The following is a 57671-nucleotide window of genomic DNA, read 5'->3' as shown; positions in this document are numbered from 1 at the left end:
GTGCCTCAAATTGAAGAGGTAGTAAATGTTGCCTAGTGTAACTTTTATCATTTTTCTTAAGTAGGCCAACAACTACTTTGGCCCCTAAATTTTTCTCTATGGTCCAAACAGATATCTTAATCATTGGTGCCGGCCCTACCGGATTGTTTACCGTTTTTGAAGCCGGTTTGTTAAAGCTAAAATGCCATATAATAGATGCATTACCGCAAGCGGGTGGGCAGTGTTCAGAATTATACCCTAAAAAGCCCATTTATGATATTCCTGGTTTTCCAGAAGTATTGGCGGGCGATTTGGTAAGTAATTTAATGCAGCAGATAGCGCCTTTTCAACCCGGATTTACGTTGGGCGAGCGTGCAGATAGTATAGAGAAATTGGAAGACGGCACGTTTATAGTAACTACCAATAAAGGAACAAAGCACCAAGCGCCTGTTGTGGCTATTGCTGGGGGCTTAGGTAGTTTTGAACCTAGAAAACCCATACTGGACAACTTGTCTAAGTTTGAAGATAATGGCGTTGCTTATATGATTAAGGACCCAGAGGTCTATCGTGATAAAAAAGTCCTGATTGCTGGCGGTGGTGATTCGGCCCTAGACTGGTCTATCTTTTTGGCGGATATTGCCAAAGAAGTTACTCTTGTGCACCGTAGAAATGAGTTCAGAGGGGCTTTGGATTCCGTAGAAAAAGTACAGGAGTTAAAAGATAAAGGTAAAATAAACCTTATTACCCCTGCAGAAGTTGTTGGTTTAGAGGGCAAGGATGCACTAGAAGCGGTAATTGTCCGTAAAAACAACAATCCAAAAGAAGACCAAAAAATAATAGTAGACAATTTTATACCGCTATTTGGGTTAAGCCCAAAATTGGGACCCATTGCCAAGTGGGGATTAGAGATAGAGAAGAATGCCATTAAGGTAGATAATACGTTGGACTATCAAACCAATATTCCTGGTATTTACGCTATTGGAGATGTAAACACCTATCCTGGTAAGTTAAAATTGATACTTTGCGGTTTTCATGAAGCTACATTGATGTGCCAGAGTGCTTACCAACGTATTTTTCCAGATAAAAAATACGTTATGAAATATACCACCGTAGGTGGTGTTACCGGTTTTGATGGTAGCAAAAAAGAGGCCCCCAAAGCGGTAGTAAAAGCTATTAACTAATTTTGCCGTACCCTGCTATCATTTCAATAGGAGTAGTATAGCTACCACTGAGAAATCCCTTTGGAAGCAGAAAAAAGTATTAAATACGAAGTCATAAGTACAAAGTCCCGTTTTCTGCCGTTATGCTGAACTTGTTTCAGCATCTCACTCACTACAATTTTTACGTTAATTGCATGTTTTGGTCATTTCGATAGAAAAAGCTGTGCTTTGAATGCGAAAGCTCTCTGGAAGTAAAAAGTACGAAGTATAAAGTTAAAAGTGGGTTGTTCAAATAATTTCTATTAATTACCATCAATCATCAACCTCATTTATAAATAAAACATAAAATTCGCTTAGATTGATATTCTTACTAAGCTAGTGTAAGGTCTATGTGTTAATTTTGACCTTTTTTAGAAAGTACAAGCAACACAGACATGAGCGATATTAAATTAAAGATTATCGATAGGGACGGGCAATTACATGAAGTAGATGCCCCAACCGATATGAATATGAACCTAATGGAGGTAGTACGTTCTTATGAATTGGCTCCAGAAGGTACTATTGGTATTTGTGGTGGTATGGCCATGTGTGCTTCTTGTCAATGCTACGTGCAATCTGAGCACGACTTACCAGAAAAATCGGATGATGAAGAGGCAATGCTTGCAGAAGCGTTTAATGTAGAAGACAACAGCCGTTTGGGGTGCCAAATCCACATTACGCCAGAATTAGATGGCTTGCAGGTAGAACTAGCGCCAGAGGAGCTATAATTTGCACTGTAAACTTATTTTAGATTCTAGCTTGGTAGGTAAATAGATTGTAATAACGGCCTTCTATCGCTATCAACTCATCATGCGTTCCGCGTTCTGCTATCTTACCATTTTCTATCACGAGTATTTGGTCTGCTTTACGTATAGTGCTTAAACGGTGCGCTATTACAAATGTAGTTCTGCCCTCGGTAAGGGTTGCCAAGCTTTTCTGTATCAATGCTTCACTTTCTGTATCTAGATTGGAAGTAGCTTCGTCTAGTATTAATATTTTTGGGTTGGCCAAAATGGCCCTGGCAATAGCAATGCGTTGGCGTTGCCCACCAGAGAGTTTAACCCCACGTTCTCCTATTACGGTTTCCAATCCTTTTTCAAAACGATCACTAAACTCGTTCACATAGGCAGCACTAACGGCATGTTGCAACTCACTTTCTGTTGCATCTGGTTTAGGAAAAAGGATGTTTTCTTTGATTGTACCTTCAAAAAGAAAATCGTCTTGTAAAACTACCCCCAGAAATTGTCTAAAACTTTTTAAGTCCACTTTGGCCATATCTAGACCATCAATAGTAATGGTGCCACTATCTGGATGCAAAAAACTAGCGGCTAAACCAGCAATAGTAGATTTTCCGGAGCCTGAACTGCCCACTAAAGCAATAACCTCGCCTGCTTTGGCACTAAAACTAATACTATGTAGTACTTCTTTGTCTTCTTCGTACGCAAAAGAAACGGAATCAAAAACCATGGTGCCGGCAACATCTTCTAAAACTATGGTCCTGTTTTCATCATCGGCCTCTGCAGCTTTGTTCATTAATTCCTCGGTACGGTCAAGTCCAGCTAAAGCTTCGGTAAGTTGGCTACCAATATTACTCATCTGTACTATAGGCGCCACCATTAGTGCTAAGAGTGTGGTAAACTCAAAATATTCCCCCGTGGTCAAATCGCCTTGTATCATTAAATAACCACCATAACCCATCATAATTCCGGTTGTGGCCAAGCCTAATAAAAAGGTAGAAGAACTGGTCAAGGTTGCCTGTGCGGTTAAACTCTTTTTAACGTTGAGGTATAGCTTGTGTACGCCTTTTTCGAACACCAAAGATTCTTGCTCTTCGGCATTAAAACCTTTGATTACCCGTATACCGCCTAAGGTTTCGGTAAGCCTCCCTTTAACTTCGGCATTTAATTTACCACGTTCCCTAAACACGGGGCGGATAATTTTAAATGCTTTTAGGGCAATGATGGCAAAAAGAATCAAGGGCACAAAAGTAAGCAACGTCATAGTTGGGCTAATGCGTAGCAACAAAATAAGGGAAACTACAGCTGTAATGGTGCCACCAACCAGTTGTACCAAGCCGGTGCCAATAAGGTTGCGTACGCCTTCTACATCACTCATTATACGGCTCACCAAAGAACCAGATTTGGTATTGTCAAAAAACTGTATGGGCAGGGATAAAACCTGTTTTTGCACTTGCGCACGTAGTTCCGAAATCATGTATTGGGCTTGTATGCTCAAAACTTTAGTAAGCAAAAAAGACATGACGGCTTGTACTAAAAAAGACACAATCACTGCTATGACCAAAAGCTTTAACAGGGATACATCTTTGTTGGGTACTACATCATCCATAAAATACCTCAGAGAAATGGGGGCTACAAAGCTAGCGGTTTTGCTTACGGCAATAAGAAAAAGGCCAATAAAAACGAGTTTTCTTCTGGGCCAAATAATAGTTTTAAATGCTTTTAATATGCTTACTTTTTTTTCTGCCATGTTGTTCCGTAAAATGGATTTGCAAGTTACCCCAATTCTTAGGAAAGCCAATTGTATTAACTAGGTTTTAGAATTTGATTAGCAGCTTAGGTTTAAAGCTATTATTTTTGAAAAGAGGACCATGCCAACCTACTTATGACTAAGAAAATATGTTTTGTACTGCTTTTTGTTTCCTTTTTTGTGCGTTCTCAAGAGCAATATTTTCAATTACGTGATTTTGTAACGGACAGTGCTGCAGTCTTTACAGTTAATGATAGCCAAAGTCTAAATCAACGATTGATAGAATTTGAACAGGAAACCACCAACCAAATAGTGGTGTTAACCATCCAGCGCCTAGGGGCAAATACTATAGAATCGTATGCCAATGCTGTTTTCAACGCTAATAAGATAGGTCAAGCAGAAAAAGATAACGGTATTCTCATCTTATTTTCCAAAGCAGATAGGGAAGTACGGATAGAGGTTGGTTACGGATTGGAACCTTACATAACCGATGCTGTTGCTTCTAGAATTATTAGAAACACCATGATACCCTATTTTAAAGAAGCAGCGTATTATACTGGAGTTGAACAGGGTACGGAACAACTCATAACATTTTTAGAGGATCCAGAAGCCTTAGCGGAGTTTAAACAAGAGATTGAAGCCGAAAACAAAACGCCAGTTTGGGCTTATCTAATAATTGGGTTGCTCGTACTAGTTTTTGTAGGGTATGGAGGCTTTATTTTTTATAAACAGTACAGCCAGGTTATCGAAATATTTAGAGGTTTACTTTTGGGAAAACTAGGAATACTTCCAGGCGTTTTTATGTTATTGGGAGGCTCTATTTCAACATTGGCCAGTTCGGCTTTTATTGTTATTCCGCTAATAGTGGTTTATAGCATTTATAACGATGACAAAGATTTTGTGCTACAATTTTTAGAAAACCCTAGAACTTTGCTGTGGTTCTTGCTTTCTTTTTTTGGTGTTGCCGCACTTATAGCTTTCATAAAACTTAAACGAGCAGGGAATACAGACTTTAAGTTGTCTTGGTATAAGAATGACAAAAAATACATGTCTAAGACTTTTTCATCTTTTGGAAGTGCTTCTGGCTCTAGTGGTTCTTATTCTGGAAGCAGCAGTAGTTCTTTTTCTAGTAGCAGTAGTTCCTTTTCCGGGGGTGGCGGTAGTTCTGGTGGTGGTGGAGCCAGCGGTAGTTGGTAAATTCTAGTTACATTTATAGAGTGAAGAGTCGTAATAGAAAACACCCAAATACAAATTCTTATTAGAGAAACACAGCAATCTTATGAATCGCACAAAATTTCTTTCTTTTTTACTGCTGGCATGGTTATTTATTTCTTGTTCCGATACAATAAAGCCAACGACTGAAGTAGATGAATGGAAAGCACAGGCGGAACGCGTTACCATAATTAGAGATGATTACGGCGTGCCACATATTTATGGTAAAACGGATGCAGATGCTGTTTTTGGATTGTTGTATGCCCAATGCGAGGACGATTTTAATCGCGTTGAGCAAAACTACATTTGGGCAACAGGCCGTTTGGCAGAGGTAGATGGAGAAGATGCGTTGTATAGTGATTTGCGTGCCAACTTATTTATGACGCAAGAAGAGGCCATAGCCAAATACGAAGCGGCTCCTGGTTGGTTAAAAGAGTTGTGCCAAGCGTTTGCCGATGGGGTTAATTATTACCTGCATACCCATCCAGAAGTAAAACCTAAATTATTGACACGTTTTGAGCCTTGGATGCCTTTGTTTTTTAGTGAAGGTAGTATTGGGGGCGATATAGAGCGTATCTCTACCAAAAAGATAAAAGCTTTTTATGAAGAAGGGATGGAGCTGCCTGTTATGCAATTGCTGCAAGAGCAAAAGGAAGAAGAATTGGCAGAACCACAAGGGTCTAACGGAATTGCTATCTCTGGCGATTTAACCCAAAGCGGTAATGCCATGTTGTTGATAAATCCGCACACCTCTTTTTATTTTAGGGGAGAAGTGCATGTAGTATCCGAAGAGGGTTTAAATGCATATGGAGCAGTTACTTGGGGTCAGTTTTTTGTTTATCAGGGTTTTAATGAAAAAACAGGTTGGATGCATACCAGCACTTATACGGATGTCATGGACGAGTTTAAAGAAACCATTGTATCTGACCAAGGTAAGTTATTGTACCAGTATGGCGAAGAATTACGCCCTGTAGATTCTTTAAAAATTAAACTGAAATACAAAGAGGGTGATGCGCTGTACGAAAAAGAATTTCCTATGTATAGAACGCATCACGGACCTGTAACGCATAAGGTTGATGGGCAATGGACGGCTTCTGCCATGATGTGGGAACCGGTAAAGGCATTAGAGCAAAGTTATATACGAACCAAGCAGAATGGATATGCAGGTTTTAGGGAGATGATGGACATACGTACCAATTCGTCTAATAATACGGTGTATGCAGATGCAGACGGAACTATTGCTTATTTTCATGGTAATTTTGTTCCAAAAAGAGATACCATTTTTGACTATACCAAGGCTGTGGATGGTAGTAATCCAAAAACAGATTGGCAAGGGCTACATACGGTAGATGAAAATATTTTAATCAAGAATCCAGCAAACGGTTGGATACAAAATTGTAATTCAACCCCATATACCGCGGCTTTGGATTATAGCCCCAAACGTATTGATTATCCCAAATACATGTCTCGTGATCAAGAAAACTTTAGAGGGATACACGCCATTACTCTATTAACGGATAGGGAAGGCTATACTTTAGATAGTTTGATTAGCTTGGCGCATGATCCCTATTTGCCAGCATTTGAAGCCTTGTTGCCTAGTTTATTTAGTGCATACCAAAATCAACATGATAAAAACCCAAAATTAGCAGCGCCCATCGCGGTATTAAAAGCATGGGATTTTACAACTAGCAAAGAATCTGTGGCAATGACCTTGGCACATTATTATGGCATGCGTTATTACAGGGAAGGAAAATACCCAGAAGGATTGAATGCGATGGAGCGTATACAGCATTGGGGCTCCGTAGAAGGTGAACAATTGCAGCTTTTTGAAAAAACCATTGATCAATTGGTATCCGATTTTGGTACTTGGAAAATACCTTGGGGAGAAGTAAATAGATATCAGCGTCTTAATGGAGACATTAGGCAAGCTTTTGACGATGCAAAACCGAGTATGCCTATTGGGTTTGCCAGCGGTACATGGGGAGCCTTGGCAGCCTATGGTGCTCGTTACCATAACAATACCAAAAAAATCTACGGAACACGAGGAAACAGTTTTGTGGCGGCAGTGGAATTTGGAGAAAAGGTAAAAGCAAAATCCATTTTAGCAGGTGGCCAGAGTGGTGACCCTAACTCGCCCCATTTTGATGATCAAATAGAAGGTTATGCCAATCGGCGATGGAAAAATGTAGCCTTTTACAAAGAAGATGTGTTAAAGCGCGCAACGCGCACCTATCATCCAGGGGAATGATATTGTTTTAAAACATTGCAAAAATTATATAAGGCTTTTTGTAGGTTTTCTTTACCATTTGCCATTGCAGTGGGCAAATCTACAACCTCTGTGAGTATGGCTTTTATATAAGTTAAACCCAATTTTTGTTGTTGCTCTTTACTTAAACGTACCGCACCACAAAAAGCGGCTACCGGTATGTTTTGTTTTAAGGCCGATGCTAAAACGCCGTTTATTGTTTTTCCAGAAAGGGTTTGTGCATCCAATTGTCCTTCTCCAGTGATAATCCAATCTGCATCGGTGATTTTTTCATCAAACTGTGCCATTTCTTTGAGTAGATTAACACCAGAGACCAATGTGGCATCTAAGAAAATGTGTGCTCCGCCGCCGATGCCGCCCGCGGCACCTGCACCTGGCAATTTTTGTACATCTGTCCCAAAAGTTTGTTTCAGAACGTTCGAAAAATGCTGCAATCCTTGATCTAGAAACGCTACATTTTCTGGGGTAGCCCCTTTTTGCGGTCCGTAAACAAAGGCGGCGCCATTTGGTCCATAAAAAGGGTTGTCTACATCACAAGCAACCTTAAACATGCATTTTTTTAGTAGCGGATTGCATTTAGAGGTGTCTATGCTGCTAACTTGGAAAAGATTTTTACCAATAGGATTTATAGGTTTGTTTTGTGCATCTAAAAATTGGTATCCTAGAGCTTGCGCCATACCCAGGCCGCCGTCATTAGTAGCGCTACCGCCAATACCTAAATATATAGTGGTGGCTCCGCGTTCCAAAGCATCCAAAATAAGTTCTCCAGTGCCCAAAGAGGTGGTTTCCATGCAATTTAGCTCTTCGGTAGATAGGAGATGATGGCCAGAGGCTTCTGCCATTTCTATATATGCCGTTTGTATGCTTTCAGACCAAATGTAGCTTGCACTAATGGGCCTGAATAAAGGGTCGCTTACCTGAGCGATAATTCGTTCACCGCCTAAATAATGCTTAACAATTTCTATAGTACCGTCACCGCCATCTGCCAAGGGTAGTTTTAAAATAGCTGCTTTAGGGAAATGTTCTAGTAGGACCATTTCTGCTAGTTCACAGAATTCAAAACTGGTTATGGAACCTTTAAATTTATCCGGAGCAATTACAAATTTCATCTTCTTAGTTTAGAAAACTCGGTAAGGCCAAACTAATACCAACTATGGCAATAAAATAAAGTAGTAAAAGCGTTACCTCTTTTTTACTACTACTGTATTGTATGGCTAGACCTGGTTTGCTCTCTTTTTTAATCAACAAACTACTAATGTAAGCAATGCTCATGGTTACCAAACAACCTATAGCGTTCCACCAAAACCAAAATATTTCGGGTACATACAACCACAAATAAATATTAAGGGCTACACCTGCAACTATACCTATGTTAGCTCCAAGCGCATGCGTTTTCTTGGTCATGATTGCCAAAATAAATGCCGCTAAGATGGGCCCATAAAAAATCGACGATACTTTGTTGATAACCTCTATGACGGTACCCTCAATGCTGCCAGCAAAAAAAGCAAAGAATAAACAAACAACTCCCCAGAACAGCGATAACAACTTGGAGGTAGCCATATATTTTTTATTGCCCATGTCTGGCTTAAAGCGTTTTACAAAATCTTCCATTGTAACAGCAGATAAAGAGTTTACTGTAGAACTTAAAGAAGACATGGCGGCAGACATGATAGCGACAATTAAAATACCGATGACGCCGTTGGGTAAATAATTGATAATAAACACAGGAACCATTAAATCGGCCTTTTTGCCTTCTAAATAGGTAATATTGTTCTCATAAACATTCGCTAAGGTTTCTTGAAAGCCAGTATCTTGAAAAAACAGTGTGCCCAGCACTAAACCCATTATACAATAGGTTAGGGTTATAGGAAAACGAAACAGACCGTTGGCCAAAAGTAATTTTTTAATGGTTGATAACCCATTTGCAGATAGCAAGCGTTGGGATTGGGACTGGTCTGTGCCGTAATACGAAGCGTATAAAAAGAAACCACCAATAACCATAGGCCAAAATCCAAATTCGTCTTGCTTGTCTGCATTGTTAAATCCCCATTTGCTAAAGTCTACCGTGGCAATGCGGTCTTTGTCTACATGGGTCAAGAAATTTTCAAATCCTCCCAATTCACTTAAGCCGTATACCAAGCAGATAACAATGCCTAAAAAGAGGATGGTCATCTGGATAACATCACCCCAAATCACAGCTTTCATACCTCCTTGGTAAGAATAAGCTAGTGTAATAACACCGATTAAAAGCACGGAAATCCAAAACTCTATATTTAGTGTGGCTTGCAAAATAAGGGCCATCGTATAAACCATAACTCCAGTAGCTACAGACCTACTAATTTGAAAAACGAAACTGATTAGTAACCGAGAAGAGGCATCAAAACGTTTTTCTAAATATTCATACACACTTACGATTCCCGATTTGTATAGCGTAGGGATTAAAGCCAACATTAAAAAAGCCATGGCTAAGGGAACACCAAATTCGTAAGTAAGCCATTGCAAACCACCACCTTGTTTTAGGCCCACAAAGGCAGGTGCAGAAATAAAACTAATGGCAGAGAGTTGGGTAGCCATGGTAGACAGGCTTAAGGGGAGCCAACCCATGCTTCTTCCTCCTAAAAAATAGTCGCCAGAATTTTTATTTTCCTTAAAAAAATACCCAAGGCTTAAAAAACCTACTAGGTAAACAATGATGATTATGTAATCTAGATAGTTCATGGTGGTTTAATATGGTTGTTCTTATGCTTTAATTAAGTCTAGGTACAAGGCGGCACTCCAAGAAAAATTGTCTCCACCATAGGCGCCTTCCGTTGTGTTTTCAAGTTTTTTTCTAGGATCAAAGTATTCTTTAAACCCATACTTTTCTATTAAAGTTATGGAATCTTCTTTTATTCTATTGGCGGTTTGTATAGCTCCCGCTCTTTTAAAACCATGATAGATAATCCAATTCATATTAATCCAGACCGGGCCTCGCCAATAGCGTTTTGGATTAAAGCCATTATGCGTGGGGTCAAAAGAAGCACAACAATAAAGGTTGGCTGCACTAAATTTTTCTTGAAAAGTTTGGTTTAACGCCACTAGCTTTTCTGGCGGAACTATAGGTGCGAATAAGGGTGCAAATGACGAAGAACTAATGTACGGTAGTTGTTTTTGGTTTCTTAAGTCGTAATGTACGTAGGCACCATGTGTAGGGCTCCATAATTTTTTATTGAAAGCATTAATTGCTTTCTCTTGCCATTGCTTTAAATTTTTGGTTTTCTGGTTATCTATACCAAGCTTTTGGTATAAAGCAAGTAAAGATTCATTAGACTTGATCAATAGGGCATTAAATAAGGGGTCTAATACCAGAAAGGGAGAATGGGCTGCAATTTTAGCGTCTTCATAATGGTATTTTTTAGCAATTTCAATTAGATGTAGATAGTGGTCATATTCCCTATTTGTTGGTCGTTGTTCGGGATCAACGTGTGTAGTATCTCTACGCTCAAACTTGTAATGTGGTGGATCCATGGTCTCCCAAATGGCATCCCACATGGGTGAGTTATCCGTTCCAGATTCCCAATTGTGATAGATGTAAGCCAAACCCTCTTGGTTTACATCTCTATGGGTATAAAAATATTCATGATTGTAATATACTTTATCTAATTGTTCTCCAATAAAGGCCAGCATGTCTTTTTTATCCGTGGCAATTTCCAATAATCTTTCTAGGACAAAGCCAAGTACAGGTGGTTGCACCATACCTGTAGATGGATAATCCGGATTGGCTTGTTTGCTGAGGTTTGATTGATGGAAATCTTTACCGGGGAAATAGGTGTCGGTATCCGTATGAAAAACTATATGCGGTATCATTCCATTTTTCCATTGCGCTTTAAGTAAGGTTGAGATCTCGGTTTTTGCTTTTTCAATATCAAAATGCGCTAAACCTATCGCTATAAAACCAGCATCCCATTTCCACTGAAAAGGATACAAGCCTTTACTAGGTATGGTAAATCCACCGGGTTGATAGTTACTTAACAATACTTCTTTTGCTTCATTTACTCGTCGCACCATGTTTGCAGAATTGATAATTGATATGCTATGTTATTGAATTAACTATACATAAACCTGTTAAATATTGCTGTTTTGTTATGCAAACGTTTGCGGTAACGTTTGCAAATTGTATTTTGTCATAGGGAAATACATATGAAAAAACGAAATACAACACTAAAGGATTTGGCTATGGCCTTGGGTTTGTCCGTATCCACGGTTTCAAGGGCATTAAATAATCACCCAGATATTAGTAAAAAAACTAGGATCAAAGTGCAAGAGTTGGCAAGGTCTTACAAGTACAGTCCTAATCTCTTTGCAAAAGGATTTAGAACAAAACATACCCATATTATTGGTGTTATTGTACCAGACATTTCGCATTATTTTACAACCACTACGGTTAAGGGTATTTTAGAGCAAGGGGAAGCACTTGGTTACCAAGTTTTTGTTGCAGAGTCTCAAAACAGTGAACAAAAACAAGAAAATCTATTACATAGCATGACCCAATTTGGGGTGGACGGAATTTTGCTTTCTTTGGTGCGTGAAGCTGGGGATATTTTGCCCATTACAGAAACTATGGATAAAGTGCCTTTGGTTATGTTTGACAAGGTTTCTGATAAGGTTCCCTGCAGTCAAATAGTGATAAACGAGGTAGAGTCTGCCTTTAATGCAGTGGAACACCTTATAAATACCGGTAAAAATAGAATAGCTTTTTTAAAAGAATCTGAAAACTCCTATAGCTCTAATAAGCGATTGGAAGGTTACGTTAAAGCACACGACCACCATGGTCTTGTACTAGATGACAAATTAATTTTGGAAAGCCACGCCATAGGAAGGGAAAAAGGTAGGGAGATGACGGTTGAATTACTAAGTCTACAGCATCCGCCAGATGCAATTTTTGCCGTGACAGACGATGTTGCCATTGGTGCGATACAAGCCTTGAACCAACATCAAATTAAAATTCCGGATGAAATAGCCGTTGTAGGCTTTAGTAATTCTGAAAATTCTTTGATTATAAGCCCTAGTTTAAGCACTATAGACCAACCCGGTAAGCGTATAGGAGAAACAGCGGTTAGTTGCTTGGTAGCCGAAATAGAATCTGAAAAAGAATTGAAATTACCCAAACGGATAGAAATTGCAACCAATTTGGTAATACGGGAATCTAGCTTTAGAAAACCAACTTTTAATTAATTTTCTTCTGCTTCTTTTACAACGATCAAGGTGGCTACCGATCCGGTAGATAAATTCCATCTATTGTTATGCAATACCTTGCCTTCTGCATCCGTAACAATTACCTGTGCCGTATTGGGGCCAGAAGAACCTTGATTTAAAGCTACAAATTCTATCTTATTAAAACCTTCTGCTAAATCTACGTTTATACCTTTGTACGCGCCAGAGAGTAATAAATTGTACTCTATAACTTGATCGTTAACCATTATTTTTACGCGGTCGCCATCTATATATTCATGGTCTCTAGCTACTATACCTACAAATTTGGCATTGGTTTTAAAATCGCCCAAATACATGTCCCCAAAATAGGGCACGGAACCTTTGTGTTCTTCTGCCTTTATTTTTGGGTCTAATTTTAAATCATGACCTGCTCTTGCCAAATTCTTGTCTGGCAGCATTTTTATGGGGTTTTCCTTAGAAATTAAATCTTTATCTAAAACTGAAGGCATGCGTAAAACAGTGCCTTGGTTACTGGGTAAGGCATCTAAATTATTCTTACGGCCAATTTCTAATGGCTTGGTAGTGGGCAGATCCCCTTGCGCCATTGCCGAAACAGCAAAGCCCAACATAACCAACAAGAGAACTAATTTCTTCATTTGAAATGGGTCGTTATTCAAATTTAAAGTTAACAAATACCTTGCCAGTTAATTGATAACTAGACGTTAAAATCGTTGATTTACTAGAAATAGGGTTAATTATAATCTGCCAGATGTTCTGGACCCTCTAATAAAACCCTAACAATCTGTAAGGTGCCGTCTGGTTTGGTGGCAATTTGCCACTTTATCAAAGCTATTTTATTTTCTACAATCTCAATTCCGGTAATACTTCTTGGATGTACACAACTACCATCATTAAAAAAAGGTATTTGCCCAGGTTCTGGAAAACGTGGCCTGTGGGTGTGCCCAGCAATGGTTATTTTAAGTTTGTTTTTAAGTATCCACTTCTTAATTCGCTTTTCAATGCGTATTAATTCTTTATAGTTTTTAGCAGGGCTGGTGGGGTCTGCAATGCCCACAACTTGTAGTGGTTTCCAAAGAATACGCACCAAAAATCTACCAACTTTCCAAAATTTATAATTCCACCAGTCTGCTTGGTGGCCATGGGTGCAGAATATTTCTTGGCCCGTTTCTTCATTTTTTAGTACTAGTGCTTCGTTATAGGTCAAACCTACAAATAAAGATTTGTCTTCTCCATCAATGGGTTCAAAGTAGCTAGAAAGATGGTTTTCAACATATTTAGGGTCTCTATATACCATATCATGATTGCCCCAAACCATGTGTAACCGATGCTGAAGATGAAATTGCCTTAGAAGTTGGTACACGTTTTTATGGGCCTCAAAGATGGATTCAAAATTTATGTTTTCCCATAGCTCATCACCATCACCCAGCTCACAATAATTAAAACCTTCCCTGTAGTAGTGGTTCAGCGCGTGGAAATAGATATTTCTATTGTTGGCAAAATCGTCTGCAAAACTATTATCGCCCCTGTGGCAATCACTAAAAATAATGAATTTGCTATCGGCATTAAAAGGAACAACTTTAGCATTTTTGTAAGCTCTGGTAAGTCTGCGGTCAGAAGACATGGGTCTGATTTTCTTTGTGTTTCAAATATAGCCTACAATTGCATAAAGATTACCTTAACATTTGTCAATTGCAGATTTTGTAATTTTACAGGCTAAATTGAGACTAAGTGCCTATGGAGCAGATTTACCCTTTAGATACCCCCATGAGGCAGCTCATCAGCTTTAATAAATTATTGGAGCAGTATGAGGAGCAGCTTAATAGTGCCGATCCTTCATTGGTTCAAAGGGCTAAATATATTTTAGAGGCCCAGAAACCCTATCCAGAATTACGAGATGGCTTTGAGGATTTGTCAGTACTAGAGGCACGTAAAGACATTATAGAACTGCTCTTGGCAGATGTATTTTCTGGTTTTTTAACCCAGAACGAAATCAAATCTGCAGCTATTCCTTACATGAATATTGTTTTTAATAAATCTGAACGTTTAAAACAAATAATTGCGGATGCTGGTGAGGGTTTTGAATTAGAAATTAGGAATATGCCAGACAAACTGCAATACATTTTGCAGAGTGCGGTTATTTTAAATTTCTATTACGGTTTTAATTTGGATTTTAAACGCCCTATGTTCTATGACATTCCGGATAAGAATGGGGTTATGCGGCATTATAGGATTCTGTACAATGCCGATTTTATGGAAATTATACCAACCGAAAAGGCAAAAAAATTATCTAAAGAAGATGTAGACGGCCTGTTGGCCAATTATGATGATTTGGACTATTGGAAAACCATGATACCACCCAATAGTTTTACCGTCAAAGGCTTTGTTATTGCCAACATGTTTGATGTTACTGCAGACCACTCCATATCTGAAATTAAATCTACCTTAATTGGAACCAACAAGAGGGGTAGCGATAATTTTATGGAAGATTTTCAGGGAACCTTTCAATCGCTTTTCAATAATAAAGATATTCAAGTAGGTTTTACAGGATATAACCAAGATGCCAAGCAATTTTTACGCATTTATGGTAAGGGTATAAATAGTTTTATATTAAAAGACAGGGATTTTGCAGATTGCAACACCATTCTGTGCCAGGCAAGTAACGATACCATTTTAAACGAAAAATCATATTTTGCGGTATCCAATATTAAAAAATATTACCAGGAATCTGAGCAGGCACAACCTTATAAGAATCTATATGATCAAGGTTTTAGAAGTTGTATTCTTGCGCCAATTGCAGACGAGGGTAATCTGCTGGGTGTATTAGAATTGGTATCTCCCAACATAAATGATCTAAACAGCCTTAATGCTAATAAGCTAGAAGATGTTATGCCGTTTATAATCTCGGCCGTGTTACGTTCAATAGAAGAGGAGAAGAACTTAATTGATGCTATAATACAGCATGAGTGTACCACCGTACACGATTCTGTTTACTGGAAATTTCAACAAGAAGCTAAAAGGTTTATTTCTCAAGAGGCGATTGGTAGGCAACCAGCTTTTAAAGAAATAGTTTTTAAAGACGTTTATCCATTATATGGTCAAATAGACATCAAGGACAGTAGTAAAGAAAGAAATCTTGCTATACAACGAGATTTGATGATACAATTGGCAGAAATCAAAGATATCTTAAGCGTAGCCCATAAAACCTTGGAATTGCCTATTTACGAAGAATTGGTTTTTAGGGTGCAATCATATATAGAAGAAATTAAAGACGCCTTACATACCAACAGCGAACAAGCAATTTTTGATTTTGTACAGGAGGAAATTAACCCGGTATTCCATCACTTAAAGCGAGAAGACGGTATTTTAAACGATATGATTTTAAAATACGAAGCAAGCATAGATATGGGTACGGAATCTTATTACGACCATAGGCGTAATTATGATGAAAGCGTTACCGAGGTAAATAAAAGATTGGCGGCCGTATTGGACAAAAAGCAAGAAGAGGCCCAAGCGATGTTTCCACACTATTTTGAAAGATATAAAACAGATGGTGTAGAACATAACATGTACATTGGTAGTGCCATTGCCAATGAACGGGAATTCAATTCGCTTTTCTTGAGTAATTTGAGATTATGGCAATTACAGGTAATGGTAGAAATGGAAAACGTCTATTATGGTTTTAAGTCTGAATTACCGGTAAAACTAGATGTTACTTCCTTAATGCTTGTTTACAGCAGTCCGTTGTCTATTCGGTTTAGGATGGATGAAAAACGATTTGATGTGGATGGTACCTACAATGCCCGTTACGAGATTATTAAAAAACGAATTGACAAATCATACATTAAGGGTACAAACGAAAGACTAACCCAAAAAGGAAAGTTGGCCATAGTTTATAGCCAGAAAAAAGATGAACGTGAATATTTAAGGTATGTTCGTTTCTTAAAATCTAAAGGTTACTTCACCAATAATATAGAAATTGTAGAATTAGAAGGTTTACAGGGTGTTACGGGACTTAAAGCTATACGCGCAGAAATCTTATACCGTAAGGAAGAAAGCCCGGAGCAAACGTATACCTATAAAGATTTAATGGAAACCCTTAAGGCCTAAGACTTAAACGTCTTAGGCAGGGGTAAGTTGTTCTAGAACCCGGTCTGGACCATAAAACTTTAATGCTACAAAGAATGCTATTACGGATAATATCATACCAATGGCAAAAATGGTATAGGTAAGTCTCAAGAGTTTATATTTTTTCTGTAATACAACGCCAAGGTAATAGAGGTCTTTTGTTAGATTAGAATATACAAATGCCTTGTCTTTTATCAATTCTTCAATTGCCCATTCATATTCTGGCAACTCCATTTTATGAAAATTGCCAAAGAAAAGAAGGTTTACTTTCTTCTGTTTTACATCTTCTTTGGTAAACTCCCCACTGGTTACATTTGGCCTTGTGGCCAAAATGGCAAAAATCATGGAAATGATACTAAATATGACAAAAATTAGTGTAGGGTATACCAGATAGTCATTGGTGGGGTTGTCTAATTTAGGTATTAGATTAGCTAGGACCAATGAGATAATAATGGCGTTAACAGAAAGAAGTATGTTTGCTTTGGTATCTGCAATATCGCTCAGCTTTAAGTGGTTGCGCATGGTAACACGAAACATGGTTTGTATACCTCTTTCTGGGCTTTCACTTTTATATTTTGCTTTTAACTGCTCTTTTTTAGCTAGTTTTTTTTCGTCTTTCTTACGTTTTACTAACTTTTTAATGTTTTTGTCTTTTCGTTCTTGCCAGTTCTGTTTGGCATAGTCTGTATAATAGTAATGCTCTGAGCGGAACATTTTTATATTTTCTTCTCGCCATTCAGAAGGGGTGTAATGTGCAATGCCAAGCCGGGAAAGTTCCATTCGTAATAACTCTGTAGTATCTGGATAACTTTTTTGCCCTAAGTGGGAAGCATCAGCATCGCGTATAATCTCCTCTTCCAGGTTTTTAGGCTCGTAATTTCGTTCTGTAGCCAATATATATTGGCAAATGGCATCAATAGTATCAGAGTCAGTCTTTTCCTTTAAAAGAAATTCCTTTGCTATTTCACAACTTACTTGTTCGTGGTCATCAACGCTTTTTGTATAGCCTGTATCATGGAACCAAGCTGCCAAGATAAGTTTTTCTTTAACTGAATCTTCCGTTTTGTAATGCTCTAGTAATTCCTTTATGCTCTCTACTACTCTTTGTGTGTGTCTTAGATTGTGATAAAGAAAATTGGGGTCCAATTCATGGGTCAATAAATCTGTAACAAACGTTTCTGCTTTTTGAAGGATTTGCGACATAGTTGTATATTGAAGTGTGTAAATTACGAAAAAAAGCACGCTTAGCTTACCTATGAAAAAATTATACTTGACCCTTTTAATAGTGTTTATTGTAACTAGTTGTGCCACATATCGTTCCAAATATGCAGCGGGTTATACAGATGAGCCTATATCCGTAGATAAAGAAATTGCCCATACGTTTTACTTAATTGGAGACGCAGGAAAATCGCCCATGGGAGGCCTAAACCCCGTACTTAAAGCTTTTAAGAAAAGATTAACGCAGGCATCTGAAAACAGCACGGCCATCTTTTTAGGAGATAATATTTATCCTGCAGGATTACCCGATCCACAAGATTCTACAATTGCCTATTTAACCGCTAAAAATCATTTAGATGCCCAGTTGGCCACTTTAGCAGATTTTAAAGGTAAAAAAATGTTTATTCCAGGAAACCACGATTGGTATACAGAAGGTTTAAAAGGTCTAAAAAGAGAAGAAAATTATATTGAAGAGGCTTTAAATAGCAAAGAAGTATTTTTTCCAGAAAATGGTTGTCCTATAGAGGAGGTAGAAATAAATGATCAGGTTGTAGTAATAACAATAGATACAGAGTGGTACTTGGTTAATTGGGACAGGCACCCAACCATAAACGATGAATGCGACATTAAAGATCGTGAACAATTTTTGTTGGAATTAGAAGATGCCATAAAGGATAATAGAGATAAAACTACCATAATAGCGCTACACCATCCTATGTATACCTATGGCTCTCACGGAGGGCAGTTTTCTTTTAAACAACACTTAAAGGCTACTTCAAAATTGCCGCTACCCATAATTGGTAGTTTAATAAACGTTCTTAGAAGAACTTCAGGTGGTTCACCAGCTGATCAAAGCCACAAACGCTATAACGAACTTAAAAAACGTATTGTAACCTTAGCACAATATTCAGATAAGGTAATTTTTGCATCTGGTCATGAGCACACATTGCAGTACATTGTGGAAGAGAATATTCCACAAATTGTTAGTGGTTCTGGAGCTAAAAATGGATACACTAGATTACTAAATGGCAGTAAATTTTCTACCGGTAGCAAGGGTTATGCAATATTAGAGGTGTACAAAGACGGGTCTAGCAAGGTAGATTTTTACGGTGCAGAAACACCAGAAGAAAAACACCTGTTCAGCAGCTTGGTGCTTCCGCCAGATAGGCAGTATTTTACTTATGAGGGAGACGAGGATTTTCCACCTTTTGTAAAGGCATCTGTTTATACCGAAGAAGAGGTAGAAAAAACAGGGTTTTATAAAGCAATTTGGGGAGAACGTTACAGAAAATATTACGCTAAAAAGGTAAAGGCGCCTACTGTGGAAATTGATACGCTATATGGTGGTTTGGTACCGGTAAGAAAAGGAGGGGGGCATCAATCTAAATCCTTACGATTAGAAGCAAAAGACGGTAGGCAGTATGTTATGCGCGCATTACGTAAAAGTGCAGAATTATACCTGCAAGCCTTAGCTTTTAAAAATGATTATGTAATTGGCGAGTTTGAAAATACGTTAACGGAAGATATTCTAGCCGATTTTTACACAGGTTCTCACCCCTATGCACCTTTTACTACCGCAGAGCTTTCAGATGCGGCCAATTTATACCACACCAATCCAAAATTATTTTACGTACCTAAGCAAGCAGCGCTTGAGGACTTTAACTCAGAGTTTGGAGATGAGTTGTACATGATTGAAGAGCATGTGTCTGAAGGGCATGATATTCCTAGTTTTGGTTATGCAGAAAAAATTGAAAGCACGGATGATCTAATTGAGAAATTGAGAAAGGACGAAGAGTACAAATTAGATACTGGCAGCTACGTAAGGGCTAGACTTTTTGATATGTTAATTGGAGATTGGGATAGGCATAATGATCAATGGCGTTGGGCACAATTTAAAACCGAGAATGGCAATAAAATCTTTAAACCCATACCTAGGGATCGAGACCAAGTATTTTCTATAATGGGAGATGGGGCCTTAATGTCCGTTGGTACCAAAATTATTCCAGGGTTACATCTTTTCGAAGGTTTTAAAAAGGAATTTACAAGTGTCAAAGGCTTTAATTCTAGCCCTAAGACCTATGCGTTGGACATGGCTTTATTGTCAGAAACCACGTTGGATCAATGGGAGGAACAAGCACGCTTTTTACAGAAAAATATAGATGAAAAAGTTATTGATAAAGCGTTTTTAAATTTTCCTGAAGAAGTAAGAGATGAAACCGTGGTAAAAATTAAAGAAACCCTACTTGCTCGTAAAAAGAACTTGTGGCACACGGCAAGGGAATACTTTAGGGTTTTAAATAAATATAGCGTGGTAACCGGTACGGACAAAGATGATTATTTTGTAATACAAGCATTACCAGACAAAAAATTGTCCGTAAAGGTATTTCGTATTAAAGGAGGGGAGAAAAAAGATTTGTTTTATGATAAAATCTATGATCCAGAATACACAAAAGAGGTATGGATTTATGGTCTGGATGATGATGATGTTTTTGAAGTGAATGGTAAGGGCGGAGCAATAAAGATTAGACTAGTTGGGGGGCAAAATAACGATGTCTATAAGATTGCCGAAGAGGCTAGAGGCGTGCATGTATACGACTTTAAGACTAAAAACAATACCTATGACGAAGCATTTGGCGGTAGCATAAACAAAATAAACGATTATGAAACCAACACGTATCAATTCATGAAAATAAGGGCAAGTACCAATCAATTACTGCCTACGGTTGGATATAATCCAGACGATGGTGTTAAAATAGGTTTAACCAATACGTACACCTACAATGGGTTTAGACAAAACCCTTTTACACAACAACATATAGTTAATGCGGCATTTTATTTTGCTACAAGCGGCTTTGAGCTAGGTTATACCGGCGAATTTCAGAATATTTTAGAAAACGTAAACTTAGAAGTATCCGGGCAATTTACCAGTCCCAACTTTACCCGAAACTTCTTTGGTTTTGGTAACGATACGGAAAACCTAGATGATGACCTTGGGCTAGATTATAATAGAGTAAAATTACGCACCATAGCCCTATCGCCAGCAATGGTCTGGAGAGGAGATTTGGGTTCTAAAGTTAGACTAGGAGTAGCTTACGAGGATATAGAGGTAGAAGAGTCTGAAAACCGTTTTATAAACGAATTTTACCTTGCCAATGGGGCAGAAAACACACAAAGGTTTTTTGGTTTGGAAGGGGAATATGCATATGCTAATACAGATAACGAAGCATTCCCTACCATGGGTATGGCTTTTAGTCTTGTTGGTGGGTATAAGGCCAACGTTTCAGAATCTGGAAAAACCTTTGGCTATGTAGTACCTAAAGTATCCTTTGATCATAAGATTTCACCTAACGGTCATTTGGTATTGGCCACGGAATTTAAAGGGCATTTTAATATTGGTAATGGGTATGAATTTTATCAAGGTGCAACTTTAGGAGCATCTAATGGCTTAAGGGGTTATCGTTTTCAACGTTTTACGGGAAAAACAGCCTATTACCAAAAAACAGATTTACGATTGAGTTTTAGAAAAAGGAGAACTAGTATTTTACCAGTAACACCTGGCTTATTTGCCGGTTTTGATTATGGTAGGGTATGGGCCCCGGGAATAAGTTCTAACACTTGGCACAATTCTTACGGCGGTGGTTTCTTTTTAAATGGGTCAGATTTAATCTCGGCCAATGTTAGCTTATTTAACAGTGATGATGGGCTACGTTTTGCATTTGGTCTTGGTTTTGGTTTCTAAAGTCTTAATTAAGCCTATATTTATACAGGTTACCACCCTCTCCATGGCTTTTTTCATCTGACAGTAGCAGGGTATTGTTATCATAAAAAATAACAGATTCTAGTTGTGATCTAGTGCCAAGGTCCAATTTGGTAATAGTTCCTTTGGTAAAATCGTCCAAGGAAAAATCCGTAATAATCCAAACGAAACCGTAGCTTAATAGTGCTATTTTTTTTCCATCCGCGGAAATATCTGCACTGGTTATAGAACAGGTGCCGGCATCTTTACAAGTAATCCAAGTAGTAACCAAAGAAGCTTCATATTCTCCCTTGCTATCTGGAACTTTAAATACGAAAGTTTTGCCATCATAGGGCCTTGCCCTATTTTTAGTAATGATGTAGAGAGAATTTCCCCAGTGAAAAAATGCTTCGGCATCAAAATGCCTATCTTTTTTCTTAGCAGGTATTTCCTTTTGGTTTGGATAACTAAATTCTATTTTTTCGGCATCTATTTTATCTCCAGGCTCCGTCTCGGGATTTGGTAATTTGTAAATTACTAAATCGTCTCGATCACTATAATTATTACCAAAGTCTCCTATATATAAATTGCCGGCAGTGTCTTTTGTTAGATCTTCCCAGTCATGGTTTTTTGCATTTTTAACTTCAAACTCCTTGTTAATTTTACCGTCTAGGTTTATTTGAGTTATATCGTCTTTGTTTCCGCTATCTTCTATTAACCAAAGCTTATCGCCATAAAGTGCCATTCCAGATGTTTCTTTTAGATTAGAAGGCAAGTCTGCAACAACTTCCAAATTACCAGAGTTTTGGCAGTTTACAACGGTTATACTAAAAACGAGTAAAGAAAAAAGCTGTTTAACCATGTAACATGTTTTAATGCTAAAGTTAAACAGCTTCAATTAGAACAAGTCTATAATTGTTGTTAGAGTTTTTATAATCTTTAAGTTACTCCACTTTCATTTTAATATTATCCACAAGAAATTTACCTAAATCTCTTCCTTGTTTAACCCCAACTTCTACCGCGGCCCGGTAATGTATGCCGCCGTACATACGACTTATTGCAGCTTCATCTGCTGCAGCGTTAAAAGAAGTAAAAGAGCGCACCGGTAATCCATAGGGTATTTCGGTATCATCATCAAAGGCAAAATTGTCACCATAAATGCTAGTTAAAGCTGTGCTGGCAGCACCAGATACCACACTGTGTCCACTTGTGTATTCTGGAAAAGGAGGGGTTTGTAGAACGGGTACCCAGGCCTCATCAAAATGCTCATTAATTAATGTTTCTGGTCTTATGAGGTTACTTCTGTATTTTTCGTCCCAACAGCTTATAAAACCATCTGCAATAGCCAAGGATGTTTTGGTGTAAGTATGTACGGTTTCTATTAGATTGGCCTTACTTTTTCTAGCGGCTATTTTGGCAATACCAATCCAGTGTGCCCCAGGAGTTATTTTTTTGGTGGCAAACATGAGATGCCCTCTAGTGACCGAAACATAGGGATTACAATCCCAAAATTTAGCAATGGCTACTTCTTCAGAGTCGTCTCCTTTGGCAGTTATTTCATTGCTAATATCATAAACCTCTTTAACCTCTTTATAAAAATCGCTTCCTTCTTCCATAGAAAATGGTGGCGGTGGAATAGGTTTAAATTGCGCCGCGCTATCAATAACAAAAGGTCTAATCTTGTTCCAATGTGGTTCTATGCCGTCCATGTACGCTGGTGGAGTTGGTTGCCAACGAGTAGGGTCGTCAGAATCTACCGTAAATTTAGGCATGGTACGGGTTTGGTTGTAGTTGTCTTTATTCATCCATTCCGTGATATGTTTTGCAACACTGAGCCCGTATTCTTTAGAAGCAAAAAACTCCTTTTCGTTTTGGTTTTCCCATTGTGTGTAAAGACTATCAATCAAAACATCATATTTGGCTTCGGAAAAAATCAATTGTTTGCCCAATTGCATATGTGCAATTAGGGCAGCTAGGTCATAATTAAGGTATTCTTTAGAATTGGGTTCCGGTATGGCATTCAAATCAGTTAATTGCCCGGCCAGTGATAGGTAGCTAGAGTCGTTTTTAGCCAAAATCTCATAAGCAGCTATGTTGGGGTAGGCAAAAATACGACTGGCTACTGGTGGAGAGAAGATATCGTGAATCATGATTTCAGTTACCTTGTCAACGGAAGCATGGTAATCTTCTGGAGAGATTGTTATGGGTTTCTTGTCTGTGTTGCATGCGGTTATTAAAGTCGCAAAAAGCACAAATAACGTTAACTTATTCATTCTGTAAATACTTGTTGTGGTCGTGATTGATAAGAAACAAAAATAAGATAAGAAACCTAAATAGCGTAAAGTGTAATAAGAAGTATTTAGTTAAATTGGTTTTGTGTTAGGTAAACCCAATAAGTTTTCAAAATATTTAGAAAATAACAATTCATTTTCTGTTTTTTTTAAAGACCTGTATATTTACCAGAATATATTTTAACTATTCTCATAAATGATTGGAATCATCTCTTTTGTAGCATTTACCTCAATTGTTGCAATCATAGCTTATTTGGCTACAAGGTCTACGGACGAAAAAACCTCAGATGGTTATTTTTTAGGTGGTAGAAGTTTAACGGCTGGTGTAATAGCGGGGTCTTTATTACTTACCAATTTGTCTACGGAACAAATTGTAGGTTTAAATGGAAGTGCTTATAAAGATGGTTTGTCCGTTATGGCTTGGGAAACACTAGCCGCAATCTCAATTGTATTTACAGCCATATTTTTATTGCCAAGATATTTAAAAAGTGGTTTAACCACGGTGCCACAGTTTTTAGAAGACCGTTTTGACGGCACTACAAAGACTATAACTTCTGCGTTGTTTTTAACAGGTTATGTGGTTGTGTTGCTTCCGGTTATTTTATATTCTGGTTCTGTAGCTATAAGTGGGATGTTCAATATACCAGAAATGTTAGGGGTTTCTGAGAAAACAGGTCTCATTATTTGTATTTGGGGTATAGGTATTATTGGCTCTATTTATGCTGTTTTTGGAGGATTAAAGGCAGTTGCCGTTTCTGATAGTATTAATGCGGTAGGTCTTTTAATAGGAGGCATGTTAATTCCTGTTTTTGGGTTAATGGCCATAGGAGATGGTAGCGTTTTTGATGGATTGGATACTTTGGTCTCTGCAAATCCGGAACGTTTTGATAGTACTGGGAATAAAGGGCAAGAAGTGCCCTTTGCAACTATTTTTACCGGTATGATGTTGGTACAGATGTTTTACTGGGGAACAAACCAACAAATTATACAACGAGCACTTGGTGCTAAGAACTTGGCCGAAGGTCAAAAAGGTTTGTTATTGGCCTCGTTCTTAAAAATATTAGGACCATTAATATTGGTGTTACCAGGTATGATAGCCTACCATTATTTTGATGGTAATTTAGCTAGTAGTGATATTGCCTATCCAGAATTAGTGCGTGCGGTATTGCCAGATTATTTGGTTGGTTTCTTTGTGGCCGTTTTGTTTGGAGCTATATTAAGTTCTTTTAATAGTGTTTTAAACAGTTCTGTAACCTTGTTTGGCATAGATATTTACAAGCAGCACATTAACAAGGAAGCTTCTGAAAATACGGTAGTTAAATACGGTAAGATTTTTGGGGTTTGTTTGGCCTTGTCTGCCATGCTCATTGCGCCGTTAATTGCCAATGCTGGTAGTTTGTTTAGCTATTTACAAGAGATAAATGGTATATATAGTATTCCAATTTTTACCATTATTGTAATTGGTTATATGACCAAACGTGTACCTGCGATAGCAGCCAAAATTGCTATAGTTGCCGGTAGTGTCATGTATATTATTAGTCAATTTATAATGAAGCCCTATTTTATTGAAAAGGCGCTTGATGAGGCAAAGGCAGCAGGTATTACAGATGCGGACGCGCTACACATGGTAGAGACAGAGGCATATCCACACTACCTGCACGTAATGGCTATCTTATTTCTATTGAATTCTGTATTGATGCTGATAATAGGGAAACTTAAACCCATGGCTACACCTTATGTTCAAGAGTACAGTAAACAAGTAAATATTACGCCGTTTAAATATGTTAAGCAGTTTGGCGCAATAATCTGTATAATTGTAATTGCTATATATTGGTATTTTGCTAAGTAAATCTTGAAAGAAGAAAAATAAGCAAAGGGCTATCGATAAATATATCGATAGCCCTTTTTAATTTCTTTGTTTTAATTTATAACTACTGCCGTTGTTTACTAATACCAGATAATCTGTTTTATTTAGAGGGATAATCTTTCTCGCATTTATAAATGGAGGTAGTTCTAAGTTTTCTTTATGTTTTAAATCCAATGTATTGGTATATTTGATAATACCGCCAGCATTGGCCTCAGTATTGCCGAGTTCGTTAACAAAACCAGTGTAATTGCCAACGTAAAGAATCTGCTTTTTTTCCAAGTCAATAGCAAAATCTTCAATGGTACTAAATTGCGCCTGTACAGGTAAAACGGTGCCGGTATATTTGCCATTCTTCAAGTTGAATAACATAGACCTTAATTCTTTAATTTCCTTTATCTCCAAAACCGTTTCTTCTTTATTAGGAAATAAATCATTTAGACTATTTACGGACGCGAAAGAACTATAATCTGGAAATCTTTTTTTAAGACTCGGTATTTGGCCAGAAAGGTTGTCTTTGTTCGCGAATGGAACGTACGACCCAAAGAAGTCATAAAAAATAATTGGGTCTAATTGCGTATTCTTATCAAAATCATCTAAATAAAGTTTTATAGGTTTTTCTTTGGATGCTTTCCATTTATGGTTAAGGCCGGTGTTTCCTGCTAATATTTCTAAATTTCCATCTTTATTTAAATCGATTACCTTTACTGTGTTCCACATTCCGTTGGTGTTCTCCAATCCAAAATCTTGGGTGGCATTTTCAAACTTGTTTTCCCCTTTATTCAGATAAATAGAAACTGGCATCCAATCGCCCACTACAACTAGGTCTGGAAGTCCATCTTGGTTAATATCTGCCCATTGACTGTCAGTTACCATTCCCATTCTTAGTTTTGCTGCAACGTTGAATTGTCCTTTACCGTTACTTGCTAGAATGTAACTAGATGGTGATAGGCCGTAACCGCCTGGTATAGACCTATTGCCTATAAAGAGGTCTAAATGACCATCTTTATTAAAGTCTATAGTAGAAACACTTCCTCCATTGTTCTTAAGCATATCTAACGGTAAGCGTCTAAAATTGGCTGCACCATCATTGATGTATATTCTGTCTTCAAGATAATCGCTTCCTTCTGCATTATCATTGCCTCCGCTCATAACATAAAGGTCTAAATCTCCATCATTGTCAATATCCAAAGCAACAGCATCCGTGTCTTCATAAACCCCATCTTTTAATAGGCTTTCTACTTTTTTAAGCTCAAAATCACCATTGCCAGCGTTTATAAATAAGGAGGGAGATTGATATTTAGCACCTCCAAGATATAAATCTGGAAGACTATCATTATTAAAATCCGCATAAACGACACAGGGGCCTTCTGTAGATAATTTTTCTGGAATTAAACTCTCCCTTTCATAATCTAAATAGTTGTTTTCTAAATGAACATAAGGGAAAGTAGTAAAAGTATGGCTAAGGGATTGTGGCGTACTTTGTTTCTTGGCTTTTACTGTCTTATTAAGTACGGTTGTTTGGTTTAAAGGAACGTTTAGAAATACATCTTCCGTACCATCTAGCCATTTAACCTTTACAGAATCTATCTTATTGCTGTTACCTAGACCAAAGCTTAAAATTCTAGTTGAGGTGCTCTGAAAACCTTTTACGGTAGATAAATCTTTTCGTTGTACTTTATTATTGGAATATAAATATACTTTAGCGCCATTAGTATTATGCAATAATTCATTGCCATCTAATTTTAAACTGGAGTAATTATTATTATCTCGTTCACTGGTATTTTCTAGAATACTAACTGGTTGGTTTATGTTATTTACCACAAGATCTAAGTCGCCGTCATTATCCAAGTCAGAATATGCTGCTCCATTAGAATAGGAGGGTTCTTGCCCCGCTTCTAGCGTAAAGGGTTCAAAATTTAAATTGCCATTATTTTTAAACACCGTATTGGGTAGTTTAATCGTAGGCATTTTTTCTATTAGCTCTTTCTTTATATTGGTGGTTTCCTCCTTGGTAAATGAAGAAAAATCTACATTACTTAAGTATTTAATATAGTCTAAATCGTTAGGGCGCTTATATATTCCATTGGTAATGTATATATCATTTAGGCCATCTAGGTCAAAATCTTGTAGCAAAACACTCCAGCTCCAATCCGTGGCAAAAGTATTGGTAAGCAATGCAACATCTGTGAAGTGGCCTCCTTGGTTTAGTTGAAAGGTATTACGTGCATACTGATCTCCAAACCCATAATTCTCTTTTATTTTTGCAACTTTATCCGAGTCTTCACCGCCTGATTTCAAGAAGATTTCGTTATTGTTGGGCATCATATCTAGCGTAAATATATCTAGCTTGTTGTCCATATTCATATCCATTACATCTACACCCATGGTAAAGCGTGTAGTATGCCCTAAATAGTCCTGACCTACCTCTTTAAACGTTTTATCACCTTGATTGAGATACAAATAGTCGTTCTCATGAAAATCATTCCCTACATATATATCAATATAGCCGTCGTCATTTACATCCGAAGTATTCAAGGCTAATCCATATCCAAGAGGACTTGAATATATCCCAGATTTATCTGTAACATCCTTAAAAATTTGCTGGCCATCACTAAGAAGATTTTCATACAAACGATCACCTGAAATAGGATCGTTGGTATCTCTAGCGCTAATATTGTTGTAACTACGTGTTGTGTGGGTAGAATGGTTCATTAAATACATGTCCATATCACCATCATTATCCATATCAAAAAAAGAAGCTTGTGTAGATAATCCACTAAACGCTAAACCGTAGGTTTCAGCTTTTTCCGTAAAGGTGTTGTTTCCATTATTTATGTACAGTAAGTTTTTGGCGTCAAGGTCTTTATATTTGCCTACCTTACATACATAGATGTCTAAAAAGCCGTCATTGTTTATATCTTCCATAGTAACACCGCTAGACCAAGTACTGTCTATTTTAAGACCGGCTTCTTTGGTAATTTCTTTAAATTTAAAACCACCAAGATTTAAATATAGTTTGTCCGTAGATTGGTTGGCACTTAGGTAAATGTCATCCAAACCATCATTATTTATATCGCCTAACGCAACCCCGCCACCGTTGTAATAGTAGAGGTAATCTATAATGTTTAAACTATCTCTAAAAGTTAGGTTATTAATAAATTCTATTCCAGTTTTAGAGGCGTCCAATGAATTAAAATAAATATGGGCGGGTTGTATTTGTACTTCTTTAGACATGTCTTTTTTATCTGTACACGAAAAAAAAACGAGGATTACTAAAACAAACAGGGCAGATTTCTTAACTCTAATCATTCGCTTTTAATTCAAATGTTAAAATAGTATCATTGTTTCTGGAGACCACCAAAATATTATTGATAATGTGCATATCTCTAACTTCACCTTCTATTTTTAATCCAAGGCCGTCTTTATGCGGAACAAATTTAAAATCTCCTTTGTTTTCCAACACTAGACCCTTTAGACCGTCATATTTGCCAACCTCTGGTTTTACCCCAAATAAATTACCTGCAACTATTAAATCTTGATCTCCGTCATGATCATAATCCAAATTTTGAATTGAAAAAATAGAGGTGAATTGAGCTTCTATGGGTAAAACAATTACTTCAAATTCGCCATTACCTTTGTTTTTTAAGATAACCGACTCCAAAATATTGGTTTCTATTTTCTTGGAAGAATTAACCAGATCAGGAGTAAACATTTGATCCATGCTTTTGTCCTTAAAACTATTGTAATCTGGGAATGTCTTCTTTAAAGGTTTTATTTGGTCTATTAAATCGTGCCGAAGTGCATACGGATAGTCTTTTCCATCTTTGCTTCTAAAGGCAAGGATTGGATCTATGAACCCATTTGCATCATAATCATTGGTGTATAGCGTAATAGGTAGATCCTTACTTGCTTTAAAACTACTATTTAAACCCTGATTACCAAGAACAAAATCAGGAAGGTTATCATTATCTAAATCTACTTTCTTTATGGTATTCCACCAACCTTTGTACTGATTTAGAGTACTAGAATTATCTAAATTAAATTTTCCATCTTGATTTACGAATAAGCTAATACCCATAAACTCTCCAATAACAATTAAGTCTTGATCTCCATCATTATCAATATCAGAAAACTCGGCGTCAGTAATCATTCCCAAGTTTTTTAACTGGGGAGCAACAGATGTGGTTACGTCCGTAAAATTACCTTTACCGTCATTGGACAAGATAAATCCAGAACACGCTTGGCCAAACTGTAGAGGAACTAAGCGCTCTCCAACAAATAAATCCTGATCTCCATCTCCATCAATATCCGTGTTTTTTACAGTTGACGTGCTATAAAAACCCTTATTGTTTGGTAAAATTTGTCTACTTAAGTTAAAGTTTCCTTTACCGTCATTAAAATAGAGCCGATCTTTAAAATCTTGGGAATTTCTTCCATATTCTATTCCTCCACTACAGACATAGAGGTCTAGGTCTCCATCATTATCTGCATCAAATAGGAGAACGTCTGTATCTTCTTGTCTAAGGCTAGCATCAAAAAAATTATTCTCTAAAGCTTTGTAATTTGAAGGGTTACCCAAAAGTATGGTCGTAGTATTCCCTTTAGAACCACCAATTATTAAATCTTCTATGCCATCACCATTGATGTCGCCACTATCCATTTTTGGTCCTTGGGTACTATAAAAATGATATAGTAACCTGTCTTTGTAAAAATCTACAAACTTATTTTCTTTATGCTTAAAGTCAGTAATATTAGTACGCTCAAAAAAATAAGAATCAGATGTATTTAACTGGTCATGTTGTGTTTTAATGTCAGCATCTTTTTCTGAGAACTCATACGTTTTATTTGGTGCAAGATTGCTGAATTTGGTCTCCTTGCCAGATGGCCAAATAATGATGCCAGATACTGGATCATTGTTTTTTAATCCAAAATTAGGTCTTATATCTATACTTGATTGAAACCCCCTTGCTGGTTGGTTTTCTATAGCTTGGTTATCTTCTAAAACTATCTTGGCTCCTATTGCAAAGAGGTTGTTCTTTTCGCCTTTTAAATCGAATTTAATGTAATGGCCATTTGTCTTTTCTACTGCTGTATTCTTATAGACAAACGCTTGCATATTAACGTTGTTCACGATTAAATCTAAATCGCCATCATTATCTAAATCTCCATAAGCGGATCCATTTGAAAAGCTAGGGGTCCATAGGCCACTATTTTCAAAATTTTCAAAAAGCAGACCACCAGAATTTTTATAGGCATGATTTGCCACTTTATTAGATGGGATAATTTCTATGAGCTTTTTATAATCCACGGTATTGTTGTTTACAATGGATTTCATTATTTCTTCATTGGAAATATACTGTAGGTAATCTTGGTTAGTTATATCTCTGTAAATACCGTTGGCGATAAACAAATCTTTATACCCGTCATTGTCCATGTCGAACAGCAAAGCACCCCAACTCCAATCAGACGCATTAACACCACTTAACCTACTTATTTCACTAAAAGACCCATTGGCATTATTTAATTGAAAAGTATTGCGTGTAAACTGATGGTGATAATCATTATTAACTTTTAAACGATATCTATTCCAATCTTCAAATGTTGTGACTGTTTTTAGTCTTTCATATTTTGATGGAAGCATATCTGTTACAAAAATATCGTTATATCCATCATTGTTGATGTCTGCCATATCTGCTCCCATTGAGGCTGCACTTGTACTAGAAATTTGATTTTCTAGGTCTTCTTTAAAGCTTCCATTTTGCTGGTTTATGTATAGATAGTCTCGCTCAAAAAAATCATTTGAAATATAAATATCTTCCCAGCCATCATTATTTACGTCACCTACAGTAACACCCAGTCCAAAGCCAATGACACTACCATAAATACCTGCTTCTTGGCTAACATCAACAAATTTCCCATTGTCGTTTCTAAGTAACTTATCGCCTCCCAAAAGGTCTTTTTTGGGTCTTTCTACTCTTCTAAGGTCAAAGCTGCCAATGGCTTGATAAGAATTGTTCAAAATATAGGCATCTAAATCCCCGTCTTTATCATAGTCAAAGAAAGAAGCATGTGTAGAAAAACCTTTATCGTCCAGACCGTAGGCTGCAGCTTGTTCTATAAACGTACCATCGCCATTATTAATAAAAAGCTCGTTTTGTTTGTTTGTACCATCTAAATTACCGGAATTACATACGTATATATCTAAGTTTCCATCGGCATTTATATCTACCATGGTTACACCAGTAGACCAGGGTTTGTTGCCAGCAACTTTGGCAGTTTTGGTAATATCTTCAAAAGTAAAATTACCTTTATTCAAAAATAATTTGTTTTCCTTTTGATTGGCTGTCATGTAAATGTCTAAAAGACCATCATTGTTAATATCCCCTAAAGCCACGCCACCACCGTTATAGAAGTTTCTGTATTTGTATACATTAAAATCATTGGTATAGGTTAACTCATTACTAAATGAAATACCGGTTGCTGTACTGTCTGTTAATACAAAAAGTGTATCTGGTTTTTTGTCAGATTTAGAACATGAAATGATGAGAATCAATAAACTTAAATATCCTGTATACTTCATCAATTTATTATTTTGTCTTTTGTTCATATCTTAAATCGTCTATTCTAACATCAATATCTTTGGTGTCTTTTAGCGGTTCAATTACGATTCTACGATTACCATCTACTTTAGTTAAAAATGTTTCGGAACTGTTTTTGCCCTTAACTTCGAAAAAATCGTTCCCTGGATACCATTTTAAAAGAGAATCTCTAACTTGAGGCAAGAGCTTTTCTGCCTGCAAATCCTTATTCCACATAGACCAACCACTATGGTAAAATTTAAAATCCATCCCTGTCATAATTTGGTCTTTATCAAAAATACCGTAGAAGAGCATTACAATACTAGATGTTGCGCTGTCTTTTGGAGATTTGGGCAGTATATATTGTACAAAACTGTTTTGTGGTCCCTGTGAAACTTTTTGCTGGTTGTTTAATTGCCAGCACTGATTAAAGAACTGTTGTTTTGTTTGTCCAAAAGTAAAGTCAAAAAAAAGACTGTCATAGATTTTACCAGTTGCTTTTTCCTCCAACACTACTTGTTCGTATTTGGATTTCTTATCGCAACTAACCAGAATTACAACAGATAATGTAAACATCAACAAGCTATTTCTTAACATCATAAAACATTACTTTTTGATTATTTAAAAAAACTGTCAAGCGATTTTTAATCCAAGCAAAATCTCTTATTTGCCCTTTAATTTGAAGAGATATAGGTTTGCCTTCTAGATTACCGTTTTTAGTGCCAAATATAACCCAACCTCTAGAAGCATCATAACTACCAAATTGAGGTTTAACTAAAAATTGATTACCTCCAAAAATTAAGTCCATTTCCCCATCTTCATCAATATCAATTGCCTTTATGGTATATATAGGACTTAATTGTAAGGGTTGCGGTAGTGTTTGGGCAGTAAATTTATCTCCATCATTTATAAATAAAGTGCTTTCTAAGGTAGTAAGGCTTAGATTTCTTGCATTCTTTAATACCTCTGGACTAAAAAATTGACTTATATCTGTATTTGCGTAGTCCTTGTAGTATACAAATTTCTTTTTTAATGAGGGTATTTGTGCTATAAGCTCATCTTTATCTACAATGGGAAAGTATAAGCCATTTAATTCTTTGCATATAATTTGTTCTACAAATCCATTATGGTCAAAGTCTCCAACGTACATTTTCATATCGTTGGAAAAAAAGTTGTTGGTGCCTATATTTCCGGCCAATAAATCTAAATCGCCGTCTTTGTCTACATCTTGCAGGAATAAGGATGTCCAAAGGCCATTCTGGTTAGCTAGGCCATAAGTACTCGTAGCGTCCTTATAAGATTCATTGGCGTAAAGGAATATTTTAGGAGACATCCATTCACCGGCGGCTACAATATCTAATTTTTGATCATCATTTATGTCTTGTAAAAGCAATGATGTAATCATCCCAATGTCTTTTAATTCTTTGGGTGATTCTACTGTAAATTGGCCATTACCATTGTTTCTTAGAATGTAAATTGATCCTGGTAAGCCATAGGTGGCGGTAATAAAACGCTCACCTACCACTAGGTCTATATCACCATCGTTATCAATATCTCCTTTGGCAATAGCTCCTGTATTTATTTTTTTTGGAAACTTGGGTTGTAACTTACTTTTTGTAAAACTATTCCTGTCGTTTAGGTATAATACGTCATCTAGTTCAGTTGCTTGGTTAGCAAATGCTTTTCCACCGTGGCCCACGTACAAATCTTGGTCCCCATCATTATCTGCATCAATGAAAATGGCTTTAGTTACCTCTGATCTATTGTCCGGCTCAAAAAAAGTGGTATTTTCCAAAAAGTCTTTTGCACCATTGGAAAGAAATAGGGAGGATGATTGAAATTTTGCCCCTCCAACGAATACGTCTGTAATACCATCTTGGTTTAAATCTGCAGTGGCTATACCCGGACCTTCATTGCTATACATTTGGGGTAATAACCTTTCTTTATTAAAGTCTGAAAATACATTTTCTTTGTGCTCAAACGCAAATAAAGAATCCGCGGGAATTAGAATGCGTTCTTTGTTGGTTGGTGGTAACTTGTTAATATCTAGAATAGTATGTTGCTCTTTTTGTATTGTGAGTTGTTTTAGGTCCCAATTTAAAGCATGAGCCGTTAAATCATTGTTTGGCCAAACAATATAAAGGCTATCTGCCAATTCTTCTTTTTTCATGCTAACTAGTAAGGTACTAGAAATACTACTTTGAAAACCTTTCGTAATATAATTGTCTTCTAGTTTAATAGTAGTGCCATTTTTTCGAAAATAAAATTGAGCTCCTATAGCTTGATTGTTGTCGCCATTCTGCTTTAACGAAAGCCTTAACGTATTGTTATGATTTTTGCTGGTGTTTTCATAGACAAAAGAAGGCATGTTTACGTTATTAACTACCAAATCTAGGTCTCCATCATTATCTAAATCAGAATAAACACTGCCATTGCTAAAACTAGGTTTGTCTAATCCCCACTTTGTATTTACAGAAGTAAAATTCAATCCACCGTTATTTTGAAACATTTGGTTAGGTACGGCTTGGCTAGGCATGGCATCAATTAATTTTTTGATAACATCTGGTTCCTTATTTCTTATTTTTTCTGAAATGACTTGATCATTTGCTTCAAATGAAAGGTAGTCTCTATCTAAAAGGTCTTTATAAATTCCATTTGATATAAATACATCTTTTAGGCCATCGTTATTGGCATCAAAAAAGAGTGCGCTCCAACTCCATTCTGTTCCGGCTATCCCACTAGCCCTACTTATATCAACGTAGTTTTTGTTGCCTAAATTGGTTTGTAAGGTGTTCCTGGAAAATTGGTTGAAGTATCCTTTTTTTACAGCTAGTTGCTGTTTATCCCAGTTTTCATAAATGGTCTTTGTTTTTCTTCGCTCCTCGGTTAAGGGTAGCATTTCTGTTACCACTAATTCTGGTTTTAGGTCGTTATTCAAGTCAGCTAGGTCCGCACCCATGGAACCCATGGATATGGATGAAAAGTAAATTTCTAATTGTTCGGAAAAAGTACCATCTTGTTTGTTGATATATAAGTAATCTCTTTCAAAAAAATCATTGGATATGAAAATGTCTGTCCAATGGTCATCATTAAAATCTCCAAGGGTAATTCCTAATCCGAATCCTATATTACTAGTGTAAATACCAACCTTTTCAGATGCTTCAATAAATTTGCCACCATCATTAATAAAAAATTTGTTTCCATTACCGCTTTTATCCGGAATAGTTCTTTGGTCTTTTATAAGGTCGAAACCGCCCACCGCTTTTAGTGAATTATTAAGCAAGTAGCAGTCAAGGTCCCCATCTTTGTCATAATCAAAAAATGAAGCTTGCACGGAAAGGCCTTTCACTGCTAAACCATATTTTTTAGCCTCCTCCTTAAAAGTTAGGTCTCCCTGGTTAATAAACAACTCGTTAGCGCGGTTTGTACCTCCTGGCGGTCCTGCTTTGCAAACATAGATATCTTGTAGCCCATCTCCATTAACGTCTACAATGGTTGCACCTGTAGACCAAATATTATTACATGCTACACCTGCTTTTAGAGTGATATCTTGGAAAGTAAAGTTCCCTTTATTTAGATAGAGTTTGTTGCCTACTTGATTGCCGGTAAAATAAATATCATTTAAGCCATCATTATTTATATCGCCTATAGCAACGCCTCCACCATTATAGAAATTCCTATATAGATAAGGGTTGAAATCTTCCGTATAGGTTAACTCGTTATTAAAGTAAATACCAGTTACATTACTGTCCTTTAACATGAAGAGTGAATCTCTTTTAGTAAGGTTTTGGTTTTCCTCTTTGTTACAAGAAGTAAATAGGACTATTAAAAAGGATAATAATAAGAGTCTGCTCATTTATTGGAGTAAAAAAAGGGTTGTTCTATTGAACAACCCTTTAAAATTACTAATTAAGATTCTGTTTAGTAGCCCGGATTCTGTGTTAGGGTACCATTAGAAGCATTAATTTGATCTTGTGGAATAGGGAAAATTGTTTTACTAGCATCACTAGCACCTTTTTCCCACCAAGCTTCTCCGTATTTCCCAAAACGGATCAAGTCAGTTCTTCTAGCAGATTCTTGGAACATTTCGTGGCCTCTCTCTTCTAAGAATGTATCTGCATCCATAGTGGTGGCAGCAGGTAAACCAGCTCTTTCTCTTGTGATGTTCACATCTGGTAACGCCAAGCTCCAATCTCCTGCTGCTCTAGCTCTAGCTTCACCTCTAATAAGGTAAACTTGACCAAGACGGAAAAGAGGATAATCATTATTCATTTCTTGACGACCGAACAACTGTAGACTAAATTTAGCAGCTCTTACACCGCTCTGTCTAGGAGAGTTAGGCTCTAATTCGCTGATTTCTGGAGTGTATTCTACAACAAGGGTTGGGTCATCAGAAGCATAATCTAATAACGCAGCACCATCAAAATCGGTTTGAGCTCCAGCTAAAAAGCTAGCTTGCTTTCTGGCATCAGCATCATCATAGCTATTATAGAACTCCTCTAATACTTGATAACCATTCCATGGCTGTTGGTCTAATGCGTAAGTAAGCTGAGTACTATAGTGAAAGTTCATCTGACTAAAGTTCATACCTGTAGCTGAAGTTTCGTCATAGAAAATAGCCCAAATCAATTCTGGATTGTATTGGTTGTTCGGTGCAAAAACAGCTGAGTATCCTTCTAAATTTTCTGGATCACTATCAACAGCCGGTCTTTTAGCTAAATTTGTTACCGTACAACCTTCTCCACAAATTTGGTAAGGTCCATTATCTATTATATAAGATGCGGCCCAATCAGCTTCATTATACATGGCGGTACCCGTGTAAACTTCAGCATTTAGGTACAATTTAGCCAATAGCCCCAATGCAGCATACTGATTTATTACATAAGGGTCAGCATCTGTACCTAGGGCACTTCCTGATAAATCCATGGAAGCTGTAACCGCAGTTATACCCAAGACATCTAGCAATTCGCTCTCTACAAAATCATAAACTTCTTGTCTGGTGGCTTGAGGAGCATCACCAGTAGATGAAGTAATTATTTTAACACGACCGAAAGTGTCTAGTAACCTCCAGTAAAATAATGCTCTAATTGTTCTAGCTTGTGCTTCTTCAGCAGCAGTTAGGCTACCCTCTAATGCTAAGTTTGCTTCAGAGATACCAGCATAAGTTTCTGTCCACATGTTATTTAATGGACCGTTGGCGGACCCATAGGTGTGTCTATGCATACGTAACCAAATACCACCATCAAACCAGTCACCACCTTTTTGGCCTATGGCCATTTCGTCAGAAGAAACGGTTTGTACGGAATAGTATCCTCCATGATTGGCAGAACCACCTCTTAATCTTCCATAAGCTGCCTGAAGCGCGGCAGGAACTTGTCCGCCACCTTCAGTAGCACCTTCTATTACTTGAACACCATTATCAGAGAATTCTGTGGTAAATTCATCTTCTAGTGTTTCATCTAAATCGGTACACGAAACTCCTAAAAGCAAGGCCCCGACAATATATGTTGATCTTATAATTCTTTTCATTGCTTTTTTTTTAGAAATTAATGTTTAATCCTAAGGTAAAAGTCGTACTTGTAAAGTAGTTATATCTACGGTCTACCCCAGGAGCAAGTACTTGTGGCGTACTTGTATCCAAAACAGCACCATTATCTACAGGGCCAAAATCTTGTAAAGAAGCCTCTGGGTCTGTACCCGTATAATTGGTAATTGTCCATAAGTTTTGGCCAGCAATAGAAATTCTTGCTCCTTTTATGTAATCTAAGCCTAAGTCTAAGTTGTAACCAATTGACAAGTTGTCTAATCTAAAGAAACTTGCTTTTTCTACATAGTAGGAGCTAAATTGAGCTGTTCTGATGTCGTCTCTGGCTAAATCTGTGTTAACAAAATTGTATGAAGACTGAGACCCGATTCTTGGCTCGTAGAATGCTCTAAAGGCGTTCACCAAGCTATGTCCAAATGCTCCTCTCCAGAACATGTTTACATCCCAGTTGCCCATTTGAAATTGGTTAGTCCAACCTAGAGTAAAATCAGGTAAACCTTTACCCAGCACTTCAAAGTCGGCGTTTTCTGCTAAAGCATCTCCTTGGGCAGTAACCAATTCACCGTCACCATTTAAATCTACAAGAATTGGAGAACCGTTAGCGTCTACTTCTCCAGAAAATCTAGGACCCCAAATTTGACCAACTTCTTCACCTTCTTTAACTAAAATAACGTTGGTGTCATTTTGACCAGGAGCACCTAAATTTGCTATAGTTCTAGTACCTCCAGTGTTTTCTTCTAGTGTAGATTTATAGGTAGAGAAGATTAAACCAGAATTATAGGACATATCATCGTTTTTGATAACGTCATAGTTTAAGCTTAATTCAATACCTTTTGTATTTAATTCACCACCGTTTTGGAATTGTGTGCTGAAACCTTGGTTTGCTGCAGCATCTATATTTACTTCTGTAATGAAGTCTACAACATCTCTATTATATAGGTCTAAAGTTGCAGACATTCTATCCATTGCGAATTCGATACCGAAGTTAAGCTCTCTTTTTTCTTCCCATTTTAATCCAGGGTTTGGAGCTCTTGTTCCTAAACCTGTTGCCGCAGAACCAAATCCGTTAGGACCGTTGGCTACACTGAAGGTTGTTTGAGACAAACCAACGTTTCTCGGAGTTGCTCCAGTTACACCATATCCAACACGAGCCTTTAACAGGTTTACGTTATCTAATTCTAAGTACTTGTTAAGGTCCGCACCTACAGCTATAGATGGGAAAAGACCCCATTGTTCATCTGCACCAAAACGGCTAGATCCTTCTCTTCTCAAAGACGCATTTAAATATATAGCGTCGTCAAAAGTTGCATTAGCTCTTGCAAAGAAGGCGATAATTCTGTCATCATCATTTCTGTAGCTGTTTGCTTGAATACGCCCAGCCTCTAATAAATCTTGTGACACTTCAATAGCATTACTAAAATCAAAGTCAACGCCAGGAGGGAAATCTCCTATTTGTAAGTAGTAACCATTGCTATCAAACTCTTGGAAAGAGTATCCACCAGTAACTCCTAATTTAAATTTCTCTGAGAATTGCTTGTTAAAGTCAACATAAAACTCTAAAGAGCGGTTGTTGTTCTCAAACGTGGTGAAATCCGCTCTACCTTTTCTAAATGGGCTTACAGCGTTACCACGAAAGAAACTAGTAGTTGGGTAGTATTGTCTATTAGTACCTTTGGCTTTTTGCTCACCAGCTGTTAAGGTTGCAGTTAATGCATCACTAATGGTGTATTTGAAATCTAGTGTATAGTTTAATGTGTTTGTTACCCCGGTGTTTTTATTTTGTTCTAAAATAGAAACAGGGTTGAAACTATCAAAAAGACCCAAAGTTTCAAAATAACCTCCAAATTGTGGTGAATTGAAAGCGAAAGGGGCATCAGCACCAAATACCGGAGCGGTAGGGTTATAAACAACTGCATAACGTAAAGCTTCATTAAATCCAAAATCACTCTCTCTGTTTGTTAGTGCAGAGTTGAAAGTAACTCTTAATTTATCATTAAGAATTTTTCCAGTAAGCTTTGTTCTAGCATTAAATTGCTGAAAACCGCTATTCTTTAAAATACCTTCAGTATCTCTAAAGTTCAAAGAAACACGGTAATTAGCATCTTCAGAGCCACCAGTAGCAGCAATGTTGTGCACTTGAGTAACAGCATTACGAGTAACTTCGTCTCTCCAGTCTGTGTCACTGCCTAAATCAGTACCACCCGCAGCTAAAAACTCCTCTCTATCCATTAATTCAATTTGGTTTGCCGCAAATTGAGTAGAGAACTGTCCGTTATAATTTATTTTAAACGGTTGGTTTGCACCACCAGATTTAGTGGTTACCAAAATAACCCCAGCAGAACCACGCGTACCATATATAGCAGCAGCAGAACCATCTTTCAATACTGTAATATTTTCAATATCACTTGGGTCTACATTTTGTAAAGATTGACCTAAAACACCATCAATAACAACAAGTGGTTCAGCATTACCACCAACCGTAGAGATACCTCTAAGTCTAATTACAGGAGCATCATTTGGATTTCCACCTTTGTTTACAATGTTAAGACCAGCAACCTTACCTTGTAACAATTGTGTAGGTTCATTAATAACACCTTGGTTAAAATCTTCTGTGCTTACACTGGTTACTGCTGTAGTGATTTCTTTTCTCACCTGGGTACCGTAACCAACTATAACAACTTCGTCTAACGCTTGGGCATCTTCGGAAAGGGTTACATTGATGCTGCTTTGACCATTTACCGCAATCTCTTTGGTAGAATAACCAATGTAGCTAAAGACCAATGTTGCGCCATCAGCTACATTATTTAGGGTATAATTACCATCAAAATCTGTTTGCGTACCATTGGTAGTACCTTTCACCAAGACACTTGCTCCTGGTAAAGGTCCGCTCGCATCCGAAACTGTACCGGATACTGTCTGAGCTTGTAGTCCACTAAAGCATATGAATGCACCTAGCAAGAACAAGCTTTTTAGTAGCGTAATCTTCATAAATAATTAATTTTAAGTTTAGTTAATTTTAAATTTAAGAGTTAAACATATATAAAATAAATGTTAAAACCTTAATCTGTCTACCTCTAAATCTTACGAAAACGGTTTCGTGTGAATAAATTTAACAAATTATGGGTATAATAATCAAACCTACTTCAAATTACATAATTAATAATTGAACCTAGGGGTGTATTGAGTTTTTAACAGTAAAAGGTGTATAGTGAACACTTAATTTGGGGAATTATAAATGTCGTATTATTGGATCTTATCAAAAAATTCTCACAGTTCATTTGTTAAAAACATTAACAAAAATTTGTTTTATTGAAAAAGGACTTCGTGATTATTTTTGCCTAAAATATACTCAAGGAAGTGATGGGTTAGCTGGGAAATTCTAAACTTTGGAATAAGATCAAATATTCATTTAAAATTATAGCTTTACCATTTAGGCAAATGAGGCATTTTTACAATTATTCCTATTCAATATATGTGTTATCATTAATTTCTGTTTTGATTTTGTTTTCATGCGAAGAAAAAAAGAAAAGTGGAAAGGCTCTTTTTGAAAGTGAATGTGCTAGTTGTCATAAACTGCCAAAAGTAAATAACCTACCTAAAGAATTATGGGAAAGTAAAGTGTTGCCAGAGATGGCAGGAAGAATGGGTATCCGAGAATCCGGTTTTAATCCTTATCAGGGTTTTTCATATGTAGAGCAAGGGCAAATGATACGTTCCGGTGTGTTTGAAACGCCACCTAGGATTAGTACAGAAGACTGGTTGCTTCTTGAAGAATATATTTTAAGTGTAGCTCCCGATAGTTTAAATCTTGATTTTGTCAATAAAAAACTACAAGAAATTCCAAATTTTAAACCATCCGAAATTGATCTAGATGGTAAAATGGGTTCTTCAATATCCTTTTTGAGCCTTGAAAAAGATACTTTGGTTGCTGGTTTTCTAGACGGAGAGGTAATTACATACCAATCTAAAAATAAAAAGGTGTTACAAAGGGAACAGTTTAATGGAGTTGTTACAACATATAATTTGGATGAAAATTCTAAACTTGTAGCTTTAGTAGGTAAGCTAAATCCTTCTGAGCAAAAACTTGGTAAACTCTTAAAGCAAGGGCCAAATACATTTGAGCGGTTATTAGATAGTTTGCATAGACCAGTGAATTTTTCCATGGTAGATTTAGACCAAAACGGAAAAAAGGAATTTTTGATTTGTGAATTTGGACATCTAACAGGAGAACTTTCTTTATTTAGTCAATTAAAGGATGGTACCTATAAAAAAAGAACACTAATTGGATTACCGGGTGTCACCAGAACCATTGTTAAAGACATGAACAATGACGAAAAATTGGATGTTTTGGTACTTAGCGGTCAAGGAAACGAGAATGTATCTGTGTTATATCAAACCGACTCTTTAGTTTTTGTTCAAAAACAACTTCTACAGTTTGATCCGGCCTATGGAACTAGTTGGATGGAGCTGGTTGATGTGAACAATGATGGGTTGGAAGATATTGTTACCGTGCATGGCGATAATGCCGATAAAACGTATGTGCAAAAACCTTATCATGGCCTTCGCATACATTTAAACGTTGGGAATGGGGGGTATAAAGAAGCTTATTTTTATCCCATGTTTGGTGCTACAAGATTTACAAGTGCAGATTTTGACCAAGATGGAGATGTAGATTTTGCAATTGTATCCTCTTTTCCAGATTATGAGAGTAAAGCTCCCTTATCTTTTGTGTATCTTCAAAACCTAGGTGGGGTTTCATTGGAGTTTAAACCTTTTGGATTAAACAAGGCTAATTCCAATAGATGGATGTTAATTGATAGTGACGATATTGATGGGGACGGAGATATGGATATCGTACTTAGTAGTTTTGCCTATAATTTTATTCCTGTTCCTATTGATATTAAAAAGGAATGGCGTACTTCTTATACTGACCTTCTAGTATTGGAGAATATGTTGGTAAACCCCTAATTCCTTTTGTTTTTCAAAGGATTGGGTAATGCACGTTGTCTATATTTAAAAACCTTTAGAGGTCCTCTGTTTTGTGAAACAATTACATATTCATCTCCTTGCTTGTTATTTATCGCTATCATGTCTTTGGCATCTTCAGAAACAAAAAAGCCCGAATCCAAAGTCGTGACCGCAGAAAAATTACCAGTACCATCCCCTAACATTAAACTTCCATTAAATGCATCCAATCTGCCAATAAAAATCTCATTACCAAAGTCATTTCCAATCAATAGAATATCTTGGTTGCCATCTTTATTAATATCTCTTACCAATGTCTTGTTAATAGGAGCAATCTGAGCTTGCCAAGGAAGTGGAACAATTTTAAATTTATTGTTTCCAAGATTCTCTACAACCACTGATTGGTCATGATTGCCTAATAATTTTGTAGTTCCCTCCAATTCTTCTTTTTTGAAAAGAGAATCTATCGTTGCCCTAGAATAGGTTTTATATGAATTGAACTTTGATCTAAAAAGCGGACTTTGACCATAAAGATCACCCCAAAAATTTACGGGAAACGCTTTTGTATTCGTGTCTTTATATGTTGGTCTAAAATGGGCAAACATTACCGGGTCTATGGTTCCATTTTTGTCAAAATCTTTTGCGATTACAGTAATTGGATTTTTTTGAGATGGTTGGTAAAAGTTATTTTCACCCAAATTTCCTATTACAAAATCAACGTCCCCATCATTGTCAAAGTCCCCTGCCGCAATACTTTCCCACCAACCTTTATATTGCTCTAAACCTGTCTGTTCTAGTTTTCTGAATTTTGAATTTTCATTAATAAAAATGGTAACGGGCATTAATTCGCCAACAAGAATCAAATCTAAAGTAGTGTCTCCATTTACGTCTTCCCATATGGCATCGGTTACCATTCCTATATGTTTTAACTCTGGCGCTATTTCTTCGGTAACATCCTTTAGTTTTCCCTTATCGTTTTTCAGTAGAAAGCTTTGGTCTGCCATGGGGTATTTTCCAAAAGGTGTTCTACCCCCGATAAAAATATCGGTGAATCCATCGCTATCAAAATCGTTGGCTATGGCTATAGAGCCGCTAGAGGAAATTTCAGGTATATAGTTTTGTGAAATATTGAAATTTCCATTACCATCGTTAATTAATAATCTGTCTTTATAATAAATGCTATTGGGTTGAAATTCATTACTGCCAGAAACTAGGTACAAGTCTAAATCACCATCGTTTTCCAAATCAAACAATACCAGGCTTTCTTCCTCGTATTTTTTATCCTCCTCCAAACTAAAAAGCTTTTTTTGGGTAAAGCTACTTGTACTGGTTTGAAAGAAAATAGTTGGAGAATACCCAGAAGAACTACCTACTATAAAATCTTCCAAACCATCACCATTAATGTCGCCTTTAGCTAATGAAGGACCGTTTTGAGTTAATTTATGAGGTAGTATTCTTTGTACGTTGTAGTCTACAATATCTAATTCTTCATGAATAAACCCATTTGTTATTTCATCTGTAACATCATTAAATAAAGTTGCTGTATTTTTTGCAGGTTTAAAAGGGAAGTGAGACTTAGATCTATCTATAACTTTAGCATCCAAATGTTTTAGGGTGATAGAATTATTTGATTTTGGAGTGCGGACAGTTTGATGTTTGCCATCTGGCCATATAATTTCCAAACTATCAATAGCTACTTCGTAGCCAATTCCAAAAACAAGGGTAGGGTCTACGGAAGACATGTACCCTCTAGAAAGGTATTGCTCTTTAATTTGCATTTTTCCATTACCATACCATAACGCCAATTTTGAACCAATACCCAGAGGATTTGCTTTTGGTCCCTTTAAATTGATAGAAAGGTAATTGTTGGGATTAGGTATTTTATCAGATTTGTTTTCAAAAAGAAATGCTTCATCATTAATATTATTGACTATGTAGTCTAAATCTCCATCTAAGTCTAAATCTGAGAATACGGCCCCATTTGAAAAAGATGGAATATCTAATCCCCAATTGCGGCCAACATCATTAAACTTGTTTTCGCCAATGTTTTTGTAGGCATAGTTTGGTATCTTAATAGTAGGTATACTATCTAAAATTTGAACAGGTGTTAAATATCGGCTTACGTTAAATTTAAATTCCCCAAAATCCAAATCGGTAATGTCTCTAGGAAAACCGTTGGTTATTAAGAGGTCTTTATGGCCATCGTTATCCATGTCTGCAAAAAGGGGAGACCAGCTCCAGTCGGTTTTGGCTACACCAGCCATTAAGCCAACTTCGCTAAAAGGTAGGTCCGCGCCATTACCCTTTTGAAGCATATTTCGCATGTATTGATAATCATAGCCAAATTTTTCATTTAAAATGTAACCGGTGTATTTATTGTTTGGAATTGTAGTTTTAAGACGTTCGTTGGTTTCTCCCAACATGTCTAGAGTAATTATGTCTACCAGCCCATCGTTGTCATAATCCGCAATATCTGAGCCCATGGAAAATTTACTCTGATGTTTAATAAAATCACTTATGTTATTAGAAAACGTACCATCTTGGTTGTTGATGTAAAGTAAATCATTGGTAAGGTAGTCGTTGCTTACATATATATCTGGCCAACCATCATAATTAATATCAGATATGGCTAACCCCAAACCATAACCTTCATATACAATACCCGCTTTCAACGTTACATCAGTAAAAGTGCCATTACCATTATTCCGGTAAAGCTTATCATTACTAAGAGAGGAACCGTCAATTATTTTTTCTCTATAGTGCGCTGGCAGTACATGGATATCCACATTGTTTAATACATATAAATCCAATAGGCCATCCTTGTCGTAGTCAAAAAATGTAGCGTTCATACTATTGTGTTTCCCCGCAATACCATAGGCTTCGGCCTCCTCTTTAAACACTGGAACCCCAGAATTGTCTGTTCCTTGATTAACAAAAAGTTTGTTCTTTTTTTCATTGTCTGTAGGAAGCATAGCAGAACATACATAAATATCTAGCCAACCATCGCTATTGATGTCTACTACGGCTACGCCTGTATTCCAACTATTTTGTGCTTGTATACCTGCTTTTTCAGAAATGTCTTCAAATTTAAGATTGCCTTTGTTTAGGTAAAGTTTGTTGGGTACTTGGTTTCCCGAAAAGAAAATATCTGGCAACCCATCATTATTAAAATCCCCAGAAGCTACACCGCCTCCATTGAAAATATACTCACTGGTAATGATATTGAAGCTATCGGTTTCCGTGATTTTATTATTAAAATAGATTCCGGTTTTGGATGCAGGTAATACCTTAAATAGCGTTTTGTTTTTGTTACTACAGGAGGTGCTTAAGGTAGCTAGAAAAATAAGGGTAATTAATAATGGTCGCATTATAGATTGTTGGCGTTGGTTGTAATATTTAGTTAATATTTGGTACGTGTTCTAATGCTATATCAAGATTGAAGATAAGTTTTGAATAACAATTAATCAAGGTGAGAATCCTCTAAAAAATACAAGGCGCAATTTGCGCCTTGTATAAATTTAAAATTGCAGTTGTTATTAGTAACCTGGATTCTGTGTTAAAACACCACCACTTTGGTCAATAGCGTTAACAGGAATCGGAAATAAGTCGTGTTTATCCGTATAGGTGCCAAATCTAGTATAGTCTGAGAGATAGATATCTTCTGCTTCTCTTTCTATATAAGTATTAATAGTTTCTTCGGCAACGTTCCACCTTCTTAAATCAAATAAGCGATGGCCTTCCATTCCAAATTCTAATCTTCTTTCAAATCGAACAGCTTTTCTTGCAAAAGCTTGATCAGTAAAACTGGTATAGGGTTCAATTTGGTAATTTGCCGCTGGGGCGTCACTTTCCGTATCTTGAACGTACGTCATGTTTTTTGCTCTGTTTCTAACTCGATTTACATAGTCTAAGGCTAATGCTAGATCTGGTGTAGACTGTTCTACAGCTGCTTCTGCTGCCATTAACAAAACATCTGCAAAGCGAAGGATATTGTAATTTATGCCAGACCAGTCTGACCCCCATCCACCAGTACCTCTTTGTGCATCTACTTCATCTGCTTGGTACACATTTTTCTTAGGTAGGTAGGGTCCAGAAATATCTTGAAAAGTTGCTCTGATCCACTCTTTCCCTGGGTTAGCCCCAAAGCCATTGTAATCAATACCTCTTCTGGAAACGGTATAGTCTAATCTAGGATCTAGTGGTCCTGTATGAGGTGTAAACGGATCTGCGCTATTAATACCATAATCATTGGCAACATCTGTATCTGCATAGGTGTCTAATAATGGTAATCCAGTACCGTCTGTTTGATAGGCATTTACCAAATCTTGTGTTGGTTGGTAAAAACCACAGCAGGTTCCTAGTGGACCGCCACCAGGGAAATTTAGCGTTCCGGCTCCATTGCCGTTGTAAGATTGTCCGTCATCAGCAGCAAATTGTATGGCAAACATAGACTCTGCAGCATTTTCACCAGCTAATCTAAAATTATCTACATATTCTGCATTTAATGCATACGGTCCGTTGTCAATTACATCTTTTAGCAAGGGTAAGGCTTGATCCCATTTTTCTTGGTACAAATAGGCTTTGCCCAAATAGGCTTTTGCGATCCATGCGTTTGCTCTACCAGCAACAACTTCATCTCCAAGATTATCTATGGCAGCTTGTAAATCGGCTTCAATTTCTGACCAAATTGGGCCTGGGTTAGGCTGGTTGAATTCTTGATTGGCTAAATTTTCTACCGAAATGAACGGAACATTTCCATAAAATTTTTGAAGTTCAAAATTATAGTAGCCTCTTAAGAATTGTGCTTCGCCCAATTGTTGGGTAAAATCACCATCAGGAATTTGGTTAATTAAGTCTATAACCGCGTTACATCTATTTACACCTCCAAAGAGAGCGCTCCATCTACCTAAAAACCAAGAGTTACCTGTTTGCCAATCTAAAGTTTCTACTTGAAATAGGGCGGTATTATCACCATCGGTACTTCCTCTGTGTGCATCATCAGATACAACATCTGTCCACCAGTTATCCCCTCCAGCAGCAACACCTTCACCTTGCCTATTGATTCGTTCACCATCTAAAACGGAATAAGCAGCTGTGAGCTTTAAGTCTACCCCAGTAGCGTTTTGCAGGGCATCATCAGAAAGCGCACCGGTGGGCGTAATTTCCGTAAAATCATCACTACATGCTACTAATAACATGCAAGCCATTGTTAATGAATAAATTATTTTCCTTTTCATTTTTTAAAATTTAAGATTTACACCTAGTGAATAAATAGAAGCAACTGGATAGTTGTTGTCAGAAACACCAATGGTTAAGTTGTCGATAGCTCCGTTATCTAACAATCTTGGTCTTAATTCTGGGTCTATACCGTCATACCCTGTTATGGTAAATAAATTTGTTCCTTGGAGGTAAAATCTAACGCTATCCATACCTAATAAATCAGACACCTCATCGTTAAAGGTATACCCAATTTGTAGGTTCTTTAGTCTTAGGTATGAACCATCTTCCACAAAGAAGGAACTGGCGGTACCTTCATTGTTGGTTATACTTTGGCTAAGAGCCGGTAAGCTAGCGTCCGTATTTTCTGGAGTCCATGAATCCAATACTCTAATACTTCTGTTCGCATTAAAGAATGTTGGGAAATCCGTATATACTTTATCGTTGTTAAAGATTTCATTTCCTTGAGAGCCTTGAAAAAATGCGGACATATCAAAACCTTTGTAACCCATGGTAATGTTTACACCATAGGTAAAATCTGGGTGTGGTGATCCTATAAACGTTCTATCATCATCATTGATTACCCCATCGTTATTTATGTCTCTGTACTTAAACCTTCCAACACCATCTTCCGGGGTCTCAAAGCCTTGACTTGCATGGCTAGACACCTCTGCGGCCGTATTGAATATGCCATCTACAATTCTTCCGTAAAAGGAAGAAATAGGTTGGCCCTCTTGTGTTCTAGTTACAGTTCCTGTTGTTCTAAAGCCGCCAAATCCTGTTTGGAATGCACTAATTAATTCTGTTACCTCGTTTTTATATGAGGAGAAATTTATATCTATACCATATCTAAAATCAGATGGAGTGGTGTCTGCAAAGCTCAAGGTTGCGTCTATACCTTTATTTTCTATAGAACCTAAATTTACATAAGGCGGTGCGGCATCTATAGCTGTAGAGCTTATAAGACTCCCGTCTTGATTAATTAAATCCTTGGTTTTAATGGTAAAATATTCTGCGGCTAAATTCAATTTTCCGTTGAAAAAACCTAACTCAACACCAAAATTGGTGGTCTCACTTGTTTCCCATCTTAAATCGGGGTTACCAACAGCATTTAATATTGCCCCCTGTGTGGCCCCACCGCTTCCGGTAAATACGTAATTCGCATATTGATCGCTTAAAACGGAAATATTGGAAGTAGGATTGTTAACTGGTAACGTTTGGTTTCCTAATTGACCCCATGACCCTTTAAGCTTAAAACGGTCTATAAAAAAGTCTTGTGGCCAGAAATCTTCATTACTAGCTACCCAACCTGCACTAAAGGATGGGAAGACATCACTCTTGTTATCTCCAAGAAACCTTGAGGATTCATCTTGACGTACTGTGGCTGTTAGTAGATATTTGCCTGCATAATTGTAGTTAACTGATCCAAATAAAGAAAATAATGAAGACATGTTGTCATATGCGTAAGATACATTTGGTGCGCCTCCACCATTGCTTAGAAGATAATATTCTGGAGTTTCAAAGAAATAATTGGTTCTTGAGATTTCCTTGCCTTTTCCATGCACGTTTAAGGCTTCAATACCTGCTAATGCATTTATGCTATGATCACCAAAACTTTTGTTGAAATTTAAAGTGTTGGTCCAAACCCACTCGTACGTGTCTTGGTCCGCTTCTCTTAAGGTATTCGTTGCAATTGGTTCAGAAGACTCAGGAATTAAAGGTCTAAACCTTCTGTCGTTATATGCTCTAATTGATCCACCTATAGAGGTTTTAAATTGTAACCCATCCATAATATCTAATGTGGCGTAGATATCACCAAAAACGCGGAGTGTTTTATTAAAATCGTCTGCTTGTCTGTTGGCTTCGGCAATTGGATTGTTTGGATTGGATAGGCCGGTATCATTACTGTAATTTCCGGCATAGTTGCCCTCGTCATCAAAAACAGGAACCAATGGAGACATTCTTGTGGCAAAATTGTACCAAGATTGTCCGCCACCTATTCTGTCAAAAGAAATATTTGCATGTTCTCCAACTCTAATTCTATCACCAATTTTAAATTCAGAGTTCAACCTAACCGAGCCTCTTTTAAAGCCGGTAGCAATTTGGATACCTTGTCTGTTTAAATACCCTGCTGAAAATAATACCTTAGATTTTTCATTTCCATTTTCAAATGTAATGGAGGCGTTTTGGGTAATAGCAGTTCTATAAAGCTCGTCTAACCAATCTGTGCCACCACCTGGTTTTACGGTAGCGCTAACTGGTGCTCTTTGCAACGTTGTAGGTGTTACTGGGTTTGGACCATCTCCATATTGCGGATGTGTAGGCGTTCCACCGTCATTTAAAATACTCTGCCAAATCATTTGGCCATGTTGTTCCGTATCTAAAAGCTCTGGCAAATTTGCAGCAACTGAAAAGCCAGTGTACATGTCTAAAGAAACCTTAGCAGAATCCATGTTGTAGCCGCCGCCTTTAGTGGTAATAATTACTACACCATTAGACGCCCTTGCTCCATAAATGGCCGCGGCACCATCCTTTAGTACGTTCATCTGTTCAATGTCTGCCGGATTTATAGAATTTAAAATACTGGCATCATCGGTTTGTACACCGTCAATGATGTACAATGGGTCATTACTATTACCAGTACCAAAGCCACGTACTCTAACAACTGGGGTGGCTCCAGGAGCTCCATTGTTGGTGATGGTAACACCGGATACTCTACCTTGTAGCGCTTCTGCCGCATTTACAATAGGTGTTTTGGTGGCTTCTGAAATGTCAACACTAGCTACAGACCCAGTAAGATCTCCCCGTGTTTGTACAGAGTAACCAGTTACCACCACTTCATCAAGTGCGGCTGCATCTTCACTTAAGGTTAAGCTAATGTTGGTTTGGCTACCTACAACAACTTCTTGTGTTTTGTAGCCCACATAGCTAAAGATTAAAGTGGCGCCTTCTCCTACGGTAATGGAATAATTTCCATCAAAATCAGTTTGTGTCCCGTTGGTGGTACCTTTTTCAATCACGTTAGCTCCTGGCAAGGGGCCGCTAGAATCCGAAACTGTTCCGGAAATTGTCTGAGCCTGGATACTTCCTGCGCAAATAAACGCACAAAAAAGCACCAAACTCCTGAGCAGTTTAATTTTCATGAGAGTTGATTTAAAGTTTAGTTAATTTTTAATTATTACTTAAACATATATAAAATAAATGTTAAAGAATATACTTTTTAACAGTTAAGTGTCTCGCAAACGTTTTCGTGTTAATAAATATAACAAAATGATTATATGGTAATAATTTATATTAAAAATTATAAAAAATTCAAACGAAAAGGTTTTGGATGTATAATATTGTTAATTGTAAAATTTTGTTTGAACCTTAAACGTTGTTCTTTGTTTAAGGAATTTTGTAATTTGCAAAGCTTAGCTTACTCTTACTTTTTGTTAAGAAAAAAGGCTTTTAGAAAATTCAGGATAGTAATACAATATTAGGGTTGAAAAGAAAGATAACGTTAAAGCATATAGCTAAAGAATTAGAAGTATCCATTTCTACAGTTTCAAAGGCTTTAAAGAACAGTGAGGAAATTAGCAGGGACACTAAAGAGAAAATCCAAGCTTTTGCCAAGCTGTATAACTACAGGCCCAACAATATCGCGGTTAGTTTAAAGAATAAGCGTACAAAGAATATTGGTGTTATTATTCCAGATATTGTGCATCATTTTTTTACTACCGTCATAAGTGGGGTAGAAAAGGAAGCGAACAGCAAAGGCTATAACGTTATTGTTTGCTTATCCGATGAGTCTTTTGATAAAGAGGTGATCAATATGGAAATGCTTGCCAATGGTAGTATTGATGGCTTTATTATGTCTTTATCTTCAGAGACACAACAAAAGAAAGATTATAATCATTTAAAAGAAGTTACAGATCAAGGTATTCCTTTGGTATTGTTTGATCGGGTAACACAATCTGTAGATTGTGATAAAGTGATTATAGATGATCAATTAGGAGCTTACGAGGCTACCAAAAAGTTACTTAACCAAGGTAAACGTAAAATTGCTTTAATTACCGTAGATGATTATTTAAGCGTTGGTACGGAAAGGACCAAGGGTTTTATACGGGCTCACAAAGATTTAGGTATTCCTTATCTAGAGAAAAACATTTTAAAAATGCCTACCATGGAAATGGAAGAGGGCATAATCCGTGAATTTCTTACCAAAGCAGATTACGATGCCATTATATGTGTAAACGAAATTTTTGCTGTCTTTGGAATGAAGGTGGCCAAAGAAACAGGTAAAAAAATACCACAAGATGTTTCTGTAATAGGTTTCACAGACGGTCTCTTATCCAAATATGCCAACCCATCCCTTACCGCAATTGCACAGCATGGTGAGCTTATGGGAGAAACGGCCGCTAGAATGTTAATTAAACGAATAGAGGATGAGTCAGATGATGAATTTCCTTTCCAAACTAAAATTTTACAACCCACATTAATTGAACGGGATTCTACAATTAACTAAGTTTGCCTCACTAAACTTAGCTTAACATGAATCAAGATTATATTATACCAAATCCTTGGTCTATTATAGAAGAAGGTTTTGATGCAGAACGAGTGCAATCTTCTGAGAGTCTTTTTAGTATAGGTAACGGTGCCATGGGGCAACGAGCTAATTTTGAAGAAGACTATTCAGGCGAAACATTCCAAGGTAGTTACATAGCCGGTGTTTATTATCCAGACAAAACAAAAGTTGGTTGGTGGAAAAACGGTTACCCAGAATATTTTGCAAAGGTTTTAAATGCGCCAAGCTGGATTGGGATTGGTATAACATTGGATGGCGAAAAGTTGGATTTGGCTACTTGTAAATCGGTAAACGATTTTAAAAGGGAGCTAAACATGAAAGAAGGCTGGTATAAACGTAGCTTTAATGCCGTTACCAAGAACAATGTAGAAGTAGCTGTATCCGTAACTCGTTTTTTAAGTATTGCTTTGGACGAGTTAGGTGCAATAGCTTATAGTATAACGCCTAAAAATAAGGCAGTAGCCATTAAGATAACTCCTTACTTGGATAGTGGAATAACCAATAGAGATACCAATTGGGACGATAAGTTTTGGGAAACCACCAATGTTTCTGTTCAAGACAATACCGCTTTTATAGAGGCGCATACATTAAAGACCAATTTTAACACCTGTACTTTTATGTCTAGTACGGTAACTAAGAATGGGCAACCCGTTTCTATTACCAATTCTAGAGAAGAAGAAAAACAGGCGGTTTTAGAATACGAATTTGAGGCCAATGCCAATGATACAATTCTAATAACAAAGTATGGCGGTTATACCGTTTCAAGAAACCATGATAAATCGCAATTAATAGCAGCTGCTAAGCAAACCCTTGCAGCGGCAGATTCTATTGGTTTTGAAGGCTTGTTACAACGCCAAAAAGAGGAATGGGCTAAGATTTGGGAAATGAGTGACATTACAATTGAGGGTGATGTGAAGGCTCAACAGGGAATACGTTTTAATATTTTTCAACTAAACCAAACTTATCTAGGTACAGATTCTAGACTAAATATTGGACCAAAAGGATTCACTGGTGAAAAATATGGAGGAAGTACCTATTGGGATACAGAAGCGTATTGTTTGCCGTTTTATATGACTACTAAGAACGAAACGGTAGCCCGTAATTTATTAAAGTATCGTTACGATCATTTGGAGAAAGCCATAGAAAATGCTGAAAAACTTGGTTTTTCTAATGGTGCCGCCCTCTATCCTATGGTAACAATGAATGGTGAGGAATGCCATAATGAGTGGGAAATTACCTTTGAGGAAATCCACAGGAATGGTGCCATTGCTTTCGCAATTTATAACTACTACAGGTTTACGGGAGATTATAGTTACATACCAGAAATGGGGCTAGAGGTGTTAATTGGTATAGCACGTTTCTGGCACCAAAGGGCTAACTATTCTACCCATAAGAACAAATACATGATTTTGGGCGTAACAGGTCCAAATGAATATGAGAATAATGTAAACAACAATTGGTACACCAACTACTTGGCAAAATGGTGCATAGATTATTGTTTGGAACAGATACAAAAAGTAAAAGACGGATATTCTGAAGATTACCAACGTATTATTGGCCACACCAAATTAACCGATGCAGAGCTAGACGATTGGAAAAAGGTAGCAAGCAATATGTATTTTCCTTATTCTGAAACCCACGATGTGTATTTGCAACAAGACGGTTTCTTGGATAAAGAATTAATGCCAGTGACCGAGTTGGATAAGACCGAAAGACCTATTAATCAAAAATGGAGCTGGGATCGTATTTTACGTTCGCCCTATATTAAACAGGCAGATGTACTACAAGGTTTTTATTTCTTTGAAGACCATTTTACTACAGAACAATTAGAAAAGCATTTTGATTTCTATGAGCCCTTTACTGTTCACGAGTCTTCTCTTTCTCCATGTGTGCACAGTATACAGGCAGCCAAGCTTGGTAGAATGGAACAAGCCTATACCTTTTACCTTAGAACTTCTAGGTTAGATTTGGACGATTACAACAAAGAGGTAGAAGAAGGCTTGCACATTACCAGTATGGCAGGTACTTGGATGAGTATTGTAGAAGGATTTGGTGGTATGCGCGTTTTGGAAGATAAACTAAACTTTTTTCCTCAAATTCCAGAAAATTGGGAAGGCTATTCCTTTAAGGTTAACTTTAGGAATAGAATTATTACCGTTAAGGTTTCTAAGACAGGTTCTTCGTACCAATTAAATGGTACGGAAGAAATGAGTATTCGCGTAAACGGAGAACGTGTGGTGTTAAAACCAGGAGAAACCGTTGCCGTATAATGAAATTAGTTAGAATTGTATTTATCTTACTAATTGTTCTAGGTGCATCCTGCAATTCAGATGCACCTAGTTCAAAAAATAAAAAGGAATCCAATAGTCCAAATATGAAAAAAAAGGCGGTTGTTTATCAAGTATTTACCAGACTCTTTGGTAACACAGAAACAAATAACAAGCCTTGGGGTACAAAGGAAGAGAATGGCGTGGGTAAGTTCTCAGATTTTGACCATAAAGCCCTTATGGCCATAAAAAATCTAGGGGTAACCCATATTTGGTATACTGGAGTTCCACACCACGCGTTGATAGGAGACTATACCCAATATGGAATTTCTAATGATGATCCAGATGTTGTAAAAGGCAGGGCAGGTTCTCCATATGCCGTAAAGGACTATTATAATGTAAATCCAGATTTGGCAGATAATCCTGCAAATAGGCTACAAGAGTTTGAGGCATTGATAGCAAGAACCCATAACATGGGTTTAAAAGTAATTATAGACATTGTACCAAACCATATAGCCAGAAAGTACGAAGGAAAAACCAACCCTGAAGGTGTAGACGATTTTGGAGCCAAAGACGATACCTCAGTAGTTTATAGTAAGCATAATAATTTCTACTACATACCCGGTGAAGAATTTAAAGTGCCCAACTGGCAAGATGATTATTCGCCACTAGGAGAGGAAAATACAAACAAGGAAGATGGGAAATTTACGGAGATACCAGCAAAATGGACCGGTAACGGTTCTAGGTTGGCCCAGCCAAATTTTAACGATTGGTACGAAACCGTAAAAATAAATTACGGGGTTAGACCTGATGGTACAAAAGATTTTGACACCTTACCAGATGCGTATGCCAACATGGATTACCAGGCACACTATAACTTTTGGAAAGAAAAAGAAGTGCCAGATTCTTGGACCAAGTTTAAGGATATAGCCTTGTATTGGCAAGAAAAAGGAGTGGATGGCTTTAGGTATGATATGGCAGAAATGGTTCCGGTAGAATTCTGGAGTTATCTAAACTCTTCCATTAAAGTAAAAAATCCAGATGCATTTCTATTAGCAGAAGTTTATAATCCATCCTTATATCGCGAATATCTGTTCAAGGGCAAGATGGACTACTTGTATGATAAGGTAGAACTATATGATAGTTTAAGACATATCATGAAAGGTTACGGTTGGACGGACCATATACATACCGTACAAAGCGGTATGAAAGATATTGAGCACCATATGCTACATTTTTTGGAAAATCATGATGAGCAACGAATTGCAAGTCCGGAATTTGTGGGCAATGCAGCCCTGGCCAAACCAGCCATGGTGGTGAGTGCTACTTTAAGTACATCCCCAACCATGATATATTTTGGTCAAGAAGTTGGTGAGGATGGTTCTGAAAACGCTGGATTTGGGTCTCCATCCCGGACTTCAATTTTTGATTACATAGGCGTTCCCGCACACCAGCGATGGATGAACCATAAAAAGTTCGATGGTGGCCTTTCTACGGATGAAGAAAAAGCACTTCGAGATTTTTACCAAAGGCTATTGAATTTTACTATTACTAGCGATGCCTTGATGGGAGAATATCAAGAAACACATTATTATAACAAAGAAAATACACATGGCTATGACCACAGAATATATTCTTTTGTTAGATGGTTCGGCGAAGATAGGTTGCTGATCATTTCCAACTTTGACGCCGAAAAAACATACCAAATAGACTTTAAGTTACCTCCTGAAATAGTAAAACATTGGAAGCTAAATTCCGGAGAATTTCTATTGCAGGAACAATTGTATGGAGCTTATAATCCAACGCTTATGGTTGATGGTGAAGTGGGCAGGGTAGATTTAAAATTGGCACCATTAGAAAGTTATATTTTTAAACTAAATCAATAGAATAACAACTACAAATCAACCACCAAATGAAATTAAATGCATTAACCATTGTATCGGTATTAATTTTAACCTCTTGTCAAATGAAAACAAAACCACTAGTTATAGGTCATCGTGGAGCAATGGGCTATGAAACCGAGAATACTTTAGCTTCCGTGCAAAAAGCGTTGGATATGCAGGTAGATATGATAGAGATTGATGTTTTTAATATCGCCAGTGGTGAAACTGTTGTTTTTCATGATGAGCGTTTAGAACGGTTAAGTAATGCTGGCGGTAATATTGAAACATATAACATTGTAGACTTGAATAAAGTGGTGCTAGAGGGCAACCATCAAATTCCAAAATTGCAAGATGTTTTAAAGTTGATAGACAATAAGGTTGGTTTAAATATTGAACTAAAGGGTGCAGGTACTTCAGACAGGGTAAATTTTATCATAAACTATTACATTAAAAACAAGGGGTGGGAGGCAAAGAATATCCTTATCTCTAGTTTTAATTGGGACGAGCTTAGAGAGATGAGAAGATTAAATCCAGATATTGCCATAGCTATTCTTACGGAAGAAGACCCTTTAAAAGCAATACCCATAGCTAAAGAACTAAACGCAGTTGCTATTAACCCATATTTTAAAAAGTTAACCTTAGAAAAAGTAAAGGCCATACAAAATGAAGGTTTAAAGGTATATACTTGGACGGTGAATGAACCTACTGATATTACGACCATGGAAGATTTTGGCGTAGATGGTATCATAACAAACTATCCCGATAGGGTTAACTAATGTTCAACGTTGTATTTGTTGGTGGCGGTGCGGCTGGCTTTTTTGGCGCAATACAATTGGCTAGTCGGCGCCCAGATTTAAAAATTGCTATCCTAGAGCGGGGTAAAACCGTTCTTTCCAAAGTTAAAATAAGTGGCGGTGGAAGATGTAATGTTACCCACGCGGCGTTTGACCCCAAAGAACTGGTAGTTAATTATCCTAGGGGAGAAAAAGAACTACTTGGGCCTTTTCATCAATTTTCTGCAGGAGACGTTATGCAATTTTTTGAAGAAAGGGGTG

33 protein-coding genes (2 of these 33 running past the window's edge) are annotated in these 57671 nt (G+C 37.2%); 15 read left to right on the top strand and 18 right to left on the bottom strand.

Annotation, left to right across the window (positions count from 1 at the left end; all coding sequences use genetic code 11):
* The 3 genes from BUL40_RS10765 to BUL40_RS10755 all read left to right on the top strand — a co-directional run.
* On the top strand, positions 1-36 hold the final stretch of the coding sequence (locus BUL40_RS10765) for a NifU family protein (RefSeq protein WP_010518126.1). It extends 204 nt beyond the left edge of the window; the window shows 36 of its 240 coding nt (coding positions 205-240); the start codon falls outside the window, past its left edge; the stop codon is at positions 34-36.
* 62 nt (positions 37-98) lie between these two features.
* Positions 99-1160 carry an NAD(P)/FAD-dependent oxidoreductase gene (locus BUL40_RS10760; RefSeq protein ID WP_080319269.1) on the top strand — a complete coding sequence of 354 codons (1062 nt, stop codon included), beginning with the start codon at positions 99-101 and terminating at the stop codon, positions 1158-1160.
* A 413-nt stretch (positions 1161-1573) separates the two neighbouring features.
* Positions 1574-1906 (top strand): 2Fe-2S iron-sulfur cluster-binding family protein, encoded by a 333-nt coding sequence (locus BUL40_RS10755; RefSeq protein ID WP_010518130.1) that lies wholly within the window; start codon positions 1574-1576, stop codon positions 1904-1906.
* A 19-nt stretch (positions 1907-1925) separates the two neighbouring features.
* Here the strand turns inward: BUL40_RS10755 and BUL40_RS10750 are convergent, their stop codons facing one another.
* Positions 1926-3665 (bottom strand): ABC transporter ATP-binding protein, encoded by a 1740-nt coding sequence (locus tag BUL40_RS10750; protein WP_080319268.1) that lies wholly within the window; start codon positions 3663-3665, stop codon positions 1926-1928.
* 135 nt (positions 3666-3800) lie between these two features.
* Here BUL40_RS10750 and BUL40_RS10745 point away from each other — a divergent pair, with 135 nt between their 5' ends.
* Positions 3801-4862 carry a TPM domain-containing protein gene (locus BUL40_RS10745; RefSeq protein ID WP_080319267.1) on the top strand — a complete coding sequence of 354 codons (1062 nt, stop codon included), beginning with the start codon at positions 3801-3803 and terminating at the stop codon, positions 4860-4862.
* Positions 4863-4944: 82 nt separating this feature from the next.
* Entirely contained in the window at positions 4945-7125 is a 2181-nt protein-coding gene (locus BUL40_RS10740; RefSeq protein ID WP_080319266.1) for an acylase, read from the top strand.
* On the opposite strand, the gene BUL40_RS10735 is transcribed toward BUL40_RS10740, so the two are convergent.
* Genes BUL40_RS10735 through BUL40_RS10725 form a run of 3 tightly spaced genes read right to left on the bottom strand, consistent with a single transcriptional unit; the run spans position 7110 to position 11190 of the window.
* Entirely contained in the window at positions 7110-8252 is a 1143-nt protein-coding gene (locus BUL40_RS10735; RefSeq protein WP_080319265.1) for a glycerate kinase, read from the bottom strand. The genes BUL40_RS10740 and BUL40_RS10735 overlap by 16 nt on opposite strands.
* A 4-nt stretch (positions 8253-8256) precedes the next feature.
* Positions 8257-9861, bottom strand: a complete 1605-nt coding sequence (locus tag BUL40_RS10730) for a sodium:solute symporter (protein WP_080319264.1) — start codon at positions 9859-9861, stop codon at positions 8257-8259.
* A gap of 21 nt (positions 9862-9882) precedes the next feature.
* On the bottom strand, positions 9883-11190 hold the full coding sequence (locus tag BUL40_RS10725) for an MGH1-like glycoside hydrolase domain-containing protein (RefSeq protein WP_080319263.1): 1308 nt from the start codon (positions 11188-11190) through the stop codon (positions 9883-9885).
* Between the two features lie 132 nt (positions 11191-11322).
* Here BUL40_RS10725 and BUL40_RS10720 point away from each other — a divergent pair, with 132 nt between their 5' ends.
* On the top strand, positions 11323-12357 hold the full coding sequence (locus BUL40_RS10720; protein ID WP_080319262.1) for a LacI family DNA-binding transcriptional regulator: 1035 nt from the start codon (positions 11323-11325) through the stop codon (positions 12355-12357).
* Here BUL40_RS10720 and BUL40_RS10715 read toward each other — a convergent pair.
* Positions 12354-12992: a hypothetical protein gene (locus tag BUL40_RS10715; protein ID WP_080319261.1), complete on the bottom strand. Its 639-nt coding sequence runs from the start codon at positions 12990-12992 to the stop codon at positions 12354-12356. The two genes, BUL40_RS10720 and BUL40_RS10715, sit on opposite strands and share 4 nt — an antisense overlap.
* A gap of 95 nt (positions 12993-13087) precedes the next feature.
* Positions 13088-13978, bottom strand: coding sequence for a metallophosphoesterase (locus BUL40_RS10710; protein WP_080319260.1), 891 nt, complete (start codon positions 13976-13978; stop codon positions 13088-13090).
* A gap of 113 nt (positions 13979-14091) precedes the next feature.
* Here BUL40_RS10710 and BUL40_RS10705 point away from each other — a divergent pair, with 113 nt between their 5' ends.
* Positions 14092-16464: a GAF domain-containing protein gene (locus BUL40_RS10705; protein WP_080319259.1), complete on the top strand. Its 2373-nt coding sequence runs from the start codon at positions 14092-14094 to the stop codon at positions 16462-16464.
* Positions 16465-16476: 12 nt separating this feature from the next.
* Here BUL40_RS10705 and BUL40_RS10700 read toward each other — a convergent pair whose 3' ends face one another.
* Complete coding sequence (locus BUL40_RS10700; protein WP_010518147.1) at positions 16477-17685, bottom strand: Pycsar system effector family protein; 1209 nt, start codon at positions 17683-17685, stop codon at positions 16477-16479.
* Positions 17686-17737: 52 nt separating this feature from the next.
* Here BUL40_RS10700 and BUL40_RS10695 point away from each other — a divergent pair, with 52 nt between their 5' ends.
* The gene (locus BUL40_RS10695) at positions 17738-21439 is read left to right on the top strand and encodes a metallophosphoesterase (protein WP_080319258.1); all 3702 of its coding nucleotides are present in this window, start codon (positions 17738-17740) and stop codon (positions 21437-21439) included.
* 4 nt (positions 21440-21443) lie between these two features.
* Here BUL40_RS10695 and BUL40_RS10690 read toward each other — a convergent pair whose 3' ends face one another.
* Positions 21444-22298 carry a hypothetical protein gene (locus BUL40_RS10690; protein ID WP_080319257.1) on the bottom strand — a complete coding sequence of 285 codons (855 nt, stop codon included), beginning with the start codon at positions 22296-22298 and terminating at the stop codon, positions 21444-21446.
* Positions 22299-22380: 82 nt separating this feature from the next.
* The gene (locus BUL40_RS10685) at positions 22381-23709 is read right to left on the bottom strand and encodes a vanadium-dependent haloperoxidase (protein WP_080319256.1); all 1329 of its coding nucleotides are present in this window, start codon (positions 23707-23709) and stop codon (positions 22381-22383) included.
* 214 nt (positions 23710-23923) lie between these two features.
* On the opposite strand from BUL40_RS10685, the gene BUL40_RS10680 reads away from it, so the two are divergent.
* Positions 23924-25576 (top strand): solute:sodium symporter family transporter, encoded by a 1653-nt coding sequence (locus tag BUL40_RS10680; RefSeq protein ID WP_080319255.1) that lies wholly within the window; start codon positions 23924-23926, stop codon positions 25574-25576.
* A 57-nt stretch (positions 25577-25633) separates the two neighbouring features.
* Here the strand turns inward: BUL40_RS10680 and BUL40_RS10675 are convergent, their stop codons facing one another.
* From BUL40_RS10675 to BUL40_RS10650, 6 genes are all read right to left on the bottom strand, one after another.
* Positions 25634-28828: a VCBS repeat-containing protein gene (locus BUL40_RS10675; protein WP_244901861.1), complete on the bottom strand. Its 3195-nt coding sequence runs from the start codon at positions 28826-28828 to the stop codon at positions 25634-25636.
* Between the two features lie 67 nt (positions 28829-28895).
* On the bottom strand, positions 28896-32174 hold the full coding sequence (locus tag BUL40_RS10670; RefSeq protein ID WP_244901860.1) for a VCBS repeat-containing protein: 3279 nt from the start codon (positions 32172-32174) through the stop codon (positions 28896-28898).
* Between the two features lie 7 nt (positions 32175-32181).
* Entirely contained in the window at positions 32182-32772 is a 591-nt protein-coding gene (locus tag BUL40_RS10665; protein WP_080319252.1) for a hypothetical protein, read from the bottom strand.
* Positions 32756-36028 (bottom strand): FG-GAP repeat domain-containing protein, encoded by a 3273-nt coding sequence (locus BUL40_RS10660; RefSeq protein WP_080319251.1) that lies wholly within the window; start codon positions 36026-36028, stop codon positions 32756-32758. The genes BUL40_RS10665 and BUL40_RS10660 overlap by 17 nt, the downstream gene beginning before the upstream one ends.
* A 65-nt stretch (positions 36029-36093) precedes the next feature.
* Positions 36094-37701 carry a RagB/SusD family nutrient uptake outer membrane protein gene (locus tag BUL40_RS10655; RefSeq protein WP_080319250.1) on the bottom strand — a complete coding sequence of 536 codons (1608 nt, stop codon included), beginning with the start codon at positions 37699-37701 and terminating at the stop codon, positions 36094-36096.
* Between the two features lie 10 nt (positions 37702-37711).
* A complete protein-coding gene (locus BUL40_RS10650; protein ID WP_080319249.1) occupies positions 37712-40705 on the bottom strand; it encodes a SusC/RagA family TonB-linked outer membrane protein in 2994 nt (997 codons plus the stop codon).
* Positions 40706-41155: 450 nt separating this feature from the next.
* Between BUL40_RS10650 and BUL40_RS10645 the strand changes: the two genes are divergently transcribed.
* Positions 41156-42685, top strand: coding sequence for an FG-GAP repeat domain-containing protein (locus BUL40_RS10645; protein WP_080319248.1), 1530 nt, complete (start codon positions 41156-41158; stop codon positions 42683-42685).
* On the opposite strand, the gene BUL40_RS10640 is transcribed toward BUL40_RS10645, so the two are convergent.
* The 3 genes from BUL40_RS10640 to BUL40_RS10630 form a co-directional block, all read right to left on the bottom strand.
* The gene (locus BUL40_RS10640) at positions 42682-46050 is read right to left on the bottom strand and encodes a VCBS repeat-containing protein (protein WP_080319247.1); all 3369 of its coding nucleotides are present in this window, start codon (positions 46048-46050) and stop codon (positions 42682-42684) included. The genes BUL40_RS10645 and BUL40_RS10640 overlap by 4 nt on opposite strands.
* A 168-nt stretch (positions 46051-46218) precedes the next feature.
* Complete coding sequence (locus tag BUL40_RS10635) at positions 46219-47919, bottom strand: RagB/SusD family nutrient uptake outer membrane protein (RefSeq protein ID WP_029511449.1); 1701 nt, start codon at positions 47917-47919, stop codon at positions 46219-46221.
* A 3-nt stretch (positions 47920-47922) separates the two neighbouring features.
* The gene (locus tag BUL40_RS10630; RefSeq protein ID WP_080319246.1) at positions 47923-51042 is read right to left on the bottom strand and encodes a SusC/RagA family TonB-linked outer membrane protein; all 3120 of its coding nucleotides are present in this window, start codon (positions 51040-51042) and stop codon (positions 47923-47925) included.
* Between the two features lie 341 nt (positions 51043-51383).
* On the opposite strand from BUL40_RS10630, the gene BUL40_RS10620 reads away from it, so the two are divergent.
* The 5 genes from BUL40_RS10620 to BUL40_RS10600 all read left to right on the top strand — a co-directional run.
* Entirely contained in the window at positions 51384-52406 is a 1023-nt protein-coding gene (locus BUL40_RS10620) for a LacI family DNA-binding transcriptional regulator (protein ID WP_080319244.1), read from the top strand.
* A 26-nt stretch (positions 52407-52432) separates the two neighbouring features.
* Positions 52433-54736, top strand: coding sequence for a glycoside hydrolase family 65 protein (locus BUL40_RS10615; protein ID WP_080319243.1), 2304 nt, complete (start codon positions 52433-52435; stop codon positions 54734-54736).
* The gene (locus BUL40_RS10610) at positions 54736-56619 is read left to right on the top strand and encodes an alpha-amylase family glycosyl hydrolase (RefSeq protein ID WP_080319242.1); all 1884 of its coding nucleotides are present in this window, start codon (positions 54736-54738) and stop codon (positions 56617-56619) included. The genes BUL40_RS10615 and BUL40_RS10610 overlap by 1 nt, the downstream gene beginning before the upstream one ends.
* An 80-nt stretch (positions 56620-56699) precedes the next feature.
* Positions 56700-57392, top strand: coding sequence for a glycerophosphodiester phosphodiesterase (locus tag BUL40_RS10605; protein ID WP_244901859.1), 693 nt, complete (start codon positions 56700-56702; stop codon positions 57390-57392).
* Positions 57392-57671: the 5' end (the start) of a BaiN/RdsA family NAD(P)/FAD-dependent oxidoreductase gene (locus BUL40_RS10600; protein WP_080319240.1), read on the top strand. Its footprint extends 995 nt past the window's final position; 280 of the gene's 1275 nt are visible here — the first part of the coding sequence; it begins with the start codon at positions 57392-57394; its stop codon lies off the right edge, out of view. The genes BUL40_RS10605 and BUL40_RS10600 overlap by 1 nt, the downstream gene beginning before the upstream one ends.

The sequence above is a fragment of the Croceivirga radicis genome (assembly GCF_002072105.2).
GTDB lineage: Bacteria > Bacteroidota > Bacteroidia > Flavobacteriales > Flavobacteriaceae > Croceivirga > Croceivirga radicis.
The sequence above is the reverse complement of the archived record's forward strand: the minus strand, read 5'-3'. Positions and strand labels throughout refer to the sequence as shown.

Coding starts and splice junctions, on each gene's coding strand:
- BUL40_RS10735 (WP_080319265.1), bottom strand. CDS start 8,252: ATGAAATTTGTAATTGCTCCGGATAAATTTAAAGGTTCCATAACCAGT.
- BUL40_RS10645 (WP_080319248.1), top strand. CDS start 41,156: ATGAGGCATTTTTACAATTATTCCTATTCAATATATGTGTTATCATTA.
- BUL40_RS10650 (WP_080319249.1), bottom strand. CDS start 40,705: ATGAAGATTACGCTACTAAAAAGCTTGTTCTTGCTAGGTGCATTCATA.
- BUL40_RS10665 (WP_080319252.1), bottom strand. CDS start 32,772: ATGATGTTAAGAAATAGCTTGTTGATGTTTACATTATCTGTTGTAATT.
- BUL40_RS10760 (WP_080319269.1), top strand. CDS start 99: ATGGTCCAAACAGATATCTTAATCATTGGTGCCGGCCCTACCGGATTG.
- BUL40_RS10730 (WP_080319264.1), bottom strand. CDS start 9,861: ATGAACTATCTAGATTACATAATCATCATTGTTTACCTAGTAGGTTTT.
- BUL40_RS10755 (WP_010518130.1), top strand. CDS start 1,574: ATGAGCGATATTAAATTAAAGATTATCGATAGGGACGGGCAATTACAT.
- BUL40_RS10610 (WP_080319242.1), top strand. CDS start 54,736: ATGAAATTAGTTAGAATTGTATTTATCTTACTAATTGTTCTAGGTGCA.
- BUL40_RS10720 (WP_080319262.1), top strand. CDS start 11,323: ATGAAAAAACGAAATACAACACTAAAGGATTTGGCTATGGCCTTGGGT.
- BUL40_RS10705 (WP_080319259.1), top strand. CDS start 14,092: ATGGAGCAGATTTACCCTTTAGATACCCCCATGAGGCAGCTCATCAGC.
- BUL40_RS10615 (WP_080319243.1), top strand. CDS start 52,433: ATGAATCAAGATTATATTATACCAAATCCTTGGTCTATTATAGAAGAA.
- BUL40_RS10710 (WP_080319260.1), bottom strand. CDS start 13,978: ATGTCTTCTGACCGCAGACTTACCAGAGCTTACAAAAATGCTAAAGTT.
- BUL40_RS10700 (WP_010518147.1), bottom strand. CDS start 17,685: ATGTCGCAAATCCTTCAAAAAGCAGAAACGTTTGTTACAGATTTATTG.
- BUL40_RS10685 (WP_080319256.1), bottom strand. CDS start 23,709: ATGAATAAGTTAACGTTATTTGTGCTTTTTGCGACTTTAATAACCGCA.
- BUL40_RS10660 (WP_080319251.1), bottom strand. CDS start 36,028: ATGAGCAGACTCTTATTATTATCCTTTTTAATAGTCCTATTTACTTCT.
- BUL40_RS10725 (WP_080319263.1), bottom strand. CDS start 11,190: ATGGTGCGACGAGTAAATGAAGCAAAAGAAGTATTGTTAAGTAACTAT.
- BUL40_RS10635 (WP_029511449.1), bottom strand. CDS start 47,919: ATGAAAAGGAAAATAATTTATTCATTAACAATGGCTTGCATGTTATTA.
- BUL40_RS10670 (WP_244901860.1), bottom strand. CDS start 32,174: ATGAAGTATACAGGATATTTAAGTTTATTGATTCTCATCATTTCATGT.
- BUL40_RS10630 (WP_080319246.1), bottom strand. CDS start 51,042: ATGAAAATTAAACTGCTCAGGAGTTTGGTGCTTTTTTGTGCGTTTATT.
- BUL40_RS10680 (WP_080319255.1), top strand. CDS start 23,924: ATGATTGGAATCATCTCTTTTGTAGCATTTACCTCAATTGTTGCAATC.
- BUL40_RS10640 (WP_080319247.1), bottom strand. CDS start 46,050: ATGCGACCATTATTAATTACCCTTATTTTTCTAGCTACCTTAAGCACC.
- BUL40_RS10740 (WP_080319266.1), top strand. CDS start 4,945: ATGAATCGCACAAAATTTCTTTCTTTTTTACTGCTGGCATGGTTATTT.
- BUL40_RS10715 (WP_080319261.1), bottom strand. CDS start 12,992: ATGAAGAAATTAGTTCTCTTGTTGGTTATGTTGGGCTTTGCTGTTTCG.
- BUL40_RS10695 (WP_080319258.1), top strand. CDS start 17,738: ATGAAAAAATTATACTTGACCCTTTTAATAGTGTTTATTGTAACTAGT.
- BUL40_RS10675 (WP_244901861.1), bottom strand. CDS start 28,828: ATGTCTAAAGAAGTACAAATACAACCCGCCCATATTTATTTTAATTCA.
- BUL40_RS10655 (WP_080319250.1), bottom strand. CDS start 37,701: ATGAAAAGAATTATAAGATCAACATATATTGTCGGGGCCTTGCTTTTA.
- BUL40_RS10745 (WP_080319267.1), top strand. CDS start 3,801: ATGACTAAGAAAATATGTTTTGTACTGCTTTTTGTTTCCTTTTTTGTG.
- BUL40_RS10750 (WP_080319268.1), bottom strand. CDS start 3,665: ATGGCAGAAAAAAAAGTAAGCATATTAAAAGCATTTAAAACTATTATT.
- BUL40_RS10690 (WP_080319257.1), bottom strand. CDS start 22,298: ATGGTTAAACAGCTTTTTTCTTTACTCGTTTTTAGTATAACCGTTGTA.
- BUL40_RS10605 (WP_244901859.1), top strand. CDS start 56,700: ATGAAAACAAAACCACTAGTTATAGGTCATCGTGGAGCAATGGGCTAT.